Origin of the sequence: Shewanella sp. SG44-2, assembly GCF_014164215.1 — a bacterium.
GTDB lineage: Bacteria > Pseudomonadota > Gammaproteobacteria > Enterobacterales > Shewanellaceae > Shewanella > Shewanella frigidimarina.
On sequence record NZ_JACJEU010000014.1, the window covers coordinates 57,672 to 99,813 of the forward strand.

Below are 42,142 nucleotides of genomic sequence, written 5' to 3' on the forward strand. Positions count from 1 at the left end.
GAAACCGAAAACGCAACATATTCGTCATGATCCGAGGGTTGATATTCCATTGACGGATCGTCTGCTTCGTCATAATCCATAAAGGAATAGGCATCAAGTGAGCTATTATCTGCACTATCACTGGATTGACTATTTTCTACTGTATTGGTGTCTGCTTTACTCGGCACTAATGTAGGTTGCTCTGCAACCTCTTCAGACTCGGTAATATCATTAGCCAAATTTTCAGTATTGGATTCAACCGTTGCTTCAGTATCAGCATTATGAACAACATTATCAGATGAAGTTGCATTAACAACGTCAGCTTCGGCATCATCATTAACAAGCTGGTCAGTGTGCATATCGACACTTTCTAGCAGCAATGAATCAAACCCTAAGCTTTGTGCTTGGTCCAACAATAAAGATTGCTCAGCCACCAACGAAGGCTCAACAGCGATATCGTCGAGAAGATCAGCATCTTCAACAGTCGACAACAATTCAGCCTGAATAGCGGGTGCTGCTGTCGTAGAACCATTATGCGCTTGAGGCAGAACATCAGGCTTTGGGCCTGTTTCAATGACCTCTTGCGTTGAAGTTGATGCGTGATCGATAACGCTTAAATCAATATTAGCAGGTGTCGTTGTTACCCAACGTTTTACTTGTTTCTCGGGCGTAAAGGCTACCGCACGAAGCAGTGCCATTTCCAAGCCCGATTTAGGATCGGGAGCAAAGGGTAAATCTTTACGGCCGTTAAGCAGCATTTGGTAATAAAGCTGTACTTGTTCTGGCGCTAATTGCTGCGCGAATGCCAAAATTTGCTCACTAAACAGCGATTGTTGTGCAGCAGCCGGGGCAAATTGAGTTAAGGTGATTTGATGTAATAATTCTAACAAGCTGCGTAGTACTTCTTCGGCATCTGCGCCAAATGCCAATACTTTTGCCACTGTTTGCATTAATGGCCCAACATCGGCATCACACAAGGCTTTTAATAACGCGAGCACATGTTGCTCATCAATACTGCCCAACATGGTTTGCACTTGTGTAAGCATCACTTGGCCACTGCCGAACGCTATCGCTTGATCCGTTAAACTGAGCGCATCACGCATACTGCCATTAGCCACTTTGGCTAATAAACTCAGTGCTTGCTGCTCAAAGGGTAATTGTTCTTGAGTGATGACATACTCAAGTTGCTTGCTAATTTCGTCCTGCGATAAACTTTTCAAATTGAACTGTAAACAACGAGATAGCACAGTAACCGGCAGTTTGTGCGGATCAGTAGTCGCTAATAAAAACTTAACGTGCTCTGGAGGCTCTTCTAAGGTCTTTAGCAGTGCGTTAAAACTGCTGCGCGATAACATGTGTACTTCATCAATTAAGTACACCTTAAAACGACCACGGGATGGGCGATACTGTACATTGTCGAGAAGTTCGCGAGTATCATCAACTTTGGTGCGGGAAGCGGCATCGACTTCAATTAAATCAACAAATCGGCCTTGGGCAATTTCAATACAACTAGAACATTCACCGCACGGCGTAGCAGTAACGCCTGTTTCACAATTAAGACCTTTAGCAAACAAACGTGCCAAACTGGTTTTACCCACACCGCGGGTACCAGTAAACAGATAAGCATGATGTAAACGTTGTTGGCTCAATGCATTGGTTAATGCCATTAATACATGGGATTGGCCGACCATTTGTTCAAATTTAGCTGGACGCCATTTGCGGGCGAGTACTTGGTAAGACATGAAATTCCCCACAGAGAGCTATCGGGAGTCAATCCCTTTAAAGGGGTTAACAATAACATGCCAAGGGCTGGCATGCTATTGTTGAGCAAGCATTTGATAGAGTAAAACTTAGTTAACTGCTTAATAAAATGGCAGTTTATTTTACTTTACTTACTCGCCGTCAAACTCGCATAAACTTAATACTTCTATTCCCATACCTTGTAAACGCTTCTCGCCACCAATTTCTGGTAATGAGATAACAAATGCAGCATGGCTCACTTCACCGCCTAATTGACGAATAAGTTTTACCGTAGCTTCAATCGTGCCACCGGTGGCTAATAGATCATCAATAACGAGCACTTTATCATTAGCATTAATTGCATCGACATGAATTTCTAAGGTGTCTTTACCGTATTCTAAATCATAAGTTTGGCTTATGGTTTTACGGGGTAATTTACCCGGTTTACGCACAGGTACAAAACCGACGCCGAGCTCTAACGCTAATGGTGCGCCAAATAAAAAACCACGCGCTTCAGTACCAACCACTTTAGTGAAACCTTTTGATTGATAATGAGCCACTAGAATCGCAATAGTGGCTTTATAAGCTTCTGCATTTTCAAGCAAACTGGTGACGTCACGGAACATGATGCCTGGTATTGGATAATCAGGAATGGTTTTAATGCTCTGCTTAATAAGCGCTAAACTGTCTTGGTTCATCATAATGTAGTTAACTCTGTCTGAAAGTGATTACGCAATAAAAAAGTCCACGTCAATGGTGGACTCTGGTAAAAATACTGGTGTGATCTTATGCCCGTTTAATCTCAGTTGCAACAGGCATGCATTAACCAGGCTATTTATTATTCTAACTCTGGGATCCGCCACAAGAAAAATAATAAAATAAGCATCATGCACAACAACATAATTTTCACCCATACTATCGGTACTATCATGATACTAATAGCAAAACTCAGGCCGCTCATTAACATGGCTTTTCTCTTTAGCGATCGGCTCAACGCACGTTTAGATTGCCACTGAGAGATACCTTCAGCAAACCAAGGGTGATTGATTAGCCAATGATGAAGTCGATCGCTAGAACGAGCAAAGCAAAACGCAGCCAATAATATAAACGGCACTGTAGGTAATAAAGGCAGTGCAATGCCAATAATGCCTAACACTAGACTGCACAAACCAATAATGAGAAAAAATCCGCGTTTCACCGCCATATGCGCCCTCATACAAACAAAAAACCACTCTATCTGAGTGGTTTAATAAGACAATATCATGACAGGTTAACCTGAAGTAAGCGTTAAATTAATCCTGTTGCTTTCAACCATGAAAGACTCGCGGGCAATGTTGGAATTAATAAAACCAAAATAAAACCAATAAAATAAAAGATGTTAAACGGGTCTTTAAACGGCTGGCTCATGATTATTCCTACATTAAGGTTATGTTTTGACTGCGATAACTTACATCTTTCATCTGTTATTTTGTGCCAACTGTTCAGTTAGCATCGCGACAACAGACGTGAAGCCGATCACAAAAAGTGGCTTATTTTAGACACATCTTCACAAAATAAAAACCTTAAATATATTATGCCTATTATGACTCGATTGATGAAATAACGATGCCCTTTTGTGCCAGTTGTTGCAATAAAGGTAAGCAGCCTGACAACAAAGTGTCATTTGGCATTTGTGGGTAATGCTCACTTAACCAACTTATAATGGCATCGACTGTTACACCTTGTTGAGAATGAGTCATTTGTTCAATGTAAGCTAACACTTGCGCACTTAATGGTGTCAGTTGTAAAAATGCGACATCATCATCAACACCTCTAAATACACAAAAATAGTTCGCTTGTGCTGTCGGCTCTATAGGTTGGTAGTCAACACTAATATGCTGAACGTCAAAGGCATATTGCGCCACTTTGGCACAAGCTGCTAGGCATAACCTATGCTGGTTTAGTTCGATGGTATTGATCGATTGAGCAGCGGGAGTATCTGGCGCGACGGCGACACATAATTCTAACCATTCATAATGTGCTAACTGCAACATAAAAACAGGATCATCTTCTGTCATCTGGTATTCATGTTGTAAAAACGCTAAAAACTCACCGGCTATTTCAACAAATATTGGTGTCTTACAATCGTGGGTGACAAAAAATTGCTGTACTAAAGCCTGCCATTGTTCGTCCAGATATACACTTTTCAGCACCGGAAACGCACTCGACACAAAACCTGCAATATTATTAAAAAATAATTCTCGATAGATTTTCATGCGCCTAGGTTCAATCCCCTCGGGCAATGGCAAACTAGGATCGCGGATATAGTCCATAAATTGTTGTTGTACTTCAATGAAACCCATTATGCCTTCCTCAATATTGACTGCTGCGTTAAGGCATTTTGTTGATACTGATGAATTTGATTAATCTCATTAAGAAGTATGTCTGTTTTAGGAATATTAAAGTCACGCTCAAGCAAGGTCGGGTGCACGCCATGTAATTGGTAACACTGCTGCAATAAGGCCCATACTGGATCGATAATATCCGCACCGTGAGTATCAACCATTAAGTCGGCCTCTTCTTCATAGTGCCCTGCAATATGCAGATAAGCGATTCGTTTGGTAGGCATCGCTGCTAAGTAAGCAGCTGCATCGTATTGATGGTTAATTGAATTAACGTAAATGTTGTTTACATCAAGCAGTAATTTACAGTCGGCCTCTTGCAGTACGGCATTAACAAATTTTTGTTCGGTCATTTGCGCACCAGGCGCCGCATAAAATGACACATTCTCTAAAATAAACGGACGCTCGAGTATGTCTTCGACTTGCTTTATCCGCTTAGCGGTATGGATGACTGCATCATCAGTAAATGGGATTGGCATCAAATCATACATATGGCCAGTACCTGAGCAATAACTTAAATGCTCTGAATACACTTCAATATTATGCTCATCTAAAAAGCGTTTTATATTTTGTACAAAGTGACTATCAAGCGGTTCAGGACTACCAATGGATAACGATAACCCGTGACAGAAAAAAGCGTGTTGTTCCGTTAATTGTTTAAACTGACGCCCAAACTTGCCACCTAATGTCATCCAATTTTCAGGTGCAACTTCGAAAAAATTAATGGCAGATGGCACCTGCTGACAAAATTCATCCAGCATTTCACGGCGAAGTCCTAAACCGACACTATCCTGACCCGGTGTGTTGCGATGCTGAATAGACATAATGCGTCCTTTAAAATAAAAAGCAGATAAAACTAAGGCCTGAATATCAGGCCTTAATTGTGTCAGATAAGCCAAAGCATTATCAAATAGAAGTCATGAATTATTTCTGACCGCCGCACTTACCTTCACCACATTTACCTTCTTTGGCTTTCTCAGCAGACTTTTTCATGTCGCCACCACATTTGCCTTCGCCACACTTGCCTTCAGCCGCTTTCTCAGCAGACTTTTTCATGTCGCCGCCGCATTTGCCTTCGCCACACTTGCCTTCAGCCGCTTTTTCAGCAGACTTCATTTTATCACCGCCGCACTTTCCTTCGCCACATTTACCTTCAACAGCTTTTTCTTTAGCTTTGTCGGCACCACATTTACCTTCACCACACTTGCCTTCTCCGCCATCAATTTGATAACCAGAAGTTAATTGTTGAAAACCAAATGGGTTAGCTTCTACTTGAGCAGAAAAGCCAGCAGTCATTACAACAGAACCTAATGCAACCGCTAAAGTAGTTTGTTTGATTGAATTCATAATAATTATCTTCCTATATCTTGATTGTGTATGGTGACCAACATCATTGCCGGCTTGGTTAAAGAGACCTGCAGTAAGTAAATTTTATTGCAAAAAAATTAAAAAAACGTGAAAAATGTCTATTTATTTAACACAAATGCTTGTTAGGTAAACCTCAAACTAACGCTATACATATTTAACATAAATACAACAAGATCGCTATCAATATGATTATTAGTAGGAATTTGTTTAGTTAATCGACAAAAAAACGCGCATAGCAATGTTAGTACTGATATCAAATAGTAAACACGCTAAAATAGCGCACTTTTGACTTCAGCAAGGTGTACTGTGCGCGTTATTTTAGCTCCAATGGAAGGTGTGGTTGATGACCATATGCGTGAAATATTATCTGCCATCAATCCATTTGACCTGGTTGTGACTGAATTTGTCAGAGTCGTCAATCAACTCATACCAGATAAAGTGTTCTATAAACTGTGTCCTGAGCTACTTCATCAAGGGCTAACCGCATCAGGAACTCCTGTACGTGTACAGTTGTTAGGACAAGAACCAGAGTGGATGGCACAAAATGCCATAAGAGCCATAGAGCTAGGCTCAAATGGTGTTGATGCAAATTTTGGTTGCCCAGCTAAAACGGTCAATAAAAGCAAAGGCGGCGCAGTATTACTTCAATATCCTGAGAATATTTACAATATAGTCAAAGCCATGCGCGACGCAGTACCCTCTGAGCATCCTGTTACAGCTAAAATCCGTTTAGGCTACGAAGATAAATCGCTATTTATGGAAAATGCCTTAGCCGTGTATGAGGCTGGCGCAACAGAGCTCGCTATTCATGCTCGCAGTAAAACCGATGGTTATAAACCTCCGGCATATTGGGAATACATTACTGAAGTGAGACAGCGCCTGCCAATTCCTGTTATCGCTAACGGAGAGATTTGGAATGCCGCTGATGCTCAGAGATGCATGGATGTCACTGGTTGTGACAGTATAATGATTGGCCGAGGAGCTATTTCTTTGCCTAACTTAGGCGATACGATTAAAACCGGCGCGACCCCATTCAGTTGGCAACAAACTTTAAGCTTACTTATGGCCTATACCGACAAAGAACTTAATGGTCGTAAATCTGACTATTATCCTTCACGGATTAAACAATGGTTTAGTTACTTAAACCGTCAATACCCTGAAGCGGATGCTCTATTTAGAGAGCTACGAGTGTTCAAAACAACGGAAGAAATAGTTAAGGTTTTACAGCATGCTCACAGGTCGCTTATATAAGCTTGCAACAACGCACCAACTATACTATTTCGGATTAAATCAACCTTGATGGAAATGTGTCATCAAGGTTATCAACTCTGTTAATCCTACACAACTATAAGCGATTCTTAGTCTTCAATCGACAGAGATTCAGTCACCATATTGACGCAAAAATCAACCCTAGCTTAACGCCCAGACAGACAATAATAATTATTAACATGAATAAATGATAAATTATTATTCATGTTTTTATCGCAGAAATCTTATCGAGAATTGATCTTCATCATAACGTCTGCTTTATTTGTGCCTAAAATAGAAATTCTACATTGGCATTGTCAGTTAAGGTTATTTCAGTTGCACAACACTCAGGACATACAGCAAAAACTTCAACATCTTGAACTTATTTTGAGACATGAGTTAATGCTAATCATAAAGGATTCATTAAAAGCTACTGAAGTTGCTCATATTTCAATGGAAACCCCTCTTGGAAAAGTGATTGATTACTTGCCACAAGTCAAACTAATCAATACTGATATTTTCACTAAGTTCATGAAGCTAGATGCTGCTTACTGCCAGCTTGAATTGGGTTTATATGGTCTTTGTTCAGATTGTGAAGTGGACATAGAGCCGCCCCGCTTAATCGCCGATCCGACCGAACAACGTTGTACAGACTGTGAACAGAAATTCCGTCGAGAACATCGACATGAATTACGCTTAAATCATTAGCCATGCTTTGCTTTATTCGCGACATAAAATCAACGTAATAAAAAGGCCTACAATAATGTAGGCCTTTTTATGTCAGACAATGTAGTTGTCACACTGACTGATGTTTAGCTCAATAACTAAATCGTTATTTAGAACTTAACAGTTACGCCACCGAAGTACTGACGACCAATAGTGTCATACACTTCAGGAACAGTACCGCCATCGCTACCATTAGAAACACGTGATGGCTCTTCGTCGCTTAAGTTTTTAACACCAGCGGTTAAAGTAATCATGTCTGTAACATAATAAGTACCTGAAACATTATGGTACAGAATTGAATCAACATCTGTGCCTTCTGCTAAATCAGTCATCTCACCGACATAACGGTTGAAGTACATTACAGTCCAAGAATCTTGACCAGCTGAAACACTAAAGTTGTTGCGAACTTTCGCGTAAGCACCAAAGTTACCGTCGATAGTATCAGTGTAATCTTGACCATCTTGCTCGAAATTAAGCAGATAAGTCATGTCATTGTTAATTTTCCAATCTAAACCTAAACCTTCAAAGTTATAGGCTAAGTTAAAGTCAACACCACTAGTATCTTGAGTACCCACGTTAGTTAACGCATTTGTTAAACTACGTAAATCACCTTCTTGTGTGATATTAAAAGTTTCACAAGCAGACGCTTTACCAGCTTTACAATCGTCTAAACCAGCCTGAGTGTCTAAACGCGCAATTGCGTTATCAACTTTGAAACGCCAGTAATCTAATGTTACAGACATACCTTCAACATAATTTGGTGAGTACACTAGACCTGCAGTGTATGATTCTGACTCTTCAGGTTTTAGATCAGGATCTGATGTACGATTAACTAATATTTGACCTGGTTGATCAGCTTCTGATAACCAAGGATCTGTTAGGTAATCGAATGAACCTGAATTACCAGCATACAATTCAGATACACTTGGAGCACGGAAACCAGTGGCAGCTACTGTACGAAGCATCAAATCATCAGTTGCTTCATAAGTTAAACCGACTTTCCAAGTAGACGCTTTACCGAATGTTGAGTAATCGTCATAACGCAATGCAAATTCACCAGTTAACTTTTCAGTGAAAGGTACGCTAACCTCTTGGAAAAAAGAGATAACGTTGTACTCACCTTCAGTTGGATCTTGTTGTGCAGCAGTACTTTCACCAGCGACCACTATTGGATCTGGATTGTAGAAACCACTTTCACGACGGTATTCAGCACCGATAGCAAAACCAACAGCACCTGCAGACAATTCAAATAGCTCACCATTTAAACCAGCAGACAGAGTTTGTTGCTCGTTACCACCGTTAGCTTTCTCTGAATATCCTACAGCATCTTTTTGATCTTGAGTTAACGGCGCGCCAGAAAACCATGAATCTTGATCAGCATAGATTGAGTTGATCATATCATTTGCATTGATAGAGTTATCAACTGAAGTTGACGCTTCGTTCTTACCAAAAGTGTAAGAAACATCCCAGTTCATACCGGTGTGTACATCAAGTAATCCTGCTAAACCTGCAGACATGCGCCATGTATTTGTATCTTGAGAATATATACGAGGACCCACATCCTTGGTACGTCTTGCATAGAACACTTGACCGTCATCATTAGCTTCAATGCCAGCCGCTGTCATGCTGCTGTCAATCGTCATACAGTTTAGAGGGTCGACATCTGGTTGACCGCACACATCTAAATAAATCTGTGCAGGCTGTCCCGCTAGCTGTTGGTTTGAACGGCGATTAGTGTAAATAGCATCTGCAGTTAATACGACATCATTACCTAACTCTTGTGTCATATTCGCAAACAAGCTACGACGCTCACTCGGTGTTTGATAGTAGCTATCTTGGGTATAGTCATAACGTTCATAAAGATCAGCGCGAGGAACCCAGTTACCACTAGAGTCTCTTGATAAGCCTTCCAACGTGCCTGTAGGAATAATGCCACTTGTCGCTAATTCAGTCCAATCGCGGTTTGACTGCACAATATCACGACGGTCAGAGAAAGCTGCACCAATTGTATAGTTACCGCCATCGGTATTGAAACCGTAAAGCATACTTACGTCACCGTTTTCGCCATCACCTTTATCGGTGCCACTGCCGTTAACGTCCAACTGTAAACCTTCGAAATCTTTCTTGGTAATAATGTTCACTACGCCAGCAATCGCATCTGAACCATAAACAGCTGAGGCGCCGTCTTTTAAGATCTCAACACGTGCAATCATTGCTACTGGAATAGAGTTCAAATCAACAGAGCTATCTGCACCTGAACCTGAGTTAACCATACGGCGGCCATTCACTAGTACTAAAGTACGTGCGGCTCCCATACCACGTAAATCAACTTGTGCTACACCATCTGCACCGTTGTTTGTGCTAGAACCAACAGCAGCACCAGCCATTGACGTTTGAGCTTGAAGTAGTTGATCAACTGAAGTGAAACCTTCTGCGCGAATAGCTTCTGCAGAGATAATGGTAACTGGAGAAGCAGTTTCCATGTCTTGACGCTGAATACGAGAACCGGTGACTTCGATTCTTTCAACTTTTTGCTCATCGGCAGCAAATGCTGCTGAAGAAAATAAGCCTGTTGTCGCGACACTTGTTGCTGCTACTGCTAGTAAACTACGGCGAATTGCCTTAGCAGTTAATGTTACTGAACTCATGAATAAACTCCCTATAACTTGATATAAAATAAAACAAGTCGTTATATTTTTAATTATGAATAATTGGTCAGTGCCAATTATTGAAAAACATTATTAATGAATAAAAAACCTTTAGTCAATAAGGGCAACATGTGAACAACATCACATTTAACATCGCAATTGATAATTAATTTGACATAAACTGATTCATTTAAAATCAAACAGTTACCGAATTTAACGGTATTTATCAAGATTGTTAACATTTTAAACCGCAAATAAAAATACAAATTAAAGACTATAAAAAAACAAATAAACTCATATATAAATACAAAAGAAAAACATGAATAACAATTTAAAAACAATTGATCACAAAATGCATCAAAAATTAATTTTCATTATTATAAAATTAATTGATTAATTGTTGTAAAAACAATCAGAATGACATTTCAGTATTCCTGAGTATTTATGCACAAAGTAACGGATTAAAATTTTTATTGGCTAGTTTTATTCAAAAATACGCTGAAACCGACCTAGATGAGCGTAGTTATTTATAAGACGAAGAAGTAAATTATGTGAAATCTCATATAAAATGAGGAACTTTCAGACAGAGGCTGCGGAGACTTTGTTTAACACCACATCAACACACTAATTCGCAACATTATTGTTAATTAAATGTAGTTTTTTTAGTCAATGCAATACAATGAAATGATCTATTTAAGCTCAAAGAAGTCGTTATCAAACAAACAAAGTGATAAACATCTGAAGAGCGAACACAAAAAAGGAGCCGAAGCCCCTTTTTTATCAACTTACAGCAACGATTAACGAGTGCGTGGGCACACTTCGTCAGCGCTGAAGAAATAAGCAATTTCGCGTGCTGCTGATTCAACTGCATCAGAACCGTGAACTGCGTTTTCGTCGATGCTTGCAGCATAGTCAGCACGTAATGTGCCACGAGCAGCTTCAGCAGGGTTAGTTGCACCCATGATTTCACGGTTAGCTAGAACAGCGTTTTCGCCTTCTAACACTTGAACCATTACTGGACCAGAAGTCATGAAAGAAACTAAAGCACCAAAGAAAGGACGTGCGCTATGTTCAGCGTAGAAACCTTCAGCTTGTTCTTTAGATAGTTGTACCATTTTAGAAGCAATGATCTTAAGACCAGCTGATTCAAAACGGTTGTAAATAGCGCCAATGTTGTTTTTAGCAACTGCATCTGGCTTGATAATAGAAAATGTGCGTTCGATCGCCATAACTAGCTTCCTTAATGTGAGCAAGTTTAAAAAATTCGCGCGGATTATACGTAATTTAGCCATATATTCCTAGCCTTATCCGCTTTTACGGTGATATTTCATCACTAAATTGAATCATTTTTATTAACATGACCCAATTTATGCTCTATTGCTAATCGCTAAATATTATTGTGCTGACTTGATGGACTTGTTGGCATTCTTTTCCATAAAACAAATAATGGCGTCGGCAACGTCTTTTTGAGTCGCTTTTTCAATGCCTTCTAAACCAGGAGATGAGTTAACTTCCATCACAACCGGACCATGGTTAGAACGTAATAAATCAACCCCAGCAATATTTAACCCCATTGTTTTTGCAGCGCGAAGCGCGACTGATCGCTCCTCAGGAGTTAATTTAACCAAAGTAGCACTGCCGCCACGGTGTAAGTTAGAGCGAAACTCACCTGGCTTTGCTTGGCGCTTCATTGCAGCAATCACTTTATCACCCAGCACAAAACAGCGAATATCAGCGCCTTGTGCTTCAGCAATATATTCTTGCACCATAATGTTAGCTTTGAGTCCCATAAAGGCTTCAAGCACGCTCTCTGCGGCTTTACGAGTTTCGGCTAATACCACGCCAATACCCTGAGTACCTTCTAACAATTTAACCACTAAAGGTGCACCACCAACCATATCAATCAAATCAGGGATATCACTGGGTTTATTGGCAAAACCAGTGATAGGTAGCCCAATTCCTTGACGAGATAACAGCTGCATTGAACGCAATTTGTCTCGTGAACGCGCAATTCCAATTGAACCATTAACCGCATATACGCCCATCATTTCAAATTGACGTAATACTGCAGAACCATAAAAGGTCACTGAAGCACCAATACGAGGGATAACAGCATCAAAATGACCCAGATCTTTACCCGCCATATGAATGCTAGGTTTAGTCATATTGATATTCATATAGCACTTTAATGGATTAATAACTTTGACTTCATGTCCTCTAGCTAATGCAGCTTCAACTAAGCGTTTAGTAGAATATAATTGCGGGCCTTGAGACAGTATTGCGATGCGCACAGAGTGCTCCAAAATTGGAATTTTCGCGCATCATACGCTGAGTTTATTTAAAATCAATGACTGGAATGACCACAGATAAAAAAAGAGCCAATCTTGATAGATTGGCTCTTTTTTTTGTGATCAATTACCCGCTATAAATGGGATGATTGATGCACTATTCGCTCAGCAAAAACTAACCTTCGCTGACCATATTAACGGTGTATTTAGGGATGTCGATAATCATATCGCAATCTACAACTTTAGCTTGGCAAGATAAACGACTTTCAGGCTCTAAGCCCCATGCTTTATCTAGCATGTCGTCTTCTAACTCATCGCTTTCTTCAAGCTGTTCAAAACCTTCACGCACAATGACATGGCATGTAGTACAAGCACATGACTTTTCGCACGCATGTTCAATATGAATACCGTTACGCAGTGCAACGTTTAAAATGGTCTCACCCACTTCTGCTTCAAGTACTGCGCCGTCTGGACAAAGTTCTTGATGGGGTAAAAATACTAACTGTGGCATCATTTCACCTATATGTTGTCGACCGACTGCCCTTTTAGCGCCGCTCTAATAGAATTATCCATACGTCTTGATGCAAAATCTTGGGTTTTATCATCAAGATTTGCAATCGCTTTTTCAATGGCATCAATATTATCTTGTTGTGCTACGGCATCAAGTTGGGCAATAGCCACAACTAACTCTTCGCGTTCTTGCTCATCCAGAAGCGCAGCATCTTTAGCCAAAGCTGCATTCAGTGATTCTATCACCCGCGCCGCTTCAACTTTTTGTTCAGCCAGCATACGACGAGTAATGTCATCTTTCGCATACTTCATCGAATCTTTTAACATGGTGGCAATTTCAGTATCCGATAAACCAAATGACGGTTTAACCTGAATTGATGTATTAACCCCAGTGGATTTTTCCATCGCAGTAACACTAAGCAAACCATCAGCATCCACTTGGAATGTCACTCGAATATGCGCTGCACCTGCCGCTAGAGGTGGAATACCGTGTAAGGTAAAACGAGCCAACGAGCGACAATCTTCAACAAGCTCTCGTTCGCCCTGCACCACATGGAATGCCATGGCCGTTTGACCATCTTTAAACGTGGTAAACTCTTGTGCGCGTGCAACAGGAATAGTGGTATTACGCGTAACCACTTTTTCAACCAAGCCACCCATGGTTTCAACGCCAAGCGATAATGGAATCACATCTAACAGTAACAAATCGGATTCAGGTTTATTACCAACAAGAATGTCAGCTTGAATCGCTGCACCAATGGCGACAACACGATCAGGATCGATTGATGTCAATGGTGTCTTTTTGAAAAAAGTTTCAACTTGTTCACGAACCAATGGTACGCGGGTTGAACCACCGACCATCACAGTTTCAATAACGTCATCCACACTCACGCCGGCATCACGTAAAGTACGACGACAACTGCCGATGGTTTTTTTCACCAATGCGCCAATTAACTCGTTAAATAAGCTTTTATCAACAGTGCAAGTTAATGTTTTATCAGCCATGACGACAGAAGCTTCAACGCTGTCATAGTCAGTCAACGCTTCTTTCACTCGGCGAGCTTCAATCAGTAATTGACGTGCTAATTGACTCCCTGGTTCTGTTATCAGCCATGCCTGTTGTAAATGGCTCACGAGTAAGTGATCAAAATCATCACCACCCAATGCAGAATCACCACCTGTGGCTAACACTTCAAATACGCCACGGTTTAATCGTAAAACCGAGATATCGAAAGTACCGCCGCCCAAGTCGTAAATGGCAATCACACCTTCTTGCTTTGAATCTAATCCATAAGCAATGGCTGCAGCAGTGGGTTCGTTCAATAAACGTAATACTTTAACACCCAATAATTCAGCAGCATCTTTGGTACCTTGACGTTGTGCATCATCAAAATACGCAGGTACGGTAATCACCACGCCTTCTAATTCACCACCTAATGTGGTTTCAGCTCGCGCAATTAAAGGTTTTAAAATTTCGGCAGACACTTGAATAGGATTAACTTGTCCCATAGGCGTAGTGAACACCGGTAAGCCGTTTTCACTTGCGTGTAATTCATAGGGTAAACGATGAACACCAGACTGGATATCAGTGAGGCTACGTCCCATAAAACGCTTGACTGAAACGATGGTATTTTGTGGATCTAAAGCAGATTTTGCTTGAGCTTCATAGCCTACTAGCACATTGCTTTCGCCATAATGCACTACAGACGGCAACGAATGACGACCTTGCTCATCTGGTAAAGTTAATGCTTGAGCACTTCTTACCGCTGCAACAAGTGAGTTGGTGGTACCAAGATCAATCCCAACAGCAAGACGATGCTGGTGCGGTGCGGCGCTTTGGCCAGGTTCTGCAATTTGCAACAGTGCCATAGTGTTCCAACTTGTTGTGTTATCGATTAGCCAAGCTAATCATAAATAATAAGGTTTAGAATTTAGGGCTATTTAATCGAGCAAGCCATCTTCAATACGGGCTAACTCATCATGTAATTTTGCCATAAACTTTAACTTACGAATTTGATCTGCCGCTAATAAAGCATCTGCACTTTCATCACTAAGCAATAGCGTCGCCAGTTTAGTCAGTAATGTTGACTCAAACTCACCAAACGACTCATACAGTTCATCAATTGATGACTGTGGATCACTACTATCTTTGATGTCTTCAAGTGCTTCACGCCACTCCATTTGCTGCATCAAAAATGCACCATCTTTCAATGTTGTAGTTTCGTGACTTAATTCAATTCCACGCAAGCTCAACATGTGTTCAGCACGGCGTAGGGGATTTTTTAATGTTTGATAACCATCATTAACTTGTGCAGTTCGCTGAACTGATAGTAGCTTTTGTTGCTCGGTATCATTAGCGAATTTATCGGGATGAACCGCCCGTTGCAGTTCGCGATAGCGCTCTGCAAGTAAGGCGGTGTCGATATCAAAGGCAGGTACTACATTAAACAGATCGAAATAATTCATGGGCAGATATCATGCTTACTGTTTGATATAAAACGGCTTAATTAGGCGAACAATGATTAAACGGTGAAACTTTCACCACAACCACATTCACCCTTTGCGTTAGGATTATTGAACTGAAAACCTTCGTTTAGGCCTTCTTTGACAAAATCAAGTTCAATACCTTGCAAATAAATGAAGCTTTTAGCATCGATGATGATATTTACACCTTCGATATTATAAAGTTCATCATCGTCATTGAGATCGTCAACGAACTCAATGACGTATGCCATTCCTGAACAACCTGATGTTCTCAACCCAAGGCGCAAGCCGAGGCCTTTCCCGCGATTAGCAAGAAACGATCTAACTCGATCAGCCGCAGCGGGGGTCATTGAAATTGCCATCTTAACTCCAGGTATTACTTAACTTGTCTGCTTTTATACTCTTCAATTGCTGCTTTAATGGCATCTTCAGCCAAAATTGAGCAATGAATTTTAACCGGCGGCAATGCTAACTCTTCGGCGATATCTGCATTTTTAATTGTTGCAGCTTCATCAACACTTTTGCCTTTTACCCATTCTGTTACTAATGAGCTAGATGCAATTGCGCTACCACAACCATAGGTTTTGAATTTTGCATCTTCAATAATACCGTCGGCATTAATTTTAAGTTGCAACTTCATTACATCACCACAAGCTGGTGCACCAACCATACCAGTGACTACTGATGGGTCGTTCTTATCAAATGAACCTACGTTACGTGGGTTTTCATAATGATCGATTACTTTTTCGCTATAAGCCATGATACTGCTCCAAAATCTGTGTCGTTATCAGTTTACGATTTAATGGTATTACACTCATTTAACAAGATTAAATTAGTGATGTGCCCATTGAACTTGCTCTAAATCGATACCATCTTTGAACATCTCCCATAATGGAGACATTTCACGTAACTTATCGATAGATTCAGTTATCGTTTTGATAGCGTGGTCAATTTCTTCATCGGTCGTAAAGCGACCAATAGAGAAACGAATTGAGCTATGTGCCATTTCATCATTTAAACCCAATGCACGTAATACGTAGCTTGGCTCTAAACTTGCTGAAGTACAGGCTGAACCTGAAGAAACCGCTAAGTCTTTCAAGGCCATCATTAACGACTCGCCTTCAACAAAGTTGAAGCTAACGTTAAAAATACCACTGTAGCGTTGTTCCATATCACCGTTGATATAAGTTTCTTCGATGTGTTTAATACCGTTCCACAACTTATCGCGTAGATGAGTAATGCGCGCGCTATCAGCAGCCATGTCTTGTTTAGCAACAGCAGCAGCCTCACCTAAACCGACGATTTGATGTGTTGCTAACGTGCCACTGCGCATACCTCGTTCGTGTCCACCACCGTGCATTTGCGATTCAAGACGAATACGTGGCTTACGGCGAACATATAATGCGCCGATACCTTTTGGTCCATACATTTTATGGCCAGAAATCGAAATCAAATCAACTTTGGTGGTTTGAACGTCAATTGGTATTTTGCCAGCACTTTGTGCCGCATCCATGTGGAAAAAGATGCCTTTTGAACGACATAATTCACCAATTGCGTTGATATCATGGATGACACCAATTTCATTGTTTACGTGCATAATGCTGACTAAAATAGTGTCATCGCGCATCGCCGCTTCTAAACGTTCCATTGGGATAATGCCATTAGCATCAGGAACAAGGTAAGTAACTTCATAACCTTCACGCTCTAACTGACGGCAAGTGTCTAACGTTGCCTTATGCTCAGTTTTACTGGTGATAATATGCTTACCCTTTTTATGATAAAAATGGGCAATACCTTTAATCGCAAGGTTACTTGATTCTGTTGCACCTGAAGTGAAGACTATTTCACGATGATCAGCATTAATTAAATCGGCAACTTGATTACGGGCGACATCAACCGCCTCTTCTGCTTGCCAACCATAACGATGTGAACGCGATGCTGGGTTACCAAACACGCCGTCCATTGTCATGTGTTGCATCATTTTTTCTGCGACACGCGGATCTACAGGGGTTGTTGCGGCATAATCTAAATAGATAGGAAGCTTCATAACACACTCCGTACTTAGCAGTCTCAGATGAGGCTACATACAACGTACAAATAATAATTATATTCAATCAACATAGCCGAGTTACAAACTCACTCTATGTTCCTTTTGTATTTCATCTTGTTTTAACGAGATAAATCTTACGTCTCGCTTTTGCATCAAACCTGCAAGAGAAATACCATCTAAAAAATCTGAAATTTGTTTACTTAAGTCACCCCATAAAGAATGGGTTAGGCAACGAGTACCGCTTTGGCAGTTACCTTTTCCTTGACAACGAGTGGCGTCTACAGATTCATCAACAGCATGCACGACCATGCCAACTGAGATATCGACGGCTTCTAAGCCTAAACGATAACCACCACCGGGTCCGCGGACACTCGACACTAAACCATGTTTACGTAACTTAGCGAAGAGCTGTTCAAGATAAGACAAAGAGATACCTTGTCTTTCAGAAATATCGGCTAAAGGTACAGGACCAGTAGCAGAGTGAATCGCAACATCCAGCATAGCTGTCACTGCATAGCGACCTTTTGATGTAAGTTTCATAACTTGTACTGCTCCCAAAAAGTATGCAGTAATTTCAACATACCCTAGTAATTTAGTCAAGTATTAATCCTACCAAAACACTCGGGTATTATGGCATTGCTTATAACAAAAAGGTCCATGTTTTCGCAGGGCGTATTTAACCTTTTTATCTTGTAAGATTCAATGCCGACAAGGAAATTAATCGCATTATCGGTCATTTATTTGACTTGAATCTACAATGACTTACAGATTGTTAAATACTCGGGTCGAACTTATCAATGTCATGTTTACGATTAGTGGCTGCTTCTCGAGAAGCCTCATCGAATGCATCAACGGTTAACTCTGGTAATTTTTTAGTACAGACTTCGCCACCCATTTGTTGGATGGCATTACACAATTCTTGTACTTTAGAATCCATCAAATGCATGTGGTCAAGCATTTGTCCAATCGCATTAGCAACAGGATCTGGATTGTCTGGTGACACCGCGTACGCATCAAAGCCGTACTTTTTGGCCATTTCGGTGCGACGTTCAGTTTTTTCTTTTGATTGGTTGGTTGGCGAAGCCACTACACGTCCAGGAATCCCCACGACAGTATGATCGCTTGCGACATCTTTAACGACCACAGAATTAGAACCAACACGAGCACCATCATGCATAGTGATCGGCCCAAGTACTTTGGCCCCGGCACCAATAACCACATTATTACCTAAGGTAGGATGACGTTTACCTGGCTGCCAGGTGGTCCCGCCCAAAGTAACGCTATGATAAAGAGTGCAATCATCACCTATTTCGGCGGTTTCACCAATAACGACACCCATACCATGGTCAATAAAGAAACGTCGACCGATCGTCGCCCCTGGATGAATTTCAACACCGGTTAACCAACGTGAAAATGTTGATAAACAACGCGCTGTAAATCGCCAGTTAGCGAGCCACAGTTTATGACTAATACGGTGGATCCAAATCGCGTGCATACCGGGATAATTAAATATTATCTCTAAGGTACTGTTTGCGGCAGGATCTCGATGATAAATCGATTCAATGTCTTCTTTTAACCTATCGATGACGCCCATGGTATGTTCCTTTACTGCTTAATCTTGTTTATCCATTTTCTTATCAATGGAAGTCAAAATACCACGAAGAATATTCATCTCTGGTGCTTCAATACGTGCACGAGTGTATAAACGACGAAGTTTAGTCATCACTTGTCCTGGATGATTCTTAATCACAAACCCTGTTTTAGACAACGTCGACTCTAAATGGACAAAGAAACGTTCTAGCTCAGAGGTTAATGGATATTCATCCGATACAGCGGGTGTTTCTGTTTGCGCTAGATGCGCGACTCGAGTTTCATAACAAATAATTTGTACTGCTTGAGCCAAGTTTAGCGAGCTATATTCTGGGTTTGCCGGAATAGCCACATGGTAAGTACACTTTTGTAACTCTTCATTACTCAAGCCATGATTTTCACGTCCAAAAACAATAGCAACAGGGCCATTTAAGCTTTCTTGAGTGAGTTTTAAACCCGCTTCGCGAGGATCAAGCATCGGCCAGTCAAGAGTACGGCTGCGTGCACTAGTGGCAATGACCAGACTACAATCGGCTATGGCTTCTTCTAACGAATCAACTCGCGTCAGGTTTTTCAGAATATCTGACGCACCAGCAGCAAGTGCTATCGATTGCCCATCAGGCTCAGCTCTTGGCTCTGCGAGATATAAATTTGATAAGCCCATGGTTTTCATTGCTCTAGCAGTAGAGCCAATATTACCAGGGTGTGAGGTACCAACTAAAACAACACGAATATTACTGAGCATGTAGCACTTTCTTTTAGCTAAAAATATTATCCATATATTAACACAATCGTTAAAAATTACGTTATATGAAAATCTGCATTTGATATAACTGTCAAATTAAGTATAATGCGGGCGCTATTTTACTCGTTCTTTAACATCCAGGGGATTGCAATGCATCCGATGCTGACTATTGCCACGCGCGCTGCACGCGCTGCGGGCCAAACTATTATGCGCGCCTATACTGAACTTGACCGTGTTGAGGTAAGCAGTAAAGGTATTAATGATTTTGTGACTAGTGTAGACAAGGAAGTAGAAGCAACTATTACTTATCAAATTCGTAAATCTTATCCAGACCACACCATTATTGGTGAAGAAAACGGTGAAAACCGTGGTACTGATAAAGACTACATTTGGATTGTTGATCCTTTGGATGGCACTAACAACTTCGTTCGTGGTATTCCTCACTTTGCCGTATCTATCGCATTACAATATAAAGGCAAAATTGAAGTTGCCGTTATTTACGATCCTGTCCGTGAAGAATTATTTTCAGCGATTCGCGGCAAAGGCGCTAAGCTCAATGATTTCCGTTTACGTGTAACCAACGTAAATGATTTGAGCAGCACAATGATTGGTACCGGTTTCCCATTCAAAGCACGTCAACACACTGAAAGCTATATGGCTATTTTGGGTGAAGTATTCCCATTATGTGCTGATATCCGTCGTGGTGGTTCTGCTGCATTAGATTTAGCTTACGTCGCTGCAGGCCGTTTAGATGGTTTCTTTGAAATTGGTCTTAAGCCATGGGACATTGCTGCGGGCGACTTAATTTGTCGTGAAGCTGGCGGTACTGTTACTGACTTTATGGGCGGACACAACTATATGGTTTCAGGAAACATTGTGGCTGGTAGTCCAAAAGTGACCACGCAATTAGTTAAAACTATGCGTCCCCTACTAAATGAAGGTTTAAAACGTTAATCGTTTACCTTTATTTAGACAAACCGCTAGAGCATCGCTTTAGCGGTTTTTTTATGTCTATTCAATAGCATTACTCTCAGCCTAGTAAAGATAAAACGCTAACCAACGACTCATAACGGCGTAAATCATACTATATCGACATTGAGTGGAGAGTATATTAACCACTTATTCTGCAAACCACAGTTTATCTCAAAAAATCGACCCAGATCACTGGGAAATTCACTTGAAGTCGTCAATAATAGTGTTTTGATTTTATTAATGAAGATGACTATGCCATTACTGCGAAAAGTAGGACTAAAATCCTTAAAAAATATCGAACATTTAGTGTTATTAATTATCGCACTGGCAACGGTATTTGCTATTGGTGAAGAAATTCTCCACATGATTGCCATTCGAACCGTCGAGCTGGCAGATTTACTGTTGCTGTTCATTTATCTTGAAGTTTTAGCGATGGTCGTTAATTATATTGAATCAGGTAAACTGCCTATTCGTATGCCACTCTATATTGCGATTGTGGCTTTGGCTCGATACTTGATTTTAGACATGAAAGGCATGGAAGATTGGCGTATTTTAGCCATTTCACTGTCGACGATTTTACTGGCTGGCACGGTAATTGTGATCCGTTGGGGTCAGTTGAAAATGCCTTACCCTAAAAATCAAGACTACGATAATTAATCATCTTAACTGCCACTCAACATACCGAGTGTCGAAGACTTAGCATTATAATCGTAATTTTGTCTTGCTTAACAAAGCAGTTATGCTAAAAATTACTAGAGAGCAGAAAGTTAAATAATAGTAAATACGGCAATAATGAGCTAAACAATAGAATTGTTGTAAGGCTAACGCTCATTCGGCATCTGTAGTCATTATGATGAACGATCGCCAAACAACAGATCAAGATGCCGTTAGATGGATCATTTCAAGGAGAAACAGGATGGGCCAAGAGCCAACAGGATTCGAAGAAAAACGCGGTTCGTTGCGTGTAGATATGGAAGCAGAGCGGATCCGCCTAGATTGGATTAATACTCATGGTGAATCATGTGTCGACTATGGTATTTGCATCGACCTTGCTCGCAAAGGGGTGCTATTTGACTTTAAAACCTCTTTTAAAGTGGGTGATTTGATAGCCTTAACCTTCAATGAAAACACCGACAAACAAAATACCATAAAAGGCCAAGTTTGCCGTTGCACCGAATGCTCACCTTATAGCTTCCATATTGCTTTACAGTTAATTTAATTGATTATTTTCATGCAGCTCCCTATGACTGCTCTATACTCAAGATAAAATACTAAACAATATTTTTGGTGCTACAAAGCGCCTAGCATCAAGGATCACAACATGATATTGCTGGTTGGTGGAGAAAAAGGTGGCAGTGGAAAAAGCTGTTTAGCACAAAATATTGCTGTACATATTAGCCAAAAACACGATGCAAATGTACTTATGGTTGACTGCGATCCGCAGCGCACCACATCCGACTGGATCCAAGCTCGTAATAATGACCCCAGCCTAAAAGCCATCAATTGTATTCAGCTTTATGGAAAAATCCGTAATGATCTGCTGAGTCTAAATGAGCGGTTTGACTATGTCATTGTTGATTGTGGTGGCCAGGATAACCTCGCAATGCGAGCCGCCATGTCTGTTGCTACCTATGTTGTCATCCCACTTCGTCCTAAGCGACGTGACCTTAAAACCTTACCTCATATGGAAGACATGCTCAGTACTTGTAAAATGGTCAATCCTAAAATGATTGCCGCCATTGTGATAACACAATGCCCTGCACTGCCGTCTCAAGGTAAACGTATTTTAGAGGCCAAGGAAGTGGTTGAGTCATTTGGTTTGCGTGCACTCAATTCAGTGACGTTTAGTCGCAACATCTATGATGACAGCGAAGAAAGCGGCTCTTCAGTGCTTGAAATCGATCCTAGCGGTAAAGCGGCAGATGAAATTAGAGCAATTGCCGATGAGCTATTTGCCATCCCACCAGAAAATAGTTATGAGTTTAACTGACCTTAAACGCAAGAAACCCAAAGATACCCGAGTAAAGGTATCTGTAGACGACTTTATCGAAGATGCTAATAATTATGCGTTAGGTCTTGGGACATCGCATGGTCAACCCGATATAACTTCAACAACTCAAGAGTTTTTAAAAGGGCTCGATAAAAAAAGCACTAAAATTTATCGCCATGCCACTTTCACACTGACTGAAAAAAGCATTTCACAATTGGATGAGATAGCCAAAACCAGCAAAGTTGCCAAATCCAAAATTCTCAGAATACTCATTGATGAGTTTTATCAGCAAAGTAGTGTGAAACAATCTGATTTGTTGCGTAAAACATCACGTTAACAGCAACAGTTTTTGGTTAATATCTTCAGAATACACTGGCATAGATGTCTATCTGTGATTAGCCGAATAGCCAAGTGATAACGTATTACCGATTATGAGCAATGATATGCTTAAATAGCTTAGGTAAGCATTATGGTCGACTCATAAGACGTGATAATCCAGCTGTGCAGCACAAATACTTATATCCCTGTTTCCCATTAATCTTTAGTTGATAATCTATTACTACTATTAATGGCTTTTTAATAACATACTGAAATTGAAATAGTATGGTTTTATATTACACAGACGCTCTGAAAACCAGATACTGATAACTAGACTTGCCTAACCAGTTAATACACGCTCACAAGAGTCAGTCATATCCACCACAATTTGACTGCGCTTAATCAATCCAAAGAGAATATATGTCGTTAATATTACTGCTAACACAACAAATGTGTGTTTACTTAGTTATCGTTTACTTAGTCAGTAAAACGCCATTATTTAAACTATTTGCAGAGACCTCAAAACGATTACCTCATAAAATTTTTATTTACTTAGTGTTCTCCAGCTTTTGCATAATGGCAACTTACTTTGGTGAACAAACCTCAGGAGCCATTGCTAACACTCGGGCTATGGGCGCTGTATTAGGCGGATTACTAGGTGGACCTGTAACTGGTTTACTGGTTGGGTTAACGGGAGGATTACACCGTTATTCTATGGGTGGATTCACCGATATTGCTTGCGCTATATCCACCAGCTTAGAAGGCTTATCCGCAGGTATGATCAGTTATTACTTCAAAAAAGCCGGTAAATCAGAAATGGTTTATCAGCCAATTGTGGTATTTGTGGTCACGTTTATGGCTGAAATAATGCAGATGTCGATAATTGTATTAGTCGCAAAACCCTTTGATCAGGCTTGGGAATTGGTCAAACTGATTGCCCCGCCCATGTTACTGATTAATTCACTCGGCGCTGCGATGTTTATGAGTATTGTGCGCGACCAAAAAGCCATGTTTGATAAACTTTCTTCCAGTTTTTCGACTAAAGCACTTAAAATAGCTGAGCGCAGTGTCGGCTTACTGTCTAAAGGATTTGATTTGGAGTCGAGTAAAAAAGTCGCCCAAATCATAATAGAAGAAACCCAAGTTGGCGCAGTCGCCATTACCGACACCACTAAATTACTGGCATTTATTGGCCTTGGGGCCGATCACCATATTCCTAATACGCCTATTTCCTCAAAAATCACCCTCGATGCCATCGCACAAAATAGTGTGATGTTTGCTGATGGGGTCGATACCACTTATTCCTGCTCTATATCGCCCAATTGTAGTTTAGGCTCAAGCCTAGTCATTCCGCTGCGCAGCAACGACGAAGTCATTGGCACAATTAAATTATACGAACCTAAAAACAAATTGTTTTTAAACATTAATCGCACATTAGGCGAAGGTATTGCGAGGTTAATGTCTAACCAAATTCTTTATGGCCGCTTTGAGCAACAGCAAAGCTTATTGATGCAAGCAGAGATAAAGTTGTTACAGGCTCAGGTTAATCCGCACTTTTTATTTAATGCACTCAATACCATCAGTGCAATTATTAAGCGTGACCCGCAAATGTCTAAGCAATTATTACAGCAGTTATCGCAATTTTTGCGCATCAACTTGACCAGAACTACAGGGCTGGTGACAATGGCTGATGAACTTGAGCACATCGACGCTTATCTCGCTATCGAACGCGCTCGGTTTATCGACAAACTGCAAGTCAACATAGATATTGCTATGATTTATCATCACCAAAAAATGCCCGCATTTACCTTACAGCCGTTAATTGAAAATGCAGTAAAACACGGTACATCGCGGATGCTTGATGCCGGTGTGATTGATGTTAAAGCCACATTGGATGGCGATGATTTATTACTCAACGTGACCGATAATGCAGGTTTATATCAACCCTCTAACAACACTGATGGTTTAGGAATGAACTTAGTCCATAAACGAATTCAGAATTTATTTGGCAGCCAATACGGCATTGAAGTTGAGTGTGAACCAGATGTATTCACTCGTGTTAGTGTGCGTTTACCGTTAAAGGAAATGGACCAATGATCTCGTGCTTAATCATTGATGATGAACCCTTCGCCCGCCAAGAAGTGGCAGATTTGCTCGACAAACATCCTGACATCAAAGTGTTAGGTCAATGTAGTAATGCCATAGAAGCCTTACAACAAATTAACCTGTTAAAGCCTGATTTGATTTTTGTTGATATTCAAATGCCGAGGATAAATGGCATGGAATTAATTGCCATGCTTAATCCTGAGCAAATGCCACGAGCAGTATTTATTACCGCATTTGACGAATATGCGATCAAAGCATTTGATAACAATGCATTTGATTACTTACTTAAACCCATCGATGAAAAGCGCTTTAACCAAACCTTAGACAAAGTACGCACCAACATGACACCGCAACCAATGACGCAGATATTGCCAACTCAATTAGCGCACTTACCCTGCTACAGTGGCAATAAACTTAAAGTTGTCGCTACCGCTGATGTAGAGTTTATTGTCAGTGATGTTGGCGGTATTCATGTGTGTTCAAATAAAGGTTTCAGTCACACTCAATTAACGCTAAAAGTATTAGAGCAAAAAACCGCGTTATTTCGTTGCCATAAACAATACCTACTGGCCCCGAGTGCTATTTCAGAAATTGAAATCACCGACACGGGCGCAGAAGTTACCACCCATAGCGGATCAAAAGTGCCGGTGTCACGTCGTTATCTTAGAGAGTTAAAGCAGTTGCTTGGATTTCAGTAACATTGTTTACGCCACATTAAGCGTGATATGCACCACACTTACCTAACAACGAAAACCGCTCAGGATGACAATTTACCGCTTACTCTGCCTTTTTAACCTGTTACTCAGTTAGCCTCCAACCGCCTATTTTGATGTTTTAAAATAGTGTCACTATATAAATGGGGAGATAACAAAATGACGTGGTTTTTACTCTGTGTAGGCCTGCTAATTGGTGGCTATTTTATTTATGGCGCTTTTGTCGAAAAAGTGTTCGGCATTAACACTCAAAGACAAACGCCCGCTTTCACTCAAACAGACGGTGTCGACTTCGTACCGATGTCTAAAGGGAAAGTCTATTTAATTCAATTGTTAAACATTGCTGGTGTCGGTCCAATTTTTGGCCCAATTCTAGGTGCCCTTTATGGCCCAGCGGCGATGCTATGGATTGTATTTGGTTGTATTTTTGCCGGTGCAGTGCACGATTACTTTTCGGGGATGTTATCGGTACGCAATAATGGTCAATCAGTTCCTAACTTGGCCGGTAAATACTTAGGTAACAACGCCAAGCACTTTATGAACTTGTTTGCCATTATCTTATTGTTACTAGTTGGCGTAGTGTTTATCTCTGCTCCTGCAGGATTACTAAGCAAACTTACCGGACTGGATGTCACTCTCTTTGTTGGTATCATTTTTGTTTATTATTTAATTGCTACCATCGTACCTATCGACAAGATTATTGGTCGCTTATACCCATTCTTTGGCGCATTACTGGTCTTTATGTCACTCGGACTGATTATAGCGTTAGCATTATCAACCGAACATACCATGTTACCTGGTTTTGAAATGGGTGACTTCTTTACCAACTTAAACCCTAATGACATGCCATTATGGCCAGCCTTATTCATCACGATTGCATGTGGTGCAGTATCGGGTTTCCATGCAACTCAATCACCTTTAATGGCGCGTTGTGTTGAAAATGAATCAAACGGTCGCTTTGTGTTTTTTGGTGCCATGATTGGTGAAGGTGTTATTGCATTAATTTGGTGTGCAATTGCATTATCATTCTTTGGTGGTGTAGAAGGATTGAATGCCGGAATGGCAGGCAACCCAGCAAACGTTGTGTACGAAGCATCTAATGGGTTATTAGGAACATTTGGTGGCTTCTTGGCTATCTTAGGTGTCATTGTATTGCCTATCACCTCTGGCGATACAGCATTTCGCTCAGCGCGATTAATATTGGCAGAGTTCTTTAACATCAAGCAAATCGAGTTACCGAAGCGTTTAATGCTCGCGTTACCATTATTTGTCGTCGGTGCCGTGTTAACCCAAGTAGACTTTGGCATTATCTGGCGCTACTTTGGTGTTGCAAACCAAACCACAGCGGTATTGATGTTATGGACCGCTTCAGCTTACTTACTACGACACAATAAATTCCATTGGATTTGTACTGTACCGGCTATGTTCATGACCTGTGTTGTGATTAGCTTTATGTTGAACTCATCAACATTGGGTGCTGGTTTACCAATGACAGTGTCAACTATTGCAGGTTTAGTCACTACCGCAATCATTGCGACAATGATTATTATTAAGACCAAAGGCAAAGGCGATATTGATACTGACGAAGAAGACAAAGTTGAACTAGCCAACGAGTTATAGAGGTTACTATCATCAATAAACGGCAGCTTAGGCTGCCTTTTTTGTGTTGATATCACTTTGACGACAATGTGGGTATAATATTGTCAAACTTAATTAGCTCGCACGGCCCATGACACAAGCAAACAATCCGCTTCACGGCATTAAACTAGAAACTATCGTTACTCAACTTGTAGAAAAATACGGCTGGGAAGAATTAGGATCTAGGATAAACATTCAGTGTTTTAAAGATAATCCGAGTGTAAAATCAACCTTGAAGTTTTTACGTAAAACGCCCTGGGCTCGCGACAAAGTTGAATACTTGTATCTTAAAGCAAACAAGTTACCATTGCCGCCGCCAAAAGAAGACAGCCGTGGCTCTTTTGCGAGTAAAGCGAGGCCAGCTAAAGGGAAAGCTATTTCAACTAAAGCAGTCTCAGTTAACGCGAGCTCAAATAAAACAGTCCCAAATAAAGCGGCATCACCTCAAGCAAGCTCAGATAACACCACAGCAGGACCAGCGGCACCCGTTAATGCTGATATATGGGGTTCGAGCTCAAATTAGTTTATCAATGCCAAAAATTAGCAGGGTTTATAAGGGAAATTCGAAAATTAAGCGCCACACTTTAAGCCCACCACCGACTTGATAACTTAATCCAAAATGTTCAATTTCGACACTGTCTAAGCCTATCGCACTGAAGTTGATGGGCTTTGAGAATGCCAGCGTTGTGCCAACTTCATAGGTGTATGAGGTTAAAACATCGTTCCCAACTGGGGTAACAAATTTCAGTTTGTCGAAATACCAGTGGCCAGCAATAAAAAATCTCGGCTCAACCCGGACATCTTTCCACTGCCAATCGTAATTGACGCCAAAATCTACACCGGTTTTAAATACCGAATAGCCTTCTGTGCTGTCGTTTTGATTGCTTTGATAACCCGCATAATAAATCCTATTTACCCAAACCGGGGTAAATAATGGCGCATCAAGTTTATAGAGTGCAGAAACGCCAGTGGAAAAAACACCCACATGACTATAGGTTGAAAAATTGTGTCCATAGCCTAAATCAACATAACTTTCTAGCGTTAGCTTATCGTCCACCAGCCAGTGATATTCAAGCCCTGGGGTGAGAGTTATTGTGCCCACACTGTTAGGAATGCTGCCTTGAGGTAGGTCATTAAAGGAATAATCAAAAAAGCCGAATGATGCAGTAAAGCGTAACTTCAACAAATAATCATCTGTTGAGTCAAGCACAAAACCCATAGGAATATTGGCGACAGCAGCGCTTTGGCCAGAAGTTCGATACACACCGCTGCCTAGGTAATTGGCAAATGCATAATGAGACGCATCAGGTTCAGTGATAAGCTCAGGTGGTGTAGTCGGTGTTAACTCAGCATAAGTAATACTGCTATAAACAATCAGCAATATCATCAAGGTAAAACGGCAGGTTACAGACATAAAACGCAGATAATCAAACAATGATGATCCAATAAGCGGTATGTTCTGCCCTTGTTTCATCATCATTTAGACTATTATTGTGCCAGACTATTCATCGTGGAAATGGTATTCCGACATCATATGACCCAACTCTGTTGATTTGGTCTTTAAATATGATTCGTTATAGCGATTTTTACCCACTTGTAACGGAATACGTTCTGCGACTTCGATACCCATATTTTGCATCGCCATCACTTTACGCGGGTTATTGGTCATCAACTTTACTTTGGTCACGCCAATTTGCGTTAACATCGGCAAAATCATGTCGTATTTACGCATATCAGCTTCAAAGCCTAAACGCTCATTAGCTTCAACCGTATTGGCACCAGCATCTTGCAGCTCGTAAGCTCTTATTTTATTAAGTAACCCAATACCACGGCCTTCCTGGCGCAAGTACAGAAGAAACCCCTGCCCTTGTTCAGCAATACTCTGCATGGCCGCTTGTAATTGAAAACCACAATCACAACGTAAACTAAATAATGCATCACCGGTCAAACATTCTGAATGAATACGACCTAACATGGGCTCCGTGGGATCCAGTTGACCAAATGTCAATGCAACGTGTTCTTTACCTGTGGCGGTTTCTTCAAAACCGTGCATAGCAAAAACACCCCAAGGAGTGGGTAACTTAGATGTTGCGATATACTTTACCGACATGAATTAACCTTACGACAACTAACTGTAAAAGAAAATATTAGAACTTAGCAGGCGCAAAACCCGTCACATCTTTTATGCCCATTTCACGGCCTAATGCAGTTAAAGGATGCACAACGACTAAACCTTTTACCGACTTATTTAACTTACCCATATCGGCTTGTTCGGCTTTAGTCAGCACACGCTTAAAACCTAACGCTTTCAACGCCACGCCTTCTTGGCTGAACTGGCGAGTTTGCTGGCCTTTAATGCTGGCGATGCGCTTAGTCACAGTCGCCACTTCTTTCTTAAACTGCAGGACAATCGTGGCATCGCCACGTGCTTCAGCCGCAGCTAACTTGCGACGAAACTTGTCTAATTTATCATTCAATGTCTGCAGTTCTAGCTTTAAATTCATTTGATTACCTTAAGTGCTTTGGTGTGTTAGTGAATCGTTTACGCTTATACGTTTGTCACAACACCGTTTCGGAGGCAGATTATATACCCAAAAGCACCCAAGATGCGAATAGCAAACGTTTCATATATGGATGTACAGGCAAAGTTTTTTACCTAGAACAAACAATCTGGATATTATCACATTATCAACCTCCATTAGCGCGACCACATAGCACACTCATCGGGTAACTCACGCTAATGTACGTTTATAGCGCTGAAGCGCTAAGTTTATGGATGACGGATCCCTTTAATGGTCAATTAATCATGCTAATCGTTTATTGGAATTGTTTGATTTATCAGCAACCAAATCTCCAAAACCCGTTTTTTGCCACATATAACAAAACCCGCTATTGCAATACTTATGATAATCATTATCATTCGCGCCATTGTTAATAAAGAGCCTAACCTGTTATGACGCCATTACGTTTATCTCTACTTGCCCTTGCTTGTCAAAGTGTATTGTTTCCCGTTTATGCTCACGCACAAACACCAGTTGCCCAATCTGAGGTTGCTGCACAATCTTCAAATGATACGGCCAATGCATCACCCTCAGCCAGCTATGAACGAATAACGGTTTATGGCCGACAAAACCAAGTAGTGATGAACTCAGGTTTAGCAACCAAATCTGACATGTCGCTGATGGAAACGCCTGCGGCGGTAGTGATTGTTGATGAAGCATTAATTGATGCGCAAGGCATCACCAACATGCAAGATTTAGTTCGTAATATCAGCGGCGTAACCCAAGCGGGTAATAATTATGGTATTGGCGACAATTTAGTTGTTCGCGGATTAGGCGCCAACTACACCTACGATGGTATGTATGGCGGTGCAGGATTAGGTAACACCTTTAATCCAACTCGTTCGCTAACCAACGTGAGTTCTGTTGAAGTACTCAAAGGCCCTGCCACTGGTCTATATGGTATGGGCAGCGCGGGTGGCGTGATTAACCTTATTGAGAAAAAACCTCAATTTGACAGTAAACAGTTGTTTGAAGCTGAAGTGGGTCAATGGGATAGTTATTCTCTCATGGCTGATTCTACGGGCGGAATAACTGACGATTTAGCCTATCGCCTCGTGGCAAAAACGGCTCGTAGTACAGGTTATCGAGATCTTGGTACCGACCGCGATGAAATATACGGCTCGCTTAAATATGTATTGAATGAAAACCAAAATATCATGCTATCAACAGCATATATTAGCGATGCGATCCCCGTTGATTCAATCGGCCATCCTATCCGCATTTATAACGCAGCTTCAGTCGATGGGAAAACCGCTGGTGAAGTCAGCTGGCAAGACTTAGTCAACGACCCTACCAGTAAGGGTTTACAACTAACAGACGATCAGCGCCAACAATTAACCGACTCGTTAAGCGCAAATGATGGCCTAACACCGTATGAGTTTGGTCATAACGGTCTTATTTCTCCAATGGCGAAAGACAATGAAGGCGAAGAGTTGCGCTTTAAACTAAGCCATAATGTGTACTTAACCGATGACTTATTTTTAAACCAACAACTGCAATACCGTAATTACGAAACCAGTTTTGCTCGTCAAACAGGGGCTTACAACTATGTTTACTGGCAACGTAGTGGCGTAATTAACGCCGACCCACGCGCACCTTTGGTTGAAGATGACACCCTATATCCATATGCAGCTCGTCGTCAGGAATACCGCAAAGTCTCGGCAGAAGAAAAGTCATGGCAGTATTTTGCCGACTTACGTTATGACTTCGACATTGGCAATATCAGTAACGAATTATTAGTTAATGCTAACTTTGAAGATCGCGATATTCGCTTTAAACAGTATTCAATTTACGACGCAGATTACACCTTGAAAGATTCCGATGATAATTTGTCATATCAAGGTTCGCTACCGTATATTTATGATATCCGTAACCCAAATTGGGGCGAAGGTGAATTTGAAGACTACGATCCATTATTAACCAGTAACTACAATAAATCTGTCACAGCTTGGGGCTTGGGCTTACAACATGTGGGTTATTTAGGTGGCGGATTTACTAGCCGTATTGGTGTCGCATTCAATGAAATTAAACAAAGTTATGAACACTTGGGTGTCGATGCTCGTTACAGTAGTAGCTTAGCAGACCCTCAACCAGAAGCGGATACCACAGATAACGGTGTAACCTACAATTTAGGCCTAACTTATATGCCTACTGACGATATCTCTATTTTCGTGAATCATTCTAAAGGCCGTACAGCATACAGTGTGTTAGGCGATGTAAAAGGAAATGAAGCAGACCGTGAAGATTCTCAGTCGATCAGTAATGATTTAGGTATTCGTGCCAAAGCATTTGATGATCAATTGCTCGCATCTTTGGTCTTTTTCAAAACATCACGTACTAATGTGGCTTATAGCAATCCAGACTACGAAAGCAGCGAAGCAACACCAGATATCTTCCCGTATTTTTACGACGGCAGCGAAGATACTAAAGGGGTGGAGCTAGATCTGAATGCATATTTAAGTGACCAATGGAAAGTCAACGTTAACGCGGTTTACCAAGATGCTAGAGACAATCAAAATCCAAATAGCAGTGATTATGGCCAACGCCAAAAAGGTGTACCTTACGTCACAGCGGGCGCTTGGGTAACTTATGCCGCAGAATTTGCCTTACCAGCACCGGTATCAATCAGTCTTGGGGCTAAATATGTCGATGAACGCAGCACACACTCTAGCTCATTTGGTATTCCAGATGGTTATGTGCCAAGTTATACGGTAATCGATTCAGCGATTAGTTATGACGTTGAACGTTATAAAATCCAATTGAACATTAATAACTTATTTAATGAAAAATATTACGATAAGGCGATGTTCTTAGGCGGATTACCCGGCGAAGAGCGTAATGCGAAGTTAACCCTAACTTATCGTATTTAAAAACATATCAATCTGGATTTTGCTTGCTCGAAATCTAGATCTCAATTTAGCGCTAAATCTAACGCTAAATCTAACGCTAAATAGAGTAACGAGATGATGAAAGCACTGCCTGTGGCAGTGCTTTTTTTATCGCTACCCAATGAGGATAATTGACTATCTAGGCTACTTGTAGGATAAACAACACATTAATTCAGCGGGTTACCTTAGGACATTATTTCATGGCTAATACCATTTTCACACCATACACCTTGAGCAATGGTGCAGTCATTTCCAATCGATTGGTCAAAGCCGCAATGGAAGAAAACCTCGCCAATACCTTGCAACAACCAGACGATGCATTGTTCAACTTGTATGAAGCATGGGCAAAAGGCGGTGTCGGATTAATGATCACCGGTAATGTGATGATTGATCCCTTAGCCATGACAGGTCCTGGCGGAGTAGTATTAGATCCCAATAGCGCACTTGAGCCGTTCATCCAATGGGCCAAAACAGCTAAGCAAAATAACGCCAGAATATGGATGCAAATCAATCATCCAGGCCGTCAGGTGTTTAAAGCGATGGGCGGTAAAAATCTAGCCCCTTCTGCCATCGCACTCGATTTAGGCAAACACTCATCCATGTTCTCTCAACCAAAAGCGATGACAACCGCAGACATTGAAGAGGTTATCCAACGGTTTGCTACCACTGCACAATTGGCTCAACAAGCTGGGTTTGATGGAGTACAAATTCATGCCGCACACGGATACTTGCTGGCTCAATTTTTATCGCCGCTAACCAATCAACGTAATGACCAATGGGGCGGAAAGCTTGAAAATCGTGCCAAGTTATTACTCGAAGTGGTTAAGCAAGTAAGACTTAAATGTGGTGCCGATTTCGATGTAGCAGTAAAACTCAACTCTGCCGATTTCCAACGCGGTGGCTTTGATGTCGACGACGCCGAAAAGGTCATTAATATGTTGGCACAGTATCAAGTTGAAATGGTCGAATTATCTGGTGGCAGCTACGAGGCACCAGCCATGCAAGGTCGCAGTGCTGATGAACGAACGTTAGCTCGAGAGGCTTATTTTTTAAGTTTAACAGCGCAGTTGGTCCAGCGTAGCCCTATTCCATTAATGCTAACGGGAGGTATTCATCGCCTACCTGTGGCTCAACAAGTTATCGATGCTGGTTTTGCATTGTGTGGTATCGCTAGCGCCCTCGCCTTCTATCCCGACTTAGCCAATAGATGGCAAATTCAGCCAGAGTTTGTCCCGTCAATTCCAACAGTCAATTGGCAGAGTAAACCTTTGGCTGGACTGGCGACGATGGCCGTCATTAAACGTCAGCTTCGCCGCATAAGCCAAGGTAAGCAGCCACACACTAATGATTCACCATTGTGGAGTTTATTAATCGATCAATATAAAACTAAACAGCGCACTAAACGTTATCGCCATATTGTAGGTCTTTTTAATCATTAACGAGTTAACGATTGGCAGGTTAAACATTTATTTGCTAACGATTAGCGCTGACAGTTAACGTGCTGAACATTAAACAACGAGTCCTAACGCCTTCATATAAAACGCTAGCGCGTAAAACGATGGATTTGTTGGTTGCTGCTACCGCGCCATAAAAGCGCGGGATCGGCTTTCTCTTGCTCATATTTGCCGTCAATCAACACATCCACAAAGTTCACCACAGCTTGTTGCTGCGGTGTGAGATCGGCCAGTTGATAACCGGTCCACAACCAAATATCTTTATCAGGGCATTCCTGCTTTACCCGCGTAACCAATGTTAATACGCTTTCAAGATTGGCTGAATGCAGCGGATCGCCACCACTTAACGACAATCCTCGACGGTAAATACGAGTATCGGTTAAATCATCAATAATCTGATCTTCTAGTGCTTGGCTAAAAACATGGCCAGCATCTACACGCCAAGTACTTTGGTTATAGCAACCTTTACACCCATGCTCGCAACCGCTGACAAATAACGTACAGCGGGTGCCTTCACCGTTGATAACATCAACACTATGGTATGCACTGTAATGCATTATAAATGCTTCACTCTGCGCTTAACTTCTTCTTGCTTACCGAAGTTAAATGGTCGCGCATCTGGGCTACCTAAATAACCGCAAACGCGACGAGTAACAGACACTCGGCTTGGCTCATGATTACCACATTTAGGGCACACAAACCCCTTACTGGTACAATTAAACTCACCAATAAAACCGCAATCGTAACACTCATCAATGGGGGTATTGGTGCCGTAATATGGCACTCGGCTATAACTGTAATCCCAAACGTTTTCGAGCGCTTCAATATTGTGCTGCATGTTGGGATATTCGCCGTAACAAATAAACCCGCCATTGGCGATGGCTGGATAAGGTTGTTCAAAATCAATCTTATCAAAAGGATTTACTTTCTTTTCAACATCTAAGTGAAAACTATTGGTGTAATACCCTTTGTCGGTCACACCTGCCACAACGCCAAACTGGGTGGTATCAAGCTGGCAAAAACGGCTGCATAAGTTTTCACTTGGGGTACTGTATAAACTAAAGCCATAACCTGTTTCTTGTTTCCAAGACTCAGTGGCTTGCTTTAAATGACTAATAATGGCGACAGCTTTATCGCGCAATTGAGCATTATCAAACACGTGTTCAGCATTGCTATATAAAGCATTAATGGTTTCGTGAAGACCAATAAACCCTAACGAAATTGATGCTCGGCCATTTTTAAAGATTTCGCTCACATCATCATCAGCATTTAGGCGTACACCACAGGCGCCTTCCATATAAAGGATTGGTGCTACTCGTGCTTTAACGCCAGCTAAACGAGCAATACGCGTTTCTAATGCTTTGCGGGCAATCAATAACCGCTCATCGAGTAATTGATAAAAGCGCTGTTCATCTTTGCCTGCTTCCAACGCTATGCGCGGTAAATTAAGGCTGACGACACCTATATTGTTGCGCCCTTCATGGACCAGTTGGCCATTTTCTTCATATGCCCCCAAAAATGAGCGACACCCCATTGGGGTTTTAAACGAACCGGTGACTTTCACTACCTGATCATAATTAAGAATATCAGGGTACATGCGCATGCTTGAACACGTTAAGGCCATCTTTTTAATATCATAATTAGCATCAGTCGCTTTATGATTCACGCCATCTTTAATGGCAAACACCAATTTTGGAAAGACTGCTGTTTTGCGATTTTTACCTAAACCCGCCATACGTACTGTTAACATCGATTGCTGAATTAAACGCGACTCCCACGACACGCCTAAACCAAAACCAAAGGTAACAAACGGTGTTTGGCCATTAGCGGTATGCAAGGTATTCACTTCATATTCAAGTGACTGGAATGCGTCATGACACTCTTTTTCGGTTTGCGTCATGGCATAACCTTCTACGTCTGCCACTTGCCATTTTTTAGCGACGCTAAGGTGCTTTTGGTAACTGATTTGTACAAACTCAGCTAACACTTCGTCGATACGGTTAATCGTGGTACCACCATAAATATGGCTCGCTACCTGAGCAATAATTTGCGCCGTAACAGCAGTGGCAGTTGAAATAGACTTAGGCGGTTCTATTTCAGCATTACCCATTTTAAAACCATGAGTTAACATGCCGGCCAAATCAATTAGCATGCAGTTAAACATCGGGAAAAAAGGTGCATAATCTAAGTCGTGATAGTGAATTTCGCCTTTTTCATGGGCGGCTACCACATCTTTTGGCAGTAAATGGGTTTTGGCATAATGCTTGGCCACAATGCCTGCTAATAAATCACGCTGGGTCGGAATGACTTTGGCATCTTTATTGGCATTTTCATTTAAAATCGCACTATCCGATTGCTCAACTAAACCGCGAATAGCACAATTTAATTTACTCTGGGTTTCACGGTGTTTATCTCTATCGTGACGGTACTCAATGTAATGACGCGCCACCGACTTAAACGGGCCCGACATCAATAAGTTTTCAACGGCATCTTGTAGTTCGTGAATATCAACTTCGGTCTTCACAGTCATTTGCTGCTCTACCGTCTGCGCTAACTGCTGTGCATATTGATGGTCGGCTATACCTGCAGACTCCATTGCTGCTACAACAGCCTCTTTGATTCGACATCCATCAAACGCAGTTCGGCATCCATCCCTTTTCACTACTACAAGCATACAACCATCCTTTACAAGCACTATATATAGCGCTTTAATACACACACAACACAAGATAGAGTGTATTAGACACATTAACGCTGAGCATTACCTTGATCCAGATCATAATTGTCGGCAGTACTTAATATTGAAAAAACACTTGCTATAAGCGATAGATATTGTAGGAATAACAACTGATTTTGACAGGCTAATACAATGGCAGAAAATCGACATAATTTAACAATTTGGGTGCTTTGCTGAATGGATAACCAGATGTGCAAACACCATAAGTGATGTATTTTGCTGGCTTGAAATGGTGCAAAATGACGATGTTAAGTCATTGTTCGAACCTTAAATGGCTAGATCAACAACATAACTAACGTGCTCATTGTATCTAATGACTCGGTAATTATCGTTAGATAGTTGCGGATAGATCATTGCGGGCAAGTCACTACTAGATAATGACTAAATCACCATGAGATAACTACTAGATAACTACTAGATAACGATGAGAGAGTGAATAATCTTATCAACCACATCAGACTGAGCAGGTTAGACAATACCCTTGCGGGGTAACAACCCAGAATTAATGGAAAACATCTATTAACTAGCAAATATTCACCTAGCGGCGGTTAACGGGCGTATTTATGATAAACACACCACAATATTCGATACCGCTTCAAGGTTACTTTAAGGTTGCTTCGATTAAATGCTTAATATCATTTACGGCTTGCTCACCGGCTTTAATCGCTTCTTTAGCGCGATGAAACTCCATGGTGCCAATGTCACCCACATCCGGCACGATACAAATATCAGGTGGCTCGCCCATTAAACGTGAACGTTTATGGCGTTGTTCTAAAATATCCATCGATTGCGACATCACCGCCAGCATACCCGGATGCGATTTTGAACTCCCCAAAGAAAATTTATCGGTTAAGCCATTCATGTAATCTTTGCCTTTACCCCATAAATCCATAAAGCCAGATTCAAGTTCGCGCTTTTCGTCAATAGGTTCAGACTTAGAGGCTTTGCGGCTTTTTACTTGCTCTGGGATTAAGTGCATTTGGCCACGACGATGACCATTTAAATCCACCGCAATAACCACATCAACGCCCATAGATCGAGCCAGTGATACAGGTACAGGGTTCACTACCGCACCGTCTACAACCCAGCGATGCCCTTGCTGTACTGGGGGTAAAAAACCTGGCATTGAACATGAAGCCCTAACAGCATGGCGTAAATCACCTTCTTTAAACCAAATCTCTTGCCCAGAATATAAATCGGTAGCCACTGCAGCAAAGGGACGGTTTAACTGTTCAATATCAATATCGCCAATGCGATTGGCTAACACATCAAATACTTTCTCGCCGCTAATTAGGCCACCTTTACGCCAACCTAAATCCATTAACCCAAGTACATCCCAACTCGAAAACCCACTCACCCAGGTTTCAAGTTCACCCAAATGATTATTGGCATAGGCAGCACCCACTAATGCCCCTACCGAACAACCTGCCACTTTGTCAGGATAAATATCTAACTTGGCTAAACCATTCAATACCCCAATATGTGCCCAACCTTTAGCGGCTCCACTGCCTAGCGCTAATCCCACGGTGAGCTTTGTCATCTTTCGTTCCTTCCATGCTCGGTATTCATTTTTAATACGCCTGCCTGAATCGTCCCATAGTGACGTCTAACTCAGGCAATAATATAAAGCTAAAAAATAGCATAACTAAAGCGACTCTTGTTGGCTATAGCAAGGTGAAACAGCTATAATCGTCGGCTATCATTTTTTAGGGGATTTACCTTTGCAATTTACCGATTTTTCGTTGGACAAGCGCCTGCTTGACAGTCTAAAGCACCTTGGCATTTCTACGCCTACCGATGTTCAAGCGCAAGCACTTCCCATTGCCTTATCAGGTAAAGATTTAATGGCATCGTCTAAAACCGGCTCAGGTAAAACCTTAGCGTTTTTATTGCCAGCAATGCAACGCGTGATATCCACCAGAGCATTGTCGAAAAAAGATCCTCGGGTACTTATCTTGTTACCGACTCGTGAATTAGCCCAGCAAGTTTATGGCCAATTACGTTTATTAGTCGCCAATACCCAATATAAAGCCATTAGCGTGCTCGGCGGTGAGAACTTTAACGACCAAGCCAAAGCATTGGCCAGAGATCCACACTTCATTGTTGCCACACCGGGACGTATTGCGGATCACTTACAGCAACGCCACTTATATTTAAATGGTTTAGAATTACTGGTTCTTGACGAAGCTGACCGTATGCTCGATTTAGGTTTTGCTCCACAGCTCAAAGCCATTAACGATGCAGCTGATCATAAACGTCGTCAAACCTTAATGTTTTCAGCAACGTTAGATCACAACAGTATTGGTGATATTGCGACAACATTACTAAAATCACCGAGCCATGTGTCTATTGGTGAATCTTACACTGAGCATAAAGATATTGAGCAACGTATTATTTTGGTTGATCACTTAGACCATAAACAAGCCTTGTTGCAACATATCTTAAGCCAAGAAACACATAAGCAAGTGATTGTATTTACTGCAACTCGATCAGATACAGACCGTTTAGCCACGTTATTGGCTGCGCAAGGCTTTGCCACCTCCGCACTCAGTGGTGATTTAAAGCAATCGGCTCGTAACCAGATAATGGATCAATTTGCTCGCGGCCAATCGCAGATATTAGTCACTACCGATGTTGCATCGCGCGGGCTTGATTTAATCAACGTATCATTAGTGATTAACTTTGATATGCCAAAGTTTGCTGAAGAGTACGTCCATCGAATCGGCCGTACAGGCCGTGCAGGCGCGAAAGGTGATGCAGTTTCATTTGTAGGCCCTAAAGATTGGGACAGCTTTAAAAAGGTACAACTGTTTTTACGTAAAAACTTTGAGCCGACAGTAATTGAAGGCCTAAAAGCCAAATTTAGCGGCCTCAGAGATAAGCCTCAAGCAGGTAAAGCTGGCACCAGTGCAAAAGCAGATGTCGTCAGTAAACGAGTTAGCGCGCCTAAAAAAGCTAAAGCGGCACCAAAGAGTGATAAACGCTTTATTACTGGCGTCGATGTCGGTGATGCGCCAGTGCGCCGTAAAGTTAAGCCTATTGTCATTATCGAAGACGACGGCACAACAGAAGACTAAATGACTCATACATCGCAGATAATCTCCAGCTAGATTATGAGTATACTGCGATAACAGAATAATGAATGTAGGGTAATAATAAACTGCCCTGCAAAAATGAACGATAACGAGCATGCCAACGGCATTCTTGTATGAATAAACCAGTAAGGATTAACATGAAAATTTGTGGTGTGGAATTAAAAGGCGGCGAAGCCATTATCTGTTTACTGACCTATGAAGGCGAAACCTATAACGTGCCAGCATGTCGTAAAGTTTCATTCAGTATTTCACAATCAGCTAGCACGGACTCAATTCGTGAGTTCGATTTTGCGTTTAAAAAACTAATGAGCGACTATAAAGTCGATGAAATAGCCATAATTGAACGTGAACAAAAAGGTAAGTTTGCCGGCAGTGCCACCAGCTTCAAACTTGAAGCGGTACTCCAATTAATGGACATGCCTGTTTCGCTTATTTCTCCATTGACTATTAAAGAGCAATTAAAGCGTAACCCGCCACAAGTTGACTTTGAATCATTGGATCTAAAACGCGTCCAGCTTAATGCATTTGACGTTGCTTATGTTCAGCATAACCGCCTCATCTTCGGTAAAGTGTAACCCACCACTTTCACCGTTCTATATTGGCGTTATCGATACCGACTCAGATAGCGGTAACGCCAAAAAATCAGTTGAACTACAGCCATGTCAGATACCAAAACTAAAACACCTAAAGCCCCACCTAAAATGCCGGTCAAATTGGCAAGCCAATCATTAAAGCCAAAAACAGATCTCAGCCTGTTAGTCACCAGTGCCGACATTAAAAAGCAGCAAAGTGAACAAAGTGCATTACGTTATTTAAATGGATATCGTCCTGACGTGGTAGAGAAAATCCGCCAACTCGTTGATGCTAATGCCTTAGGCGCCCACTTTTTAACACGCTACCCCAAGATACACGACGTTCGTACAGACAAAGCCTTATACGATATGGCGATAACGTTAAAAAATACCTATATGCGTCAATCGGATCCGTTAGCTAAAGTTATTTTTGACGAAAAAATCAGCGTAAGCCACCATGCCCTAGGTTTGCATTCTTATGTTAATCGCCGCCAAGGTAATAAAGTTAAAGCCAAAAATGAAATTCGAATTGCAGCACACTTAAAACACGTTCCGTTTGAGCTATTACAAATGGTAGTAGTGCACGAACTGGCCCACCTGCGTGAAAAAGAACACAACAAAGCTTTTTATCAGTTATGCAGCTTTATGCTAGCAGATTACCACCAACTAGAATTTGATATGCGAGTATGGTTAGTAGCAGAAGAAGTCGGACAATCACCCTACGCGAAGTAATCGATAAGCTTTTGGCCTGCGGCCACTAACGTCGTGGCGCGTCGCCCACACCAGAGCAAAGGGGTAAAGCGCATTCTTGTTTATGAATCAGCCTTTGCAAACCCTCAGCGTTCCGGCAACTTTTTCGCTTTTTAACCAAACAGCAGCAGCGAAAAATTGCGACGGAAATTAATCCAGCTTTGGACTTCGTTTATAACCGTCTTCGGCCCCTCTTGTAATAAAGAGTGAAAATGCTAACGCTTTCGATGGTATATCTGATGTGAATGGATTCACGAATGTCGTGATGGCAGGATGCCAAGGAACGACCTGTACCGCGAAAGCTAGCCTGACGTCCTGTGAGGCCCACGCTTTCTTTTATAAAGAGTCTTCAACGGCCTCAAGTTCAAAGCTGAATTTAGACACTTTTAAGCAGTGACTAGCTCGTTTTTGGACAGAAACGTTTTAAAAAGCCAGTGTTTAAATTTACTTTTTATAAAAGTTTACCCTGAGCCTGACGAATCCCCATGAAATAACAAACAGGAACAATAAGATATTTTAAATTAGGTGGGAACATTCATGGCATTTGGTGATCAAATTTATCGCCAAACAAAAATTACCACGAGTAAATGC

The 42,142-nt window shown here is 41.4% G+C and carries 40 protein-coding genes (1 of these 40 running past the window's edge); 16 read left to right on the plus strand and 24 right to left on the minus strand.

Annotated features, from left to right (window positions below):
* From dnaX to H5181_RS12220, 6 genes are all read right to left on the minus strand, one after another.
* On the minus strand, window positions 1-1,721 hold the 5' portion of the coding sequence (gene dnaX / locus H5181_RS12195) for a DNA polymerase III subunit gamma/tau (protein WP_182751153.1). It extends 1,108 nt beyond the left edge of the window; the window shows 1,721 of its 2,829 coding nt (coding positions 1-1,721); its start codon is at window positions 1,719-1,721; its stop codon lies beyond the left edge, outside the window.
* 150 nt (window positions 1,722-1,871) lie between these two features.
* On the minus strand, window positions 1,872-2,423 hold the full coding sequence (gene apt, locus H5181_RS12200) for an adenine phosphoribosyltransferase (RefSeq protein ID WP_101088153.1): 552 nt from the start codon (window positions 2,421-2,423) through the stop codon (window positions 1,872-1,874).
* Between the two features lie 134 nt (window positions 2,424-2,557).
* Complete coding sequence (locus H5181_RS12205) at window positions 2,558-2,923, minus strand: YbaN family protein (protein WP_059746660.1); 366 nt, start codon at window positions 2,921-2,923, stop codon at window positions 2,558-2,560.
* A gap of 376 nt (window positions 2,924-3,299) precedes the next feature.
* Window positions 3,300-4,061, minus strand: coding sequence for a DUF2063 domain-containing protein (locus H5181_RS12210; RefSeq protein WP_182751154.1), 762 nt, complete (start codon window positions 4,059-4,061; stop codon window positions 3,300-3,302).
* Window positions 4,061-4,924, minus strand: a complete 864-nt coding sequence (locus H5181_RS12215) for a DUF692 domain-containing protein (protein WP_182751155.1) — start codon at window positions 4,922-4,924, stop codon at window positions 4,061-4,063. The genes H5181_RS12210 and H5181_RS12215 overlap by 1 nt, the downstream gene beginning before the upstream one ends.
* 100 nt (window positions 4,925-5,024) lie before the next feature.
* Window positions 5,025-5,447, minus strand: a complete 423-nt coding sequence (locus tag H5181_RS12220) for a hypothetical protein (protein ID WP_182751156.1) — start codon at window positions 5,445-5,447, stop codon at window positions 5,025-5,027.
* 327 nt (window positions 5,448-5,774) lie between these two features.
* On the opposite strand from H5181_RS12220, the gene dusC reads away from it, so the two are divergent.
* Together dusC and H5181_RS12230 are read left to right on the plus strand one after the other, a co-directional pair.
* Complete coding sequence (gene dusC, locus H5181_RS12225; RefSeq protein ID WP_182751157.1) at window positions 5,775-6,719, plus strand: tRNA dihydrouridine(16) synthase DusC; 945 nt, start codon at window positions 5,775-5,777, stop codon at window positions 6,717-6,719.
* 399 nt (window positions 6,720-7,118) lie between these two features.
* Window positions 7,119-7,424, plus strand: coding sequence for a TraR/DksA C4-type zinc finger protein (locus tag H5181_RS12230; protein ID WP_182751158.1), 306 nt, complete (start codon window positions 7,119-7,121; stop codon window positions 7,422-7,424).
* A gap of 128 nt (window positions 7,425-7,552) precedes the next feature.
* On the opposite strand, the gene H5181_RS12235 is transcribed toward H5181_RS12230, so the two are convergent.
* From H5181_RS12235 to trmJ, 12 genes are all read right to left on the minus strand, one after another.
* Entirely contained in the window at window positions 7,553-10,090 is a 2,538-nt protein-coding gene (locus tag H5181_RS12235; RefSeq protein WP_182751159.1) for a TonB-dependent siderophore receptor, read from the minus strand.
* Window positions 10,091-10,887: 797 nt separating this feature from the next.
* A complete protein-coding gene (gene ndk, locus H5181_RS12240) occupies window positions 10,888-11,319 on the minus strand; it encodes a nucleoside-diphosphate kinase (protein ID WP_182751160.1) in 432 nt (143 codons plus the stop codon).
* A 165-nt stretch (window positions 11,320-11,484) separates the two neighbouring features.
* A complete protein-coding gene (gene rimK, locus H5181_RS12245; RefSeq protein WP_011637872.1) occupies window positions 11,485-12,381 on the minus strand; it encodes a 30S ribosomal protein S6--L-glutamate ligase in 897 nt (298 codons plus the stop codon).
* A 172-nt stretch (window positions 12,382-12,553) separates the two neighbouring features.
* Window positions 12,554-12,889 carry an ISC system 2Fe-2S type ferredoxin gene (fdx, locus tag H5181_RS12250; RefSeq protein WP_011637873.1) on the minus strand — a complete coding sequence of 112 codons (336 nt, stop codon included), beginning with the start codon at window positions 12,887-12,889 and terminating at the stop codon, window positions 12,554-12,556.
* A gap of 8 nt (window positions 12,890-12,897) precedes the next feature.
* The gene (gene hscA / locus H5181_RS12255; protein ID WP_182751161.1) at window positions 12,898-14,757 is read right to left on the minus strand and encodes a Fe-S protein assembly chaperone HscA; all 1,860 of its coding nucleotides are present in this window, start codon (window positions 14,755-14,757) and stop codon (window positions 12,898-12,900) included.
* A gap of 72 nt (window positions 14,758-14,829) precedes the next feature.
* Window positions 14,830-15,354, minus strand: coding sequence for a co-chaperone HscB (hscB, locus tag H5181_RS12260; protein WP_182751162.1), 525 nt, complete (start codon window positions 15,352-15,354; stop codon window positions 14,830-14,832).
* A gap of 56 nt (window positions 15,355-15,410) precedes the next feature.
* On the minus strand, window positions 15,411-15,734 hold the full coding sequence (gene iscA, locus H5181_RS12265; RefSeq protein WP_011637876.1) for an iron-sulfur cluster assembly protein IscA: 324 nt from the start codon (window positions 15,732-15,734) through the stop codon (window positions 15,411-15,413).
* A 14-nt stretch (window positions 15,735-15,748) separates the two neighbouring features.
* Complete coding sequence (gene iscU / locus H5181_RS12270; RefSeq protein WP_182751163.1) at window positions 15,749-16,132, minus strand: Fe-S cluster assembly scaffold IscU; 384 nt, start codon at window positions 16,130-16,132, stop codon at window positions 15,749-15,751.
* A 72-nt stretch (window positions 16,133-16,204) separates the two neighbouring features.
* Window positions 16,205-17,419 carry an IscS subfamily cysteine desulfurase gene (locus H5181_RS12275; protein WP_011637878.1) on the minus strand — a complete coding sequence of 405 codons (1,215 nt, stop codon included), beginning with the start codon at window positions 17,417-17,419 and terminating at the stop codon, window positions 16,205-16,207.
* Window positions 17,420-17,500: 81 nt separating this feature from the next.
* Window positions 17,501-17,962 (minus strand): Fe-S cluster assembly transcriptional regulator IscR, encoded by a 462-nt coding sequence (gene iscR, locus H5181_RS12280; RefSeq protein WP_011637879.1) that lies wholly within the window; start codon window positions 17,960-17,962, stop codon window positions 17,501-17,503.
* Between the two features lie 232 nt (window positions 17,963-18,194).
* On the minus strand, window positions 18,195-19,016 hold the full coding sequence (cysE, locus tag H5181_RS12285) for a serine O-acetyltransferase (protein WP_011637880.1): 822 nt from the start codon (window positions 19,014-19,016) through the stop codon (window positions 18,195-18,197).
* Between the two features lie 18 nt (window positions 19,017-19,034).
* Complete coding sequence (gene trmJ, locus H5181_RS12290; RefSeq protein WP_059746670.1) at window positions 19,035-19,757, minus strand: tRNA (cytosine(32)/uridine(32)-2'-O)-methyltransferase TrmJ; 723 nt, start codon at window positions 19,755-19,757, stop codon at window positions 19,035-19,037.
* A 150-nt stretch (window positions 19,758-19,907) separates the two neighbouring features.
* Here trmJ and suhB point away from each other — a divergent pair, with 150 nt between their 5' ends.
* The 9 genes from suhB (at window position 19,908) to H5181_RS12335 (ending at window position 28,017) form a co-directional block, all read left to right on the plus strand.
* A complete protein-coding gene (gene suhB / locus H5181_RS12295) occupies window positions 19,908-20,711 on the plus strand; it encodes an inositol-1-monophosphatase (protein WP_011637882.1) in 804 nt (267 codons plus the stop codon).
* A 270-nt stretch (window positions 20,712-20,981) separates the two neighbouring features.
* Entirely contained in the window at window positions 20,982-21,386 is a 405-nt protein-coding gene (locus H5181_RS12300; protein WP_041413049.1) for a phosphate-starvation-inducible protein PsiE, read from the plus strand.
* A gap of 259 nt (window positions 21,387-21,645) precedes the next feature.
* A complete protein-coding gene (locus tag H5181_RS12305) occupies window positions 21,646-21,948 on the plus strand; it encodes a PilZ domain-containing protein (RefSeq protein WP_011637884.1) in 303 nt (100 codons plus the stop codon).
* A 102-nt stretch (window positions 21,949-22,050) separates the two neighbouring features.
* Window positions 22,051-22,719, plus strand: coding sequence for an AAA family ATPase (locus H5181_RS12310; RefSeq protein ID WP_182751164.1), 669 nt, complete (start codon window positions 22,051-22,053; stop codon window positions 22,717-22,719).
* Window positions 22,706-23,056, plus strand: coding sequence for a replication protein RepA (locus H5181_RS12315; RefSeq protein ID WP_123884355.1), 351 nt, complete (start codon window positions 22,706-22,708; stop codon window positions 23,054-23,056). Before H5181_RS12310 ends, H5181_RS12315 begins: the two co-directional genes overlap by 14 nt.
* 401 nt (window positions 23,057-23,457) lie before the next feature.
* Window positions 23,458-25,134 (plus strand): sensor histidine kinase, encoded by a 1,677-nt coding sequence (locus H5181_RS12320; RefSeq protein ID WP_123884356.1) that lies wholly within the window; start codon window positions 23,458-23,460, stop codon window positions 25,132-25,134.
* Window positions 25,131-25,841: a two-component system response regulator BtsR gene (gene btsR, locus H5181_RS12325; protein WP_011637888.1), complete on the plus strand. Its 711-nt coding sequence runs from the start codon at window positions 25,131-25,133 to the stop codon at window positions 25,839-25,841. The genes H5181_RS12320 and btsR overlap by 4 nt, the downstream gene beginning before the upstream one ends.
* 174 nt (window positions 25,842-26,015) lie before the next feature.
* The gene (locus H5181_RS12330; RefSeq protein WP_011637889.1) at window positions 26,016-27,476 is read left to right on the plus strand and encodes a carbon starvation protein A; all 1,461 of its coding nucleotides are present in this window, start codon (window positions 26,016-26,018) and stop codon (window positions 27,474-27,476) included.
* A 109-nt stretch (window positions 27,477-27,585) separates the two neighbouring features.
* Window positions 27,586-28,017, plus strand: a complete 432-nt coding sequence (locus tag H5181_RS12335; protein ID WP_123777765.1) for a VF530 family DNA-binding protein — start codon at window positions 27,586-27,588, stop codon at window positions 28,015-28,017.
* 27 nt (window positions 28,018-28,044) lie between these two features.
* On the opposite strand, the gene H5181_RS12340 is transcribed toward H5181_RS12335, so the two are convergent.
* The 3 genes from H5181_RS12340 to H5181_RS12350 all read right to left on the minus strand — a co-directional run bounded on the left by H5181_RS12340 (window position 28,045) and on the right by H5181_RS12350 (window position 29,998).
* On the minus strand, window positions 28,045-28,929 hold the full coding sequence (locus H5181_RS12340; protein WP_244262825.1) for a hypothetical protein: 885 nt from the start codon (window positions 28,927-28,929) through the stop codon (window positions 28,045-28,047).
* A 66-nt stretch (window positions 28,930-28,995) separates the two neighbouring features.
* Window positions 28,996-29,604: a GTP cyclohydrolase II gene (gene ribA, locus H5181_RS12345; RefSeq protein WP_011637892.1), complete on the minus strand. Its 609-nt coding sequence runs from the start codon at window positions 29,602-29,604 to the stop codon at window positions 28,996-28,998.
* A gap of 37 nt (window positions 29,605-29,641) precedes the next feature.
* A complete protein-coding gene (locus H5181_RS12350; RefSeq protein ID WP_011637893.1) occupies window positions 29,642-29,998 on the minus strand; it encodes a YibL family ribosome-associated protein in 357 nt (118 codons plus the stop codon).
* 449 nt (window positions 29,999-30,447) lie between these two features.
* On the opposite strand from H5181_RS12350, the gene H5181_RS12355 reads away from it, so the two are divergent.
* Both H5181_RS12355 and H5181_RS12360 read left to right on the plus strand, forming a co-directional pair.
* Window positions 30,448-32,925: a TonB-dependent siderophore receptor gene (locus tag H5181_RS12355; RefSeq protein WP_182751165.1), complete on the plus strand. Its 2,478-nt coding sequence runs from the start codon at window positions 30,448-30,450 to the stop codon at window positions 32,923-32,925.
* Window positions 32,926-33,143: 218 nt separating this feature from the next.
* Entirely contained in the window at window positions 33,144-34,382 is a 1,239-nt protein-coding gene (locus H5181_RS12360; RefSeq protein ID WP_182751166.1) for an NADH:flavin oxidoreductase/NADH oxidase family protein, read from the plus strand.
* Window positions 34,383-34,486: 104 nt separating this feature from the next.
* On the opposite strand, the gene nrdG is transcribed toward H5181_RS12360, so the two are convergent.
* The 3 genes from nrdG to rssA form a co-directional block, all read right to left on the minus strand.
* A complete protein-coding gene (nrdG, locus tag H5181_RS12365) occupies window positions 34,487-34,954 on the minus strand; it encodes an anaerobic ribonucleoside-triphosphate reductase-activating protein (RefSeq protein ID WP_182751167.1) in 468 nt (155 codons plus the stop codon).
* On the minus strand, window positions 34,954-37,071 hold the full coding sequence (gene nrdD / locus H5181_RS12370) for an anaerobic ribonucleoside-triphosphate reductase (RefSeq protein ID WP_123777770.1): 2,118 nt from the start codon (window positions 37,069-37,071) through the stop codon (window positions 34,954-34,956). The genes nrdG and nrdD overlap by 1 nt, the downstream gene beginning before the upstream one ends.
* A 664-nt stretch (window positions 37,072-37,735) precedes the next feature.
* Window positions 37,736-38,674 (minus strand): patatin-like phospholipase RssA, encoded by a 939-nt coding sequence (gene rssA, locus H5181_RS12375; protein ID WP_011637898.1) that lies wholly within the window; start codon window positions 38,672-38,674, stop codon window positions 37,736-37,738.
* A 181-nt stretch (window positions 38,675-38,855) separates the two neighbouring features.
* Here rssA and H5181_RS12380 point away from each other — a divergent pair, with 181 nt between their 5' ends.
* The 3 genes from H5181_RS12380 to H5181_RS12390 all read left to right on the plus strand — a co-directional run bounded on the left by H5181_RS12380 (window position 38,856) and on the right by H5181_RS12390 (window position 41,533).
* The gene (locus H5181_RS12380) at window positions 38,856-40,211 is read left to right on the plus strand and encodes a DEAD/DEAH box helicase (RefSeq protein ID WP_102036532.1); all 1,356 of its coding nucleotides are present in this window, start codon (window positions 38,856-38,858) and stop codon (window positions 40,209-40,211) included.
* 155 nt (window positions 40,212-40,366) lie between these two features.
* Window positions 40,367-40,804 carry a DUF3010 family protein gene (locus H5181_RS12385; protein ID WP_059746685.1) on the plus strand — a complete coding sequence of 146 codons (438 nt, stop codon included), beginning with the start codon at window positions 40,367-40,369 and terminating at the stop codon, window positions 40,802-40,804.
* A 126-nt stretch (window positions 40,805-40,930) separates the two neighbouring features.
* Window positions 40,931-41,533 (plus strand): M48 family metallopeptidase, encoded by a 603-nt coding sequence (locus H5181_RS12390; RefSeq protein ID WP_123777931.1) that lies wholly within the window; start codon window positions 40,931-40,933, stop codon window positions 41,531-41,533.
* Window positions 41,534-42,142: the final 609 nt, after the last annotated feature.

What these genes read in the sequence shown, in the direction of transcription:
- H5181_RS12205 (WP_059746660.1), bottom strand. Translation starts at nt 2,923, where the DNA reads ATGGCGGTGAAACGCGGATTTTTTCTCATTATTGGTTTGTGCAGTCTA.
- H5181_RS12210 (WP_182751154.1), bottom strand. Translation starts at nt 4,061, where the DNA reads ATGGGTTTCATTGAAGTACAACAACAATTTATGGACTATATCCGCGAT.
- H5181_RS12215 (WP_182751155.1), bottom strand. Translation starts at nt 4,924, where the DNA reads ATGTCTATTCAGCATCGCAACACACCGGGTCAGGATAGTGTCGGTTTA.
- H5181_RS12220 (WP_182751156.1), bottom strand. Translation starts at nt 5,447, where the DNA reads ATGAATTCAATCAAACAAACTACTTTAGCGGTTGCATTAGGTTCTGTT.
- H5181_RS12230 (WP_182751158.1), top strand. Translation starts at nt 7,119, where the DNA reads ATGCTAATCATAAAGGATTCATTAAAAGCTACTGAAGTTGCTCATATT.
- H5181_RS12235 (WP_182751159.1), bottom strand. Translation starts at nt 10,090, where the DNA reads ATGAGTTCAGTAACATTAACTGCTAAGGCAATTCGCCGTAGTTTACTA.
- ndk (WP_182751160.1), bottom strand. Translation starts at nt 11,319, where the DNA reads ATGGCGATCGAACGCACATTTTCTATTATCAAGCCAGATGCAGTTGCT.
- fdx (WP_011637873.1), bottom strand. Translation starts at nt 12,889, where the DNA reads ATGCCACAGTTAGTATTTTTACCCCATCAAGAACTTTGTCCAGACGGC.
- hscA (WP_182751161.1), bottom strand. Translation starts at nt 14,757, where the DNA reads ATGGCACTGTTGCAAATTGCAGAACCTGGCCAAAGCGCCGCACCGCAC.
- hscB (WP_182751162.1), bottom strand. Translation starts at nt 15,354, where the DNA reads ATGAATTATTTCGATCTGTTTAATGTAGTACCTGCCTTTGATATCGAC.
- iscA (WP_011637876.1), bottom strand. Translation starts at nt 15,734, where the DNA reads ATGGCAATTTCAATGACCCCCGCTGCGGCTGATCGAGTTAGATCGTTT.
- iscU (WP_182751163.1), bottom strand. Translation starts at nt 16,132, where the DNA reads ATGGCTTATAGCGAAAAAGTAATCGATCATTATGAAAACCCACGTAAC.
- H5181_RS12275 (WP_011637878.1), bottom strand. Translation starts at nt 17,419, where the DNA reads ATGAAGCTTCCTATCTATTTAGATTATGCCGCAACAACCCCTGTAGAT.
- iscR (WP_011637879.1), bottom strand. Translation starts at nt 17,962, where the DNA reads ATGAAACTTACATCAAAAGGTCGCTATGCAGTGACAGCTATGCTGGAT.
- cysE (WP_011637880.1), bottom strand. Translation starts at nt 19,016, where the DNA reads ATGGGCGTCATCGATAGGTTAAAAGAAGACATTGAATCGATTTATCAT.
- trmJ (WP_059746670.1), bottom strand. Translation starts at nt 19,757, where the DNA reads ATGCTCAGTAATATTCGTGTTGTTTTAGTTGGTACCTCACACCCTGGT.
- suhB (WP_011637882.1), top strand. Translation starts at nt 19,908, where the DNA reads ATGCATCCGATGCTGACTATTGCCACGCGCGCTGCACGCGCTGCGGGC.
- H5181_RS12300 (WP_041413049.1), top strand. Translation starts at nt 20,982, where the DNA reads ATGCCATTACTGCGAAAAGTAGGACTAAAATCCTTAAAAAATATCGAA.
- H5181_RS12305 (WP_011637884.1), top strand. Translation starts at nt 21,646, where the DNA reads ATGGGCCAAGAGCCAACAGGATTCGAAGAAAAACGCGGTTCGTTGCGT.
- H5181_RS12310 (WP_182751164.1), top strand. Translation starts at nt 22,051, where the DNA reads ATGATATTGCTGGTTGGTGGAGAAAAAGGTGGCAGTGGAAAAAGCTGT.
- H5181_RS12315 (WP_123884355.1), top strand. Translation starts at nt 22,706, where the DNA reads ATGAGTTTAACTGACCTTAAACGCAAGAAACCCAAAGATACCCGAGTA.
- H5181_RS12320 (WP_123884356.1), top strand. Translation starts at nt 23,458, where the DNA reads ATGTCGTTAATATTACTGCTAACACAACAAATGTGTGTTTACTTAGTT.
- btsR (WP_011637888.1), top strand. Translation starts at nt 25,131, where the DNA reads ATGATCTCGTGCTTAATCATTGATGATGAACCCTTCGCCCGCCAAGAA.
- H5181_RS12330 (WP_011637889.1), top strand. Translation starts at nt 26,016, where the DNA reads ATGACGTGGTTTTTACTCTGTGTAGGCCTGCTAATTGGTGGCTATTTT.
- H5181_RS12335 (WP_123777765.1), top strand. Translation starts at nt 27,586, where the DNA reads ATGACACAAGCAAACAATCCGCTTCACGGCATTAAACTAGAAACTATC.
- ribA (WP_011637892.1), bottom strand. Translation starts at nt 29,604, where the DNA reads ATGTCGGTAAAGTATATCGCAACATCTAAGTTACCCACTCCTTGGGGT.
- H5181_RS12350 (WP_011637893.1), bottom strand. Translation starts at nt 29,998, where the DNA reads ATGAATTTAAAGCTAGAACTGCAGACATTGAATGATAAATTAGACAAG.
- H5181_RS12355 (WP_182751165.1), top strand. Translation starts at nt 30,448, where the DNA reads ATGACGCCATTACGTTTATCTCTACTTGCCCTTGCTTGTCAAAGTGTA.
- H5181_RS12360 (WP_182751166.1), top strand. Translation starts at nt 33,144, where the DNA reads ATGGCTAATACCATTTTCACACCATACACCTTGAGCAATGGTGCAGTC.
- nrdG (WP_182751167.1), bottom strand. Translation starts at nt 34,954, where the DNA reads ATGCATTACAGTGCATACCATAGTGTTGATGTTATCAACGGTGAAGGC.
- nrdD (WP_123777770.1), bottom strand. Translation starts at nt 37,071, where the DNA reads ATGCTTGTAGTAGTGAAAAGGGATGGATGCCGAACTGCGTTTGATGGA.
- rssA (WP_011637898.1), bottom strand. Translation starts at nt 38,674, where the DNA reads ATGACAAAGCTCACCGTGGGATTAGCGCTAGGCAGTGGAGCCGCTAAA.
- H5181_RS12385 (WP_059746685.1), top strand. Translation starts at nt 40,367, where the DNA reads ATGAAAATTTGTGGTGTGGAATTAAAAGGCGGCGAAGCCATTATCTGT.
- H5181_RS12390 (WP_123777931.1), top strand. Translation starts at nt 40,931, where the DNA reads ATGCCGGTCAAATTGGCAAGCCAATCATTAAAGCCAAAAACAGATCTC.